We start from the raw sequence: 57,671 nt of genomic DNA, 5'->3' as shown, positions 1-57,671 counted from the left end.
GCGCCGCAAATCCGGCGCCACCCGCAGGGCATTGCCGCAACTGATGATCCTGGCAGCCGGGGCGGCGGCTCCCGCACTGGCCTGGGGGGCCTGTACGCCGGCGATACCGGCAGCAGGGGCGACCGTGACCTGCACCGGGCTCGCCGGCGTCGGCAACAGCTTCGCCAGCAACGCGAATAATCTCACTGTCAATGTGGCGTCCGGCACGCAGATGACAGCCGGGCTGCTGGGCGGTACCAGCATCGCGCTCACCGGGACCAACGCCACCCTCAACAACAGCGGCACCATCGATCCATCGATCCTTGGCCTGCTGTCGGTGCTGGGCACCGGCGTCACCATGGGCAATGCCGGTTCCACCACGGTCACCGCGAACAATCTGGCCAGCGGCTCCATCTACGGCACCGGTGGCCTGCTCGGCGCCAATCTGCTCAATCTCGACGGCATGGCACTGGGCATGACCTCGGCCAGCAACGGCACCGTGCAGATCAACAATGCCGGCCTGATCAGCAGCAGGCCGCTGTTGAATCTGTCGGTGCTGGGCGCAGACACGCCGGTGATCGCGGTCAGCGGCGGCGGCACGGTCAATGCGATCAACACCGGCACCATCGAAGGTCGGGTCGCGTTCCAGAGTTCGGCTGCGGGCAATGCCTTCATCAATAGCGGCACCATCACCGGTAGCGTGTCGATGGGAGCGGGTAGCACCAATACCTTCACTGCGGTCACCGGTAGCAGCGTCAACAGCGGCGGCGGGCTCGCGCTGGAGTTGCTCGGCCCTGGTGGATTGCTGAGCTTTGCGCGCACCGGAGTCGTGGATGGCGGTGCGGGCGGAAGCAATACGCTGTTGCTGCAGAACTCCGCTAGCGGCACCGGCAGCGGGAGTGCGGGCACCGGCACGTTGAGTACCGATCAGTACATCAACTTCGGCACGTTACGCGTCAACAGCGGCACCTGGTCGCTTGCCGGCGCCAGCAATTTCGGCAGCAGTGCGCTCAATGGAGGCGTATTGCGCACCGCGACCCCCGCGCAGCTGGGATCTGCGATCTCCGCCAATGGTGGGGCGCTGGAGGCCACTGCCGCCGGTCTGACCCTGGCCCCGAGCGGCGGCATCACGCTGGGGGCGGGCGGATTGACGGTGCAGGGCACCAATGGCCTGACCATCGGCAGCACCATCACCGGTGCAGGCGGTTTGGTCAAGAGTGGAACCGGGGGGCTGACCCTGACCGGTACCAATGGTTTCAGTGGCGGGGTCACGCTGGGTGGCGGTACCGTGACGGCGGGCAACAGCGCCGCACTGGGCACGGGCACGGTGACCGCCGCCGGCGGCAGCTTGCTGGCCAGTGCCGCAGTGAACCTGCCGAATGCCTTCGTGCTCAACAGCGCACTCAGTGTCGGGGGATCCAATGCGGTGCGGCTCGGCGGCGCGATCAGCGGTAGCGGCACGCTGACCAAGGTCGGCACCGGCATGCTCACCCTGGGCGGCGCCAATACCTATCTCGGTGGCACTGTGCTCGGCGCCGGCACCACCATGCTCGAGAGCAGCGCCGCGCTCGGTACGGGTACGGTGACCGCTGCCGGCGGCGCGCTGGATAATGCCGTTCCGCTGTCGCTGGGCAATGCGTTCGCATTGACCAATCCCCTCGGCGTCGGTGCGAGCGGCAACGCACTCAGCCTGACCGGAACGCTCTCCGGTGCCGGCGGCCTCACCAAGACCGGCACCGGTGTGCTGACATTGGCTGGCAACAACACCTACCTCGGTGGCACGACGCTGGCGGCAGGGACCCTGGAGCTGGGCAGCAATGTCGCGTTGGGCAGCGGCGCGCTCAACGTCACCGGCGCAGCCAACCTCAGCAGCAGTGCGCCACTGGTACTGGGTAACGCCATCACGTTGTCGGCGCCGTTGAACTGGACCGGCACGCAGGCCATGACCCTGGCGGGCACCATCGATGGCAACGGCGCGCTGCTCAAGAGCGGCGCAGGCGATCTCACCCTGAGCAATAGCAACGCCTACACGGGTGGGACGACGTTGAGCGCCGGACGTCTGGTGGTCGGTTCGGCCTCTGCGTTGGGTACCGGTACCCTGACCGCCAGCGGCGGTGTCCTCGATGCGAATGCGGCAACCAGCGTGGGCAATACGCTGGCGCTCACCGGTACGCTGGGCGTGGGCAGCAATGGCACCGCGCTGACGCTGGCCGGCACCATCGCCGGGACAGGCGGTTTGAACAAGCTCGGCGCCGGCACGCTTGCATTGATCGGCTTGAACACCTATGCCGGCGGCACCACGCTCACTGCCGGCACCTTGCAGGTCGCCACCGGTGCCGCGCTCGGTAGCGGCGGATTGACCGTCACCGGCAATGCCAATCTGCAGGCATCTGCACCTACTACCTTGAGCAATGCGATCGCAGTGAACAGCGGCGCATTGACGCTCGATGGCGCGCAGGCACTGACGCTGAGCGGGGCGATCGGCGGCGCAGGCAGCCTGGTCAAGTCCGGTAGCGGCGATCTCACGCTCAGCGGCAACAACCTGTTCGGCGGAGGCACCACCCTGAGTGCCGGCAAGCTCAACATCGCCAGCGATACCGCGCTCGGCGTCGGTGCGCTCAGCGCTGCTACCGGCACCACGCTGGACACGCTTGCGGTGAGCACGCTTGTCAATGCGATCGCATTGACCGGCCTGGTCAACATCGGTGGCAGCGCCGCATTGACCCTCACCGGCGACATCGCCGGGGCCGGTGGCCTGGACAAGCTCGGTGCCGCCAGCCTGACCCTGAGCGGCAACAACAGTTACGCAGGCGGCACGCGGCTGAGCGCGGGCAGTCTGGTACTGGGAAGCGATACCGCGTTGGGAAGCGGCACCCTGACCGCTGCCGGCGGGCTGCTCGACAGCACCACCACGCGTACCCTCGCCAACGATGTCGTGCTGGCCGCGGACCTGCAACTGGGCGGCAGCCAGGACCTCGCACTGACCGGCGTGATCGGCGGAAGCGCCGGCCTGGTCAAGAACGGCGGCGCGGCCTTGACGCTGAGCGGCGCCAATACCTTCGCCGGCGGCGTGGATCTCAATGCCGGTGCCTTGCTGGTCGGCAGCGGCACGGCATTGGGTAGCGGCGTGTTGACCGCCGCCGATGGCACGCAGCTGCAGGCCACCGCCGCCACCGCGCTGGGCAACGACGTGGTGCTGAATGGCGCGCTGTCGCTGACCGGCAGCAACGCACTCGATCTCACCGGCAGCGTCAGCGGAACCGGCAGCCTGATCAAGCAGGGCGCCGGCGCGTTGACCCTGTCCGGCAGCAATCTCTACAGCGGCGGCACGTCGTTGAATGCGGGCGCCTTGATCGTCGGCAGCAATACCGCGCTCGGCACCGGGGCGCTCATCGCTGCCGGCGGCACCCAACTCAGCGCCGCGATCGCCGCGAGCTTGCAGAACGCAGTGACGCTCGACGGGGCCTTGTCCATCGATGGCCAGGATCTGGCGCTGAACGGCGTCATCGACGGCGCCGGAAGCCTGATCAAGAACGGAGCGCAGACGCTCACCCTCAACGGCAGCAACACCTGGTCCGGTGGCCTGCAGCTGCAGGCCGGCACCGTAGTGGTCGGCAGCGACACCGCCCTGGGCACCGGCACGCTGACTGCTGCGGGAGGCACGGCGCTGGATGCCACCACTGCAGTGACCTTGGACAACGCACTCACGCTGACCGGAGCATTGACGCTGCCCGGCACGCAGGACCTCGCACTGGGCGGCGTCATCAGCGGCGCCGGCAGTCTCGACAAGCAAGGGGCTGCCACGCTGACCCTGGGCAATGCCAATACCTTCGACGGCGGCGTGACTCTGGATGGCGGACGCCTGGTGCTCGGCAATGCGACGGCAATGGGAACGGGCGCACTCGCGGTCGATGGCGCAGCCGAGCTGGAGACCACGGCCGCGCTTGGCGTCGCCAATACGCTGCAGTTGAACAGCCAGCTCACCCTGGTCGGCAGCAACGATCTGGCGTTGAACGGCGCGATCGGTGGCAGCGGTCGCCTGGTCAAGACCGGCACCGCCACGCTGTCACTCAACGCAGGCAACAGTTACAGCGGCGGCACCACGCTCGCTGCCGGCACGATCGCGGTCGGGGCCGATGCTGCGCTCGGCACCGGTACGCTGTCGGTGACCGGTGACTCGACCATGAGCAATGCGATCGCCGTGGCGTTGGGCAATGGCATCGACCTGGGAGCCGCGCTCACCGTGGACAACGCGGCGGACATGCTGGCAAGCGGCAGCATCGGCGGCGTGGGCGCGCTGACCAAGACCGGCCTGGGTACCTTGACGCTGACCGGGAGCAACACCTACACCGGCCCGCTGGCGATCCAGGGCGGAACCCTGGTCGCCAGTACCGCGGCGGCGCTGGGCGCTCCCGGTACCGTGGATGTCGCGGCGGGCGCCACCTTGGACCTGAGCAGCGGAGGGCTGATCGGTGCGCTCACGGGCGCCGGCAGCGTCGACACCGCTGCCGGGGCGACCCTGCAACTGGGCGGCGGCGATTTCGCCGGTGCACTGGGAGGCGGCGCGCTCGACAAGATCGGCACCGGCACCCTGCGCCTGCTCGGCACCAGCGTGATCGGCGGCGGCACGCAGGTGAGCGGCGGCACCCTGGATGTCGTCGGCAGCCTGGGCACCAGCGCAGTGAACGTTGCGCTGGGCGGCACCCTCACCGGCAGCGGCAGCAACGGGAGCATCGCCAGCGGCGCCACCATCGGCGATGGGGGGCGGCTGGCGTTGACCAGTGGCAGCTCGCTCAGTGTCGCCGGGCTGACCCTGGCGCCGGGCGCATCGCTGGACGTGGCGCTCGCTGCGCCCAGCGCCACCCGGCTGCTCGCGGTCAATGGCGACCTGATCCTGGACGGGACGCTCAACATCACCGATATCGGCGGCTTCGGAACCGGCGTCTATCGGCTGATGGACTACACCGGCGCGCTGACCGACAACGGCGTGTTGTTCGGCATCATTCCCGGCAGCATCGACATCAGCCAGCTGGCGCTGCAGACCGCGATCGGCCAGCAGATCAATCTGGTGGTCACCGCACCGGGCAGCATCGTGCAGTTCTGGGACGGCGTGCAGACCACCGCCAACGGCAGTGTCGACGGTGGCGCTGGCACATGGGGTGCGGCGACCAACTGGACCAGCCAGGATGGTTCGACCAACAGCACCTGGCAAGGCGATTTCGCGGTGTTCTCCGGCACCGCTGGCAGCGTGGGCGTGCAGGGCACGCAGAATGTCGGCGGCCTGCAGTTCGTCAGCGATGGCTATCAGCTCACCGATGCCGGCGGCGGTGCGCTGGCGGTGAGCGCACCGCTCACGGCGGTGCGTGTGGATCCCGGCGCCAACGCCGCGATCGATGTCGCCATCACCGGAACCGGCGGCCTGCAGAAGCTCGACACCGGCACCCTGCGGCTCGGCGCGGCCAACACCTATGCCGGCGGTACCACGCTCAGCGCCGGCACCCTGGTACTCGGCGATGTGCAGGCACTTGGCAGCGGCGCGCTGACCGCCGCTACCGGCACCGCGCTCGACAGCACGCAGGCGTTGGCGGTCGGCAATGCCGTGGTGCTCGATGGCGCATTGAGCGTGCTCGGCAGCAACGACCTGGGCCTGTCCGGATCCATCGGCGGGACGGGTAGTCTGATCAAGAACGGCGCCGCCACGCTCACCCTGGATGGCAACAACAGCTATGCCGGCGGCAGCGTGTTGAACGCCGGCACCCTGGCGCTGGGCAGCAATACGGCCCTGGGCACCGGCAGCCTGTCGGTGCTGGGCGATGCCAGCTTGAGCAACGCGATCGCGTTGGCGCTGGGCAACAGCATCGATCTCGGTGCGGCGCTGAACATCGCCAGCGCTGCGGATCTGACCCTGACCGGCACGCTCAGTGGCGCCGGTGCGCTGACCAAGACCGGGGCCGGCGGCCTGACCCTGGCCGGTGCCAATACCTTCAGTGGTCCGGTGTCGGTGCAGGCCGGCGTGCTCGCCACGTCGGCCACCGGCACGCTGGGCAGCGCCAGCACGGTGGAGGTGGCCGCCGGTGCCGGGCTGTCGCTGGGCAGCGATACGAGCCTGAGCGCAGTGACCGGGCAAGGCACTGTCGCGATCGGCGCCGGCAATACGCTGCAGCTCGGTGGCGACAACAGCGATCGCAGTTTCGCCGGCAGCTTCAGCGACGCGGGCAATCTGGAAAAGCTGGGCAGCGGCAGCTTGCAATTGACCGGCACCAGCACGCTGGGCGGCAGCACCCGGATCATCGGTGGCACGCTGGACGTGGACGGCACGCTGGCCAGTGCTGGCGGCCTGAGCGTGGGAGCGGGCGGCACCCTGAGCGGTGGCGGGGTGGCCGATGCCGCTGTCGCCGTCAACGATGGCGGACGCCTGGTGGTGAGCAGCGGCGCGTTGCTGACCACCGGCAGCCTGAGCATGGCGCCCAATGCCACACTCGACGCCTTCCTGGGCATTCCCGGCCAGACCGGGGTGCTGGCGGTCAACGGCGATCTGACCCTGGACGGCACGCTCAACATCACCGATGTCGGCGGGTTCGGCAGCGGCGTCTACCGCCTGATCGACTACAGCGGCACCCTGACCGACAACGGCCTGGGATTGGGCACGCTTCCCGGCAGCGTGGACCCGTCCCAGCTGAGCCTGCAGACCGCGCTGGCCCAGCAGGTCAACGTGGTGGTGCTCTCGCCCGGCAGTAACGTGCAGTTCTGGGATGGTGCGCAGACCGTTGCCAATGGCGGCATCGATGGCGGCAGCGGGACTTGGACGGCGGGGGGAACTAACTGGACCTCGATCGACGGTGCGACCAACAGCGATTGGCAGAGTGGATTCGCGGTCTTCGGCGGCACGGCCGGCACTGTCGATGTGCAGGGCACCCAGAGCATCGTCGGCATGCAGTTCCTCACCGATGGCTACGTCCTGAACGGTGGCGGCGCGCTGAGCGCCGATGCCGCCAACACCATCATCCGCGTCGACCCCGGCGTCACCGCCACCCTCGATGCCGCCATCACCGGCACCGGCGGCCTGCAGAAGCTCGATACCGGGACGCTGATACTCGGTGCCGCCAATACCTATGCCGGCGGCACGGCGCTGGCGGGCGGCAGCCTGATCCTCGGCGATGCGCAAGCGCTCGGCAGCGGCACGCTGACCGCCGCCGCCGGTACCGCGCTCGACAGCACGCAGGCGTTGGCGGTCGGCAACGCCGTGGTGCTCGATGGCGCAATGACCGCGCTGGGCAGCAACGACCTGAGCCTGTCCGGCCCCATCAGCGGGACGGGCAGTCTGATCAAGAACGGTGTCGCCACGCTCGCGCTTGGCGGTACCAACAGCTACACCGGAGGAACGGTGCTTGGCGCTGGCACGCTGCTGGTCGGCAGCGACAGCGCGCTGGGGACTGGCGCCTTGTCGGTGACCGGCGATGCGGTCCTCAGCAATGCGATCGCCACGGTCCTGGGTAACGCGGTCACGCTGGGCGCCACGCTCAGCGTGGCGACGCCCGCAGCGATGACGCTGAGCGGCGACATCGGTGGCAGCGGTGCGCTGCTCAAGACCGACACCGGCACCCTGACGCTGACAGGTACCAACAGCTACACCGGTGGCACCACGGTCGATGCCGGCACCCTGGCGGGCGATAGCGCGAGCCTGCAAGGCGCCATCGTCGATAACGCCACGCTGGTGTTCGATCAGGCGAGTGGTGGCGTGTTCACCGGTTCGATCACCGGCACCGGCAGCCTCGTGAAGGACGGCGCAGGCGCCCTGCGGCTCGATGGCGCCAATGGCTATACCGGCGGTACCAGCATCGTGGCCGGCAGTCTGATCGGCGATACCAGCAGTCTGCAGGGTGGCATCGTCAACAACGCCGCACTGGTGTTCGACCAGGCGAGCGGCGGTGTGTACGCGGGCACGATCAGCGGCACCGGCACGCTGGAAAAGAGCGGCGCCGGCGCACTGCAACTGACCGGTGCCAACAGCTATACCGGCGGTACCCTGGTCAGCGCCGGCAGCCTGATCGGCGACACCAGCAGCCTGCAAGGCGACGTGGTGGACAATGCCACGCTGGTATTCGACCAGGCCGCTGAAGGCACCTTCGCCGGCACCATCAGCGGCGTCGGCAACGTCGTGAAGCAGGGCGGCGGCGTGCTGACACTGGTCGGCGCCAACAGCTACAGCGGCGGCACCACGCTTGCCGCCGGCACCTTGCAAGGCAGCACCACCAGCCTGCAGGGCAATATCCTCAACAATGCCGTGCTGGTATTCGACCAGGCCGGAGATGGAACATTCGCCGGCAACATCGCCGGCAGCGGTGCACTGCTCAAGACCGGCACCGGTGCGGTCACGCTGGCTGGCACCAACACGTATCTGGGTGGCACCACCGTCGCCGCCGGCAACCTGATCGGCAATACCGGCAGCCTGCAGGGCGACATCACCAACAACGCCACGCTGACCTTTCTGCAGACCACCAACGGGACGTATTCGGGCCGGTTGTTCGGCGTCGGGCGTTTCGTCAAGAACGGGCTGGGCACCTTGCTGCTCACCGCCAACAGCAGCGGCTTCAGCGGGCCGACCGAGGTCAATGCGGGCACCTTGAGCATCGGCAATGCGGCCAGTCCGGGCGCCGCGCTCGGCGGGCCGGTCACGGTGGGGCCGGGCGGCACGCTCACCGGCAGCGGTACCGTCGGCAGCCTGAATCTCTCCGGTGGCAGCCTGCTGATCGGCGGCAGCAACGGCACGCTCAGCGTCGGTGGCGATGCCACCGTCGGCAACGGCTCCACCCTGCAGGTGACGCCGGGGGCGGACGGAGAGGTGACACCGTTGACGGTCGGTGGCGCAGCGGTCGTCGCGCCCGGCAGTACCCTGCAGGTGGTACGCGGTGCCGAATGGCCGCTGTTCACCGAGGTTCCGGTGATCAATGCCGCCGGTGGGGCGAGTGGGCAATTCAGCAACGTCGTATCCGACTACGCCTTCCTCGAACCGAACCTCGAAACCCGAGCCACCGGTCTGTCGATCTGGTTGGGGCGCAATACCGTGGCGATGATCGATACGGTGACCACGCCCAACCAGCAGGCCGCGGCATCGGCCGTGGAGGGCCTGCCCACCACCAGCCCGGTGTATCAATCGGTGGTCCGCCTGCCCGACGATCCGGCGGCGATCGTCACCGCCTTCGCCTCGCTGTCGGGCGAAAGCCACGCCAGCACCGCCACCGCACTGCTGGACAGCCGCTTTCTCGCCGGCGGTGTCGGCAACCATCTGCGCGGCGACAGCCAGGATGCCCGGATCGGCGACACCACGGTGTGGATCGCCGGGCGCAGCCTGCCCAACCGTGTCGATGGCGATGCCGCTACGCAGTCGGTGCGCCGCCAGGACAATGGCCTCATGGCCGGCGCCGAACGTCGCATCGGCGAACGCAGCACGATCGGTGTGGCGCTGGGCAATCAGGACATCGAGAGCTGGTCGCGGGAGTGGGGCGATCGCGCCGAGATCGATGGCACGCATGTCGGCGTCTATGGGCAGTTCGCCTGGTCGGCGTTCTCGCTGCAGGCCACCGTGGACTACGCCGACTACGAGGTGGAAAGCGCGCGTCGCGTCCTGCTACCTGGCGTGCTCGAAGAACGGCTTGTCGGCGACTACGATGCCACCGCGGTGACTGCATCGCTGGAGGCATCCTGGCAGTGGCGCAGCGGCGATGCGGTCTACAGCCCGTTCCTGGCTGCCGACTACACCCGGCTGAAGACCGATGGCTTCAGCGAACGTGGCGGAATCGCCGGACTCTCGGTCCGGGGCGCCACCGACGAATTCGTCACCGGCACCCTGGGCGTGCGCGGGCGCTGGGCCTTGAGCCAACCGGCATCCCTGTACGCGTCGCTGGGCTGGCGGCACGCCTTCGGGGATCGTGCCGTGCAGCGATCGGCGGGCTTCATCGGCACGCAGGCGCAGTTCGCGGTGCAGAGCGTCACCCTGGCCGAAAATGCGGCAGTCGGCGAGCTGGGGCTCAGCCTGATCACTTCGCCCAACAGCCGCATGTCGCTGTCCGTGCAGGGGCTCAACGGCGATGGCCAGACCGCCTATGGCGGGCAGCTGACCTGGGGCTGGAGCTTCTGAGCGCCGGCTGCGCGAGACGGCCAGGCCCCGGAACGCGCAAGCCCCGGCATGCCGGGGCTTGCGCTTGCTCGATTCGCCGCGCGTCAGTGACGTCGCGGCTCAATTGCTGCGGTCCGCCGCCGCGGTGCGGTCAGAACTGCCAGCGCAGGCCGAGGTTGGCGTTGATGCTGTCCGCGTCCGAACGGGCGCGTTCGGCACCGACGTTGCCATACACCGAAAACGCCGCATTGATCTGGTAGCGCACCCCCACCGAGGCGCGCAGCGCCTGCTTGGCGACAGGCTCGCCGGCCACGTTGAAGCGGGCCTCCGGCAATCCGGTGAACCAGGCGGTGAAGTCGGTGGACGGGTTACCCAACAGCGAGCGGTACGCCAGCAGGCCATCGAAATCCCACTGGCCGCGGGTCAGCTGGCCGCGTACGCCCGCTTCGGCGTATCCGGCGCGCAGGGTATCGCGGCCGGCGCTCAGTCCCAGGCCGGTGCGCGAGGTTTCCCCGAACGCGTCCTGGGTCTGGCTGACCACCCCGGCGGCGAGAAACGGCGACAGGCCTGCCTGCGGCATCAGACCGACTTCGGCGCGCAGCGACCAGTGGGTGTCGTGGCGGCGATTCTGCAGCCGTTCGCCGATGCTGCCCGCCTGCACATTGCGTTCGGTCTCCACATCGCTCATGCCGTACGAGCCGATGCCCGAAACGTAGGCCTGGCCGAGCGGTTGGTAGACATACGCGCTCATCGCATAGCGGTCCGCACGCAGGCGGCTGGCGGAGGCATCGATCTGCGCACGATCCTGGCCCGCGGTCACCGCCGCACCGACGATGGTGCCGGCGCCGCCCACCGGCAGATCCGCGCCAACGGTGGTGGCCTGCTGGGTGTAGTCGGCGGCGGCAAATCCGCTGCGGGTCAGGTCGCCATCCAGGTAGCTGCCCTGCATCCAGGTGGCCAGCGAGGTGGTGTCGGCGAGATAGGGCAGGCGATCGGCAGCGACCCGCGCGTCGTTGAGCGCGGACTGGAAGCCCAGCGTGCGTTCGATGCCATGCACCTGGCCGGCCAGGGTCGGCAGCGATGCGGCCACCTGTGCGTCGGAAGCGCCGATCAACGCACCGGTGGCGGTGATCAGCCCACCCAGGTTGTCGGTGTCGCCGGCGGCCACGCGGGTATCCAGTGCCTTGACCAGCGCATCGGCTTGCTTGGCGCCATTGACCACCGCCTGCGGCGCACCTGCCGCCTGCGCGCTGGCGGCGGAGGCATTGCGGGTCAGCGTGGCGGTCACCGAGGTGGGCGCGTAGCTGAGCGCAGCGGTCCAGAAGAAATTGTTGGCGTACTGCACGCGATCGAACGTGCCCAGCAGGGTTCCGGCGGTGACGATCCGTTCGCTGCCGCCGACGCTGTAGCCTGCCGCTTCGGGCAGCAACAGCAGGTTGCCCTTCAGACTGGCCTGGCCGGTCACGGTCAGCCCCTTGCCCAGTTCGATGGCCGTGGTACCGGTGGAATTGACCAGGCTGTAGCCGCCGTTGATCACGCCGCCGCGCGATTCGAACGTGGCGGAGTTGAGCACGATCACGTCCGAGCGCAGGCTGCCGCTCAGCGACAGCACACCGTCGCTGACGCTGGTGCCGCCGCTGTAGGTGTTGCTGCCGCTCAGGGTGAGCCGGCCGGCACCGTTCTTGGTGAGCCCGCCGGGACCGGAGATGGCATTGCTGAAGGTGCTGTCGTAGCCGGCACCGACATTGGCCGCCCAGTTGCTGGCGAACTGCGCCGGCCCCTTGATCGCCTTGGCCGCATTGACCAGGCCCCAGCCGTACAACACATCCACGCCGGGGGCGCCCAGATCGGTAGCGGTGGTCAGCAAGGTCTGCTGCAGGTTGGAGGCGCTCATCCAGGGGTAGACGCCCAGCACCTGCGCCGCAACGCCGCTGACGGCCGCAGTGGAGAACGAAGTGCCGGCGACCTGGCCTTGCAGTTCGGTGCCGGCCAGCGCCGGCGCGGTGAAGCTGCCCGGCGCCACCAGGCACCACTGCGCGGCCGCGCCGCAATGATTGGAATAGCTGGTCAGACCCGCCGGGTTGCCTGCGCTGTCGACGTTGATTGCGCCCACTGCCAGCCAGTTGTTGCGCACGCTGGTCTCCTGGACCGGCGTGGCCGCCGGGTAGGCCGCCTCGTCCGCGCCGGCGTTGCCGGTGGCGGCCACGATCAGTGCGTCGGCCTGGACCAGCGGCGTCAGCGCGAAACGCCAGGCCAGGGCCGCATTCGCGCTGCCGGCGGCGTCGGCATACGATGCCCCGATCGACAGGTTGGCGATACGCGTGCCGGCAGCGGCCAGGTCCACTGCGGCGCGGCGCGTCTGCTGGGTACCGCAGGAATTTTCGGCGCAGATGCGCGCATACAACAGGTCGGCATCCGGCGCGATGCCGCCGGCGAAGCCCTCCTGGTCCGAACCCACCACCAGCGCAGAGATCACCGTCCCGTGGCCACGCAACGCGTTGGAGGAAGACTCTGGCGTTCCGGGACTGGCGGTGTAGTCGGTGAAGCCATCGACCTTGCCGCTGAGCGGGGCATAGCTCGCGTAGAGATTGTCGTCGAGGACGGCCACCTTGACACCCTGGCCCTTGGCGCCGGCCTGCTGCGCCAGATCGGCATTGATCGGAACCAGCAGATTGCTGCCCACGCCTTGATAGCGGGCAGGCGCCGGAGCCGGGGTCGGCGTGGTCCTGGGCAGAGGATCGGAGGTGGTCCCCGGCGTCGTCGGGGGCGGCGTGGTGGGAGTGCTGGGAGCCGTCGGCGCCGGCCCGATCACGGTGCTCTGCGGCGGATCGTTACGCACATTGCCGCCACCGCCGCCGCCACCGCAGGCGGTCAGGACGAGGCAGGAAGCGATGGTGGTTGCAAGAAGCGAGCGATTCATGGGCAGGTGATTCCGTTGATCAGGCGCACAGCGCTGGTCCGCGCAATGGGTCCCGGCATCGGCGGTGCGCCGTCCGGGCGTTGGATGTCGTTGGTACGCACGTCGACAGCGGCAGATCCGTCCCCTCGGGTTGCCTCGGCTTGGCAACGTTATTGAACGCCGCCAGGTGTCGATCGCTTGCGGAATGTTTAACGGCACTGTCGCTCGACTCTGAAATATGAATGGACAGTTGTTATTCAGAGAGTTTCATGCACCGATAGGGCGTTTCGATTTAATCGATCATCAATCTCAATAAACTTTATTCAGCGATATCGCGTGTGAGTGAAAGAACAGCCGAACTCAAGCGGTATGCATCACTCTTTCAAACGGGCGGCTATCCTAAATGCGACTAAGCCCACATCACATAGGGGATTGCGTAGGCGATGTCGGTGCATTTCCGACAGCAGTCCGTGAAGTCCAGTTAGCTCTTCTGACAAGCTCTACCGGCCAGCCGCTGCTGTTCGCCGGACGTCGAAGTGGAGGGCGGAGATGGTAGATAACAGTGGCGTCCTACTGAAGGGTCACTGATTAACGGCAGCGTGCCTGGCTGTGCCGAATTCGTCGCTTGAGGCATGCTGATCGACATAAAACAGGCATGACCCTCTCATGAAATACATCGGACCACGTTTTTAATATATTCGATGAACATCGAATGCAGATCTTGATTTATATGCAAACGAAAACATGCTGGAATTCGTCGGAAATAGTCCAGTGGTGATTCTTGCCCGGTGCTGCAGCCCGATCCGCCCACGTCGACGGCAAGGCTCGTGGGCGGGAGCGTAGTGGTCTCGGGCCGAGGCACCGTCACCCATCCGACGGCGCTGCGGCCCCGCCGCGAGCCCGGTGAAGGGAGGTCACGTCGCTTCAGAAGCGCATGGCAGCGGCGCCCGATGACTGCCTATGTGCGGCCTATCCGACGCAGCTGGGGGCGGGCACGGCAGTGATCACCGGCTCGCGATCCGCTGACCAGCCTGCCTGCGCCAGGCAGCGCCTTGGCCTCAGGACGGCGGCGGTATCGTCCACCCGCTGGCGCCGGCGCTCTTGCGCAGCAGCAGGTAATCGTCGCGGTGGGGCCCGTCGACCAGCCCCAGCCGAGCGCGTAGCTGCGCGGGTAGGTGCACGAAGGCCGACCGCCGCATCACCACATAGCACACTGGGGTGCGGTCGAGATGGCGCTGCAATGCCTCCACATCATGCAGCTCGATCGCCGCGCCACCGGAATAGAACTGTGCCGAAGCTGGGCGTTGGCGGAAATAGACCAGCCCCACCTGGGTGCGCAGGTCGGCCTGGTAGGCAGCCATGACCCCCTTCTGCGACTTGGTGTCTGCCTGGGGGGCCAGCGCGAGCACCGCGAACAGCACCAGGGTCGGCGCGACCATCGCCAGCGCTTCGGGAACGCCAGCGCATGGTCGCCGCAGGCGTTGGCGCCATATCTCGGCGGTGAGCAGGCCGAAGCCGACCACCCCCGGCAGGACATAGGTGGGGAGGATGTTGCCAGCCAGGGTGAAGAACGCAGCAGGGGCCAGCATCCAGCACAGCAGATACAGCGTCCAGCCATCGCCAGCGTTGAAGGGCGTGAGCGGCAGGGTCGCCTTGCGCCGCAGGAGTTGCCACAGCAGCCACGGCGACCAGGGCAGGGTGGCGGCGAGGGCGTACAGCCAGATGGTTCCGCGCGCGAACGCATGTGCCGATCCGTACCGATCCCCCGTCCATCCGCTGACGGTGAACCGATAAACATGCTCGCCCAGCAGGAAGTAAGGCAAGAATCCCGGCGTCTGGCGCTCCGCCGCCCAGTACCAGGGCAGCACCAGCGCAGCGGTCAGCAGCAGGCCGCCCCGCCACGGCAGGCGCTCGCGCAGTTGCCGGACGCGGCCGGTGAGCAGGGCCCAGCCGAGGATCGGCGCGAGCGTCAGTACGGTGGCCACCGGGCCCTTGGCCAGCAGGCCGATCGCCAGGCCGAGAAAGAACAGGTAGCCCCAGCGGCCGGATCCTCCGGTGAGCCTCAGCCAGCACGCAACCATCGCAAGCGTGGTTCCCGCCACCATGGCCGGATCGGTCATGACCCCGCCGGCACTCACCAACATCAGCACGCAGCTCGCAACCACCAGGCTTGCGCGCAGCCCATGGTCCGCGCCGTGCCGCCTCGCCGCGACCAGATAGGCCAGCCAGCAGATCAGCACCCCCATCAGCAACGACGGCAGACGCGCCGCGAACTCGGTGACGCCGAGCAGCCGGTAGGAGATCGCCGTCAACCAGACCGACAGCGGCGGCTTACCCCAGAACGGCACGCCGTAATCGATCTGCGGAACGATCCACTGACCGGTTTCGAGCATTTTTCTGGCCATCTCGCCGTAGCGTGCTTCGGTGGTATCGGTCAATGGATACATACCCAGCGTCAGCAGGCGGATCAGCAACGTGGCCGCCAATGCTGCATACAGGCGTTGGCGCATGCCCGGCCACCTCATGGTGCCGCCCTTCCATCCGCTGCACGCCCACTGGCCTGGGTCGGGTGGAACTCGCTGACCAGATACAGCGGCCGATGCTTGGTTTCGATGAACATCCGGCCGAGGTACTCACCGAGAACGCCAAGGCACAACAGCTGCGCGCCGCCCAGCAGCATCAACGCCACCATCAGGCTCGGATAGCCATGCACGGTATCGCCGAGCAGCAGTGTCTTGATGACGACCACGCCTGCGTAAACGAATGCCAACAGCGCGCACAGCACACCGGCATAGCTGGCCACTTTCAACGGCGCGATGGTGAAGGACGTAATGCCTTCGAGCGCGAAGTTCCACAGCCGCCAATAATTCCACTTGCTGTGTCCGGCATGGCGGGGCGCGCGCCGGTAGGTGATCTGCAGCTTCGGATACCCGATCCACGCATACAGCCCTTTCGTGAAACGGTTGCACTCGCCGAGCTGGCGCATGCCGTCGATTGCACGGCGGCTAAGCAGCCGAAAATCGCCGACGTCGGGACTGATCGGCACCGTGCTCAGCCGCCCGATCACGCGATAGAACAGGTGCGCCGTGCCGCGTTTGAGTGCGGTCTCGCCGTCGCGCACGCTGCGCTTCATCTCCACCTGATCGTAGCCTTGTCGCCACGCCGCCACCATCTGCCCGATCAGCTCCGGCGGATCCTGCAGATCGGCATCGATGATCACCACGGCATCGCACGGACATGATCCAGGCCAGCCGCCATCGCGATCTCCTTGCCGAAATTGCGGCTCAGCGTCAGCACGCCGACCCGAGGATCCTCGCGACCGAGCTGCCTCAGAATGCTGGCGCTGCCATCGCCGCTGCCATCGTCGACATACAACAGCTCCACTTCCAGCCCGAGCGATTGCACGGCATGGCGCAATCGTTGGTGAAAAACGAGCAGACCGTCCTGCTCGTCATGGACCGGAATCAAGACCGACAACAGGGCCGCTGACCGCGGTGGCGGCAGACCATCGCAGGGAATGTCTCCGGGTTGCGCTGAAAGCCCGGGAATGCACTGCGAATCGAACGGCCGTGCGGAAGTTTGCGAGGAAAATTGAGAAAGCCGCGAAGCGGGATCCGGCATCGGTGAGCGCATTGATAGTACATAGGGAGCCGAAAAAACGGCGACCTCGACAGTGTCCGAAACAGCCGGTAAGCAGTTCTCGGCCAGCTCTCAGGCTGGTGTTAAACCATGCCTCCCATCCACGGATTTCTGTTGCACGCTTCCGCCTATGTCCTGCATGAAGGTTCTCATTGTTGAAGATCAACCCGACATCGCCGCCAATATCTGGGATTTCCTGGAATACCGTGGCTACCAGGTGGACCATGCCGCAGACGGCCTGGCCGCACTGGCGCATGCCACGCGCCATCGTTTCGATGTCATCGTGCTCGACCTGGGCCTGCCCCGGCTCAATGGCCTGGATCTATGCCGGCGCATGCGCCAGGCCGGGTGCGCCACACCGGTGCTGATGCTCACCGCACGCGACACCTTGGACGACAAACTTCGCGGATTTGCCGAAGGTGCCGACGACTACATGGTCAAACCTTTCGACCTACAGGAGCTCGAAGCCCGCGTCCGGGTGCTGCATCGGGCCAGGCAGGTAGGCACGCAACGCGAACTCATCGCAGGACCGTTGCGCTTCGACTGCGATGCGATGCTGGCAAGCCGCGAGGGAAAACGCGTGGCGCTGACGCGCGCCCAGGCGCGCATTCTGGAGACCTTGATGCGGCGCTCGCCAGGCGTCGTGCATCAGCAGAACCTCATCGAATGCGTCTGGCCGCATCGGGGGGGCGATGCCGCAGCGCTGCATACCCATGTCTACGAGTTACGCAATCTCGTCGACAAGCCGTTCCGGGAGCGGCTGATCCATAACGTGCATGGCGTCGGATACCGTTTGCTGGCGAAGGCTGATGACACCTGTGCGTGACCTACGCAGTGGCCGCGAAACTCGGCGACACCGGGCGGCCCCGTTGCTGCGGCGACAGGCTGATCGGTCTATCGGCGGGCCTGCCGTCCCGGCCGGGAGCGGTCAGCAAGACCGTGCGGGCAGGTCCCGGGCTGGTGCGGACGGCGTGTAGGACCGCGATGTATGGGTGTTACATGGCGACTGCGGGTATCGGCCGCGCCCGTTTGGCAGCCGCGAACGGGTTCTGTCAGCCGTTCTGGAACTGCGCATCACCGGGGTCGGATGGATATGGGTGGGCATGTCGTCTTTCGAAGGCGAGCGAGGCGATCCACCAAGCGTGTTCATGACCGGTCTGCTCGGTGTGGCAAACCTGCAGATCGCGTTCCTGGATGAAATGTCGACATGCCGCCAAGCAATGTCGCCGCTCGATCTGCCTTCCGGTTGCCGGCGCTGGCTTCGCGTGATCCAGAGCCATCCGCACTCCCGTCACGTGCGAGCTGCCAGCATCGGCCGCGTGTTTCGCCATCGACGTACCGAGTTCGCCATGACTGCATCCGTTCCGACCCGCGTCTGGGTCATTCATCCATTGCATGCCGCCGCACTCGGCGGCATGTGGCCATTGTTCCTCGGCGCACTGGCAAGCGATTACGCCTACTGGAGCAGCTATCAGATCCAGTGGAGCAACTTCGCCTCCTGGCTGCTGGTCGGCGCAATGGTGCTGACCACGCTCGCACTGGTGTGTGCGCTGGTCGGGCTGGCGCGCGGCAGCCGCAATGTGATCTACCTGATCGCGCTGGTCGCCACCTGGGTGGCAGGTTTCTTCGACGCCCTGCATCACGCACGCGACGCCTGGGCGATCATGCCTGCGGCCCTGACCCTGTCGGCGATTGCAACGCTGTTCGCGCTGGTTGCCACCTGGGCCGGGCTGTCCGGCCTGCGTGTCGGGGGGGCACGATGAATCGCTATCTGCAGATGATCAGCCTGTCGACGCTGGCCGTGGCGCTTGCCGCGTGCACCAGGGCGCCGGACCTCGATCAGCTCGGTGCCACGCCGGAGCTGCCCGCACCCGAACGCGGCGTGCTGCCGGACATGACCATCGCCGAGCCAACGGCGTGGGGCGAGCGCACGCCGAGCGTGCCGGCGGGTTACCGCATCACCGCCATTGCCCGCGATCTGGGCATCCCACGCCAGACCCTGGTATTGCCCAACGGCGACATCCTGGTCGCCGAAGGCCGCGGCGGATCGGCGCCCAAGCTCAAGCCCAAGGACATCATCGCCGGTCCCATCAAGGCCAAGGGCACTACCCAGGTCAAGAGCGGCAATCGCCTGACATTGCTGCGTGATGCCGACGGCGACGGCACCTACGAACTGAAAACCGTGTTCGCCGACAAGCTCAACGCGCCTTACGGGCTCGCCTTGGTCGGCAACGCGCTCTACGTGGCCAACCAGGATGCGCTGGTGCGCTTTGCCTATCGCGAAGGCCAGACCAAGGCCGATGGTGCGCCGAGCAAGGTCACCGATCTGCCGTCGGCCATCAATCACCACTGGACCAAGGCACTCACCGCCAGAGCCGATGGCCGTTACCTGTACGTCGGCATCGGCTCCAACAGCAACATCACCGAACGTGGCATGGTTGCCGAAGTGGACCGCGCACAGGTCTGGCAGGTGGATGCGGCCACTGGCGCGCACAAGGCTTACGCCACCGGACTGCGCAATCCCACTGCCTTGACCATCCAGCCGGGAACCGGGGCGCTATGGGCCGTGGTCAACGAACGCGACGAGATCGGCCCGAACCTGGTGCCCGATTACCTGACCTCGGTACGCGAAGGCGGGTTCTACGGGTGGCCATACAGCTACTGGGGCAAGCATGTGGACACGCGAGTGATGCCGCAGGATCCGGCCAAGGTTGCCTCGGCGATCACGCCGGACTATGCGCTGGGCTCGCACGTGGCGGCGTTGGGCGTTGCGTTCTCGTCGGCGGCAATGGGCGCAACCTTCGCCGACGGGGTGTTCGTCGGCGAACACGGCAGCTGGAACCGCAATCCGCAGGTCGGTTACAAGGTGGTGTTCGTGCCGTTCCGCGACGGCCGGCCGGCTGGCGCGCCGGTGGACTTCGTCTCCGGCTTCCTGGGAGAAGATGGCAAGACCCGCGGCCGCCCGGTGGGAGTGACCGTGGATCCGCGCGGCGCGCTGATCGTGGCCGACGACCTGGCCAACATCATCTGGCGGGTGACACCGGAGGCGGCAGCTGCCGCGACCGCAGCGCAGTCCGCTCGCTGAAGCACGCGCCCCCATAGGGAAACAAGGCCCAGCGGGGGCGCTGCATGCAATGCGGCCCTCTCGCTCCCACCGCTGGATGCGCTGCTTCACGCACTGTCAGGCGGTCTCGCCGACGTTCACTGCGGCGCGGCCCCCTGCATTTGCTCGTTCGTCCCTGGGACGACGGCACCACGCCGGCATCCGCGGCACAGGCGGCTGCCGAGCGCTTGGTGCTCAACGGCGTGCGGCATTGGCGTTGAGCGCGGGAACGCGCGCAGCCCAGGGTTGCGCGCGCTCCAGCTGCGCGGCCAGGGCCAGCAGCGTGCTTTCCTCGCCGAAGCGTGCAGCGAAGTGCGCGCCGATCGGCAGCCCGGCAGGGCTCCAGTACAGCGGTACCGACATCGCCGGCTGGCCACTCGCGTTGAACAACGCGGTGAACGGGCAATAGCTGTGGAAGTCCTCGATCAGCTGCGCGAAGGTGATGGTCTCATCGAACGCATCCAGCGATCCCAGTCGCGGCGGTTCGCGGGTGAGGGCGGGGGTGAGGATCAGGTCGTAATGCACCAGCATGGATGCCAGCCGGCGGCCCAGCGCATGGATCGCGGCGACTGCCGCGGCATAGCGCGCACCGCTGGCCTGGCCCTTTTCGCGCAGGATCACACGGGTGCGCGGCTCCAGTTCGGCGTCGGCGATCGGCGCACCGCGTAGCTGCCCCAGCATGTCCAGGTAGCTGCGCGTACTCGGTCCGATGATGTCGAACAGCTGATCCAGCAGAGCCGGCAGATCTACCGGCAGCCGTGCCGGCTCGACGTGATGGCCAAGACGGCTGCACAGCTCGGCCGAATGGCGTACGGCTGCCAATGCGTGTGGCCCGGTCGGCCAGGGAGCCAGGTGTTCGACCAAGGCAATGCGCAGCGGACCGGGATCGCGTTCGACCGCCGCCAGGAACGGCGCCTGTTGCGTCGGCGCGGCGTAGGGCGCGCCGAGATCGGCCCCCGCCGTGGCATCCAGCAGCGCGGCGCTGTCGCGCACCGAGCGGGTGATCGCATGATCGATGCTCATGCCCGCCCAACCTTCACCGATCAGCGGCCCGCACGGCATCCGGCCACGGCTGGGTTTGAGCCCGAACACGCCGCAACACGAGGCCGGCACCCGCAGCGAGCCGCCGCCATCGTTGCCGTGTGCGAACGGCACCGCCCGCGCGGCCACCAGCGCTGCCGCACCGCCGCTGGAGCCGCCGGCGCTGCGCGTGATGTCCCACGGGTTGGCGGTTGCGCCGAAGCGCGTGGACTCGGTGGTGTAGGAGGTTCCGAACTCCGGCGAGGTGGTGGTGCCGAGGAACACGCAGCCGGCGCGGCGCAGTCGCGCCACCACTTCGCAATCCAGGTCGGCGCGGGCTTCGCCCTGCGCCAGCGAGCCGTTAGCCATGCGCGCTCCGCGCAGCGGCGAGAACAGATCCTTGATCAAGGTCGGCACCCCCGCCAGCGCGCCCTGGGTCGCTGCCGGCAGGCGGGCGGCGGCGCGCGCCTGCTCGTAGAGCGTCTCGGCGACCGCGTTCAGTGCGCCCACGCGTTCCAGGCGCGCGATCGCGGCGTCGGCCAGTTCCAGCGGCCGGATTTCCCCGCGTCTGACCAACGCTGCCAACGCCACGCCGTCGTGGCTGTCCAACAGTGCATCGATGTCGTGCATCACGCCGTTACCTCGCTTGCGAATCGGTGGAAAATACAGACGCCCGGTGGCGCAGCGACGCCACCGTCCACAGCACGGCGATCGCAAACGCGGCAGCGGCGGCAAGCCGGATCGCGCCGTGCAGACCGTCGCCTGCCGGCACCAGCGCGGCGATCAGCAGCGGGCTGGCGAATTGACCCAGATACAGGCTGGAGGTGAATCCACCCATGCCGCGGCCACGCACCCGTCGCGGCAGTGCGTTCATGACCGGCGTCATCGCATTGGGAACCAGCAAGCCTGCGCCAAGGCCATGCACGCTGACCGCCACCAGCACCTGCGCATAGGTCTGCGCGCCGGCCAACAGCCACAGCCCCAGTGCGAGCAGCGCCAGCAGCGCGGCATTGGTTGCAGGAATTCCGAGCAGGCGACGCAGCAGCGGCCACAGCAGCGAGCCGCCCAGTGTGGTCAGCAACCCGAGTCCGGCAGACAGGCCGATCAGCGTGCTCGAACTCACTCCCAAACCGACCAGCAGCGCTGGCGTCTGCACCGGCACGATGAAGCTGAGCAGCATGCCGAAGAACACCAGCAGGTAGCCGACCACCAGGGTCGAAGCGTCGACCGTTGCGTCCGCGTCCATTGCTGCCGGCGGCGCATGGCGCGCTGCCGGTTCCCACAGCACCCGCAGCATCGCCGGCACCAGCAGTAGCGGAAGCAGGTAGAGGTAGAACGGCGTGCGCCATCCGTACTCGCCCAGCACCCCGCCGACGACGAAGAACAGCGAGCCGATCAGCGCGATGCAGATCACCTGCAGATTGATGTAGCGAAGCCTGCGCTCGCCGTGCCAGTAATCGGCGATCAGGGTGGTGCAGCAGGTCATCACCGCCGCTTCGGCACAGCCGAACAACAGCCATGCCCCGACGATGCTGCTCAGCTCAGACAGCAACGCCGGCAAGACGCCGAGCAGTGCATAGGCCAGCGTGGCCAGCACCAGCAGCCCCTTGCGTCCAAGGCGATCGGCCAACCCGCCGGCAACCGGTGCGAACACCGCGATCGCCAGCGCCGGCCCGGTGATCACCAACGGCACCAGCAGGTTGGCCTGTGGATCGACAGGACCGAACTCGGCGCCCAGCTTGGGCAGCACGGGCGCGATCATCGCCGCGCCCACCACGGTCAGGCTGCTGCCGAGCAGCAGTACCGCCCCCTGTGTACGGCCAGCCTGACGTAGCGGGTTTCCGACGCGGTCGGTGGAATTCGCACTGGAGGTCGTCATGATTGGCCGCCCGCAGGGCGCTTGCCGTGCGCGCGGCAAACGGCGCTGCGAGGCAGCGCAGGCGCACGCAGCGAAGGTGCGGAACCACAACCGTGCTGGGACATTGGTGATTTCTCGCGTCGGAACGACCGCTCCAACCTATGCGAAACCCGTCCCGCGCCGTTATCCAGAATCGGCAATTTCCCGCGCCGCGCGTGGTCGCCGGTGCGGGAGGCGGGGCGTCACCGCAGCGGCAGTCCCAGCGCTTGCCGCCGCGTCTGCGAGGGGCTCTGGCCGAACAGTTGCCGGTACTCGCCCGCGAACCGGCTCGGATGCCAGAAGCCCCAGGCTGCCGCAATGTCCTGCACCGTGCGGCCCGGCCCCTCGCTGGCCAGCGCCCGGCGCACCTGGTTCAGGCGCAGGGCACGCAGGTAGGCCACCGGAGTGATGCCGATGCTGTTCTGGAAGCAGTACTGCAGCTTGCGACGGCTGGCCCCGACGTGCCTGCACAGCTCCAATATCGTCGGCGCGTGTTCGGCATGCGCCAACGCATACTCGCGTGCGCGGTCGACCAGCCGCTTGCTGGCGCTGGGGTGCAACGGCGCGCCTGCAGCGGGATCGAGCAAGTCCAGCACCACCTGCAGCAGACGGTCGCGCATGCTGCGCCGAACCACCGCATGCGTGTTCATCGCTGCAGACAGCGCCTGCGTATCGAACAGGTCCTGGCTGACCGCCAGCAATGGCTGCAGGGTAGCTGGACACCGCCGATGCAGGGTGAGTGTGCGCAGCCCCCGGCGGTCGCGCTGTTCTTCCAGCAAGTCGTCCACCAGCGTCCGTTCGATCGCAAGCACCAACACCTCCACCTGGGCGGGCGTGTGCAGTTCGGGCAATCCATGGTCTGGCGTCACCAGCAGGCAGGGATCCTGGTGACAGTGGCCTTCGCAATACATCCGCATGTCGCTGCCACGCAGCGGCAGGCTGACCACCAAGGCACCGGGCCAGGCCTCGCCGCGCTTGCGCATGGCCCGATTGGCGCGGTCGCGGATCACCTGCAGCCCTTCGAACTGCAGCGTATCGAGATGGCCGGCGAAGCATCCATCGCTGGTCTGATCGTAGCGGAGCTGCCAGCCCGGCAGGGCGAGGGCGTGCGCCTCCACCGAGGGGGTGCTGATGCGCTGGATCATGGCAACAGAAACGGAACTGGCTGACATGGCAGGTCCCGGATGAACGAAGATCGCCAGGCGCTGTCGGCACCAAGCGACCGGGCAGCGACCTCGACAGTCGCTACTGTTGCACGAAGAGGCCGCGTCTGCGCACCGCAGTGCAGCACGACAGGATGCCGTTGCCGCACGCGCACAGGGATCTACAGGCGATCTTTCCGATACTGGAAAGCCCCGCAATGCGGGGCTTGTGTGAACGATCCGCTCACAGGGACAACGCCACGTCTCACCGGCCGGATCAGGGTAGATCGCACTTGATCTTGGCGTCCACGTAATAGGGCTTGGGCACATCCGGATTGGTGCTGGTCTTTTCGAACACCACCTCGAACGACGCCATGTCCACCTTGCCCTGACGGCTTTGGCAGGCCTCCTGCAGCTTTTTCTTGACCGCGGCGATGCCGGCATCGCGGTTGGCGCCATCGGCGCTGTTGGTCAGATTGGCCACCTCTGCGAATGCCGACGGGCTCAGTCCGAGCAGGCATCCGACAAGCACCGCGCTGTGCAACTTCTTCATACGATCTCCTTCGCAATATCCTTGAATGCAGTGACGTCCAGCGCGCAGCGCACAGGCTGCACGCGCCGCCAGCATAGGCATGCCACGTTAAGACGTCGTGCGGGCACGGGCTCGCCGGCGCAGCCCGGCTCACTGCGTCAGGCGCAGCGTTGCCCAGGCAAGCACGGCGTAGCGGCCGGCCTTGGCGACCGCCACCAGTGGCACGAACACCCGCAAGGGCTCGCGCATCACGCCGGCAGCCAACGTCAGCGGATCGCCGACGATCGGCATCCAGCTGAGCAGCAACGACCACCTACCGTACTTGCCGTACCACCGCTGGGCGCGTTGCAAGGCACGCGGCGAGGCGGGAAACCAACGCCGCTGCTGGAAGCGCAGCGCCTGACGACCGATCCACCAGTTGATCAACGACCCCAGTACGTTGCCCAGGCTTGCGACCAGCACCAGCCCGACGACCGAACCTCCGCTCGCGACCAGGGCGACCAGCGCCGCTTCGGACTGCGCAGGCAGCAGGGTGGCGGCGATCAGCGAGAGCGCGAACAGCCAGAAGTAGTTCAAGCAGCCGCCTTGCGTCCTGACGGGCGAGACGTCTGCGACCGATCGGCTGGCCTCACGGCAAGGCCAGCTGCGTCACCGCGCTGCCTACGTGTCTGCTGCCGTTGCGCACCTGCGACCGATGGATGCTCTTTGCTTCGCTGAGGGCATCGTTCGATGGGATCTCTCCGATCCGGAGCCTGCCGTTCATCTGTCTTCGCGCGCGTCTTGATCGGGTTCGATGATAATGGAGACGTGACGCATCCATCGGCACCGATGGACAGACCGGCGCAGCGCTTCGGATAAGGGCGACAGCGCCACCAGGCCAGGTCTCGACGAGGAGCACGCATGATAGCTGCTGCAGGACAACCGCCCGACGCCGAGCGTGGGCCGAGCACTGGCGGTGACGAACGGGGTACGGGCTCCGGCATGCAGCCCGGTAGCGCCTGGCAAGACGGCCGCTGGCACAACGAGCCGAGGATCCATCGCATCCTGGATGGCGATGTGCTCGAGGTCGTCACCGACGAAGGCAGCGATTTCTGGCGCGAAACCCACTATGGCTTCACGCGCGACAGCGGGCATTTTCTTGGCATGACGGCCACGGCCGGCTTCACCTGCCAGTTGCGCATCCGTGGCAGCTTCGATCGACTCTACGATCAGGCCGGCCTGATGATTCGCATCGATGAGCGCCGCTGGATCAAGGCGGGAATCGAATTCAGCGATGGGCGCGCGATGCTCGGCAGCGTCCTTACCGACGGCAGGTCCGACTGGGCGAGTGGCCCGTACGAGGCCGATCCGTCGGACTTCTGGATGCGCGCCACGCTCGAACATGGCGTGCTGCGGCTGCAGGCGTCCAGCGACGGCAAGCACTGGCCGCTGGTACGACTGTGCCCGTTTCCGACTGCCACACGTTATCTGGTCGGCCCGATGACCTGCACCCCGGAACGGCAGGGATTGGCGGTCCGTTTCTCCGACTGGACGCTGGGCCCGGTGCTGGGCAGGGAGCTTCACGACCTCTCGTGAGTGCGCGACGTCGCCTTTGCGCGCATGCCGCGCAAAGGCGTGCGGATCATCGATGCATCCGCGTGCTCCGGCGCGCGCCCAGCAAGGCGCCACGCACATCGCCTTGTCCGACGCTCAGAAGTAGCGCAGCCAGGCCAGGTCGCGTCTGCACGCCTTCAAACGTGCGAAGGCGCGGGTAGGCAGATACAGCACCAGGACCAGTATCGCTGCGGTCAGCCACAACATGCCGACACTGTCCATGCCGTAGTAGCGACCGTGATTGGTGCCGAACGCGGCCACCGCAGCCAGGTACATGAGCTTCAACACATACAGGTGCAGCACGTAGAAGAACATCGGCGCGGCGCCGAAGTCGATGACGGGCGTCAGCAGGCGCGCGACGCCTGGTGCCTCGTAGGCGCGCAGCAACAGCAGGCCGATGCCCACGGTGAACAGCACGAACAGCAATGAAGGCGGGTATTTGGTGAGGTTGAAGAAGCTCATCACTGCGGTGAGCGCGTCGGCATCGTGCTGCCAGGGTGCATCGCCGTAGACATTGATCACGCGCAACGCCACGAATGCCGCGAGCATGCTCCAACCGGTGCGGACCAGCCGCCGGCGGCGTTGCGCGGGTGTGGTGTCGCGGCCGAACCAGGGGCCAAGCACATAGCCCAGCGCGATGATGCCGATCCAGGGCAATACCGGATACGAGCTTCGCACCGGAATGCCGCCCAGCTCGAACCAGCTGCGGTCGTGCAGGATCGCCCACAACACATGGAATGCGGTGCCGTCGGTGGCGGTGATGCCGTCGAGCAGATTGTGGCCGGCGATGATGACCACCGCGACCGCCGCCAGGGCCGCGCGCGGTAGCCACAACAGCAGCGACAAGGCCAGCATGCTCACCCCGATCGCCCAGATCACCTGCAGATAGAACACGGTGGGCGGCACCTGGAAATTCCACCCGATATTGACCACGGTCATTTCCAGCACGATCAGGAACAAGCCGCGCTTGAACAGGAACAGGCTGGTGGCCTTGCGCGGATCGGACTGGCGGCTGCCATACAGCCATGCCGACAGGCCGGTGAGCAGCACGAACACAGGGGCGCAGAGATGCGCCAGCACCCGCGACACGAACAACCCGGGTTCGACCTGATCCAGATCGACCGGATCCGCCAGTTGGCGATGCAGGTAGAACGTGTCGCGCACATGGTCCAGCAGCATGATCAGGATCACCGTTCCGCGCAGGGCGTCGATGGAGGTCAGACGTGTGGCAGTGACGGAATTGGAAGACATCGATACCCCTTGCGGCGATGTCATAACATAACAGAGTGACCTAAGCGGCGGCCAGCAGCACTGCGGCGTGCAGGCCGGCACGCGTGCTGGACGCACCTGCGGTGCGCGTGTCGCAGGTCGCGGGCGAGGTCGCCGAATTCCTGGGCGGCGACTGATACCGGGCAGGGTGCGGCGCCGTCTGCACTGGATCCGTGGGTATATCCTGGTATCGTTATAAAATAACATTTCCAGGGTTCGCGAGATGTCTCATCACGAGTGCGTTGTGTACCGCCGTTCCGCGCAGGCTGCGCCGGTCGGCGGTGGCAAGCCCGGTGCACGGCAGCACAGCCATTGGTTCGATCGAGCCGGCGTTCGTGCCGGGCAGCGCTCTGCATCACGCGATGGCGGTGCCCGCACGGGGCGACTGGCCTACCTCCGGGGCTGCGAACGCTGGAGTAGCGCCCGCCCTGCGAAGTCGCAGGGCGGACGTGCGGCCCGGGATCCGCGCGGTGCACAGCAACGCTTCTTCGTCGATGGCCGCATGCATGCAATCCCCCGTCGCTGAGATCGTGCTCGCCTACCTCCGGTCCGAGCGATGGGCGCTGGCGCGCGTCGTCGCTGTGGTGCTGGTGGCCAGCGTCGCGACCGTGGCTGCGCCCTACCTGTTCTCGCGCCTGATCGATCGCCTGCCGCAAGCCGGAGCGCCGGCCCTGGCCTGGGCCTTCGTGGCCTATGCAGGATTGCTCGGACTGGGGTCGGCATTGCAGCAGACGGTGCAGTACTTGTCCTTCATGCGTTCGGAGAATCTCGGTTTCATCGCAAGCACGCGCTATTTCGCAGCGATCCTCAGAAAGACCAGCGCGTTCTTCGTCGAGCACAATCCGGCCGAGATCCAGGCGGCCGGCGAAAAGGGGCGTAGCGGGCTGAAGATCCTGGTGCAGCTGGCACTGGTCGCCTTCATCCCCGGCGTCATGCAGATCCTGCTGAGCCTGCTGACGCTGGGCGCGCTGATCGATCTCCAGTTGGTCATCGTGGTGGCGACATATGGCGCGGCGGCCATCGGCCTGTCCACACTCGCCACCCGACGCGCGCGTGTCCATCTGGAGGCAGCCACCGCTGCCGGGCAGGCGAACGCCCGCTTCGTCGGCAACGCGATGAACGCCATGGAGACGCTACGCCAGTTCGGCAGTCACGCATGGATGACCCAGCGCTTCGAGCAGCGGGCACAAGTGGTCCGCGACAGCTGGCGTGCCTATGTACTGCAGCGTCTGGGCTATATCGCCATGCTCGGCGCCGGCCTGGCGATCCAGTTCTCCATCACCTTCGTGCTGCTGCTCCCACGCTACCAGGCCGGCGCGATCAGCATCGGGGACCTGGTGCTGTTCAACCTGTTGCTGCTGCAGCTCAATACGCCGTTCGAAGCACTCGCGCGCGCCATCGACGATGTCGCGCGAGCGCGCGCGATGCTGGTCCCGCTGGTGGCGCTCTGGAACGCGCCGGAGGAGTCGCGTGTGCATCATGCGTCGCGATTGGTGCCAGGCGCCGGGCGGATCGTATTCGATCGTGTCAGCCACCATTACGACAACGGCCGCGGCGTTGCCGACGTGAGCTTCTGCGCGGAGCGGGGCGGCATCACCTTTGTGACCGGCGAAACCGGCGCGGGAAAATCCACCCTGTTCAAACTGGCGTTGAAGAGCCTCGAGCCGGAGAGCGGCCGTATCCTTGTCGACGGGACCGATATCGCGGGCATCGATCGTGCCGACTGGCACGCGCTGGTGGCGCACGTTCCGCAGGATGTGGTCCTGCTCAACGAAACCCTGGCAGACAACATCCTGCTCGGCCGCGCGCGCGACGACGCACGCCTGCGCGCTGCAGCGGCCAAGGCGGCCATCCTGCCGCTCCTCGACGCGCTGCCGCAGGGTCTGGAGACCGTGGTCGGCGAGCGTGGCCTGAAACTGTCCGGTGGCGAACGCCAGCGCATTGCGATCGCGCGGGCGTTGTATGGAGATCCGGCGATTCTGCTGCTGGACGAGGCCAGCTCCGCGCTGGACGAGACGACCCAGCGCGAGGTGATGGCGCACGTCCGGATGCTGGCACACGAGGTGACCGTGCTTGCCATCACCCATCGGCAGACCGGCATCGCCTCGACCGACCGGGTGATCACATTGCCGGGCCATCGGAGTACGTCATGTGTGCCGCTCCGTGTGGTCTGAGCGACGGCCGGCATCGGCATCGTGCAAACAGCGCGGCTGCGCCGTCTTACTGCCATGACGACACGCGCGTTGCCTGGATCGGCCCAGGAGTGCAGGCGCATGCCGGCGGCAGCCGCCGCAAGCTAGACCGCAGGAACAGTGGTCCTCTTCAGATCCAGCTTGGCGCGCAGCACATAGTTCTTCCTGATCGTCTGAACCACCTGCGTCAGGCGTGGATCGTGATAGTCCTTGAACAGTGGCGGCCTGGCTGCACGCAGATAGAAATCCCGGTCCTGCTTCACCGCAGCCGGCAGCAGGATCTCGGACGTATCGCGGTCGCTGGCGTCGGTCACCAGACAGGGGATGTAGCGGAAGCCGAGCGAGCGCAACAGATAGGCACGATGAGAGCCGTTGGTCAGGATCAGCCGCTTGCCGACTCGCGTGGCGCTGATCACGTTGTCGCTGAAGCCCAGGTAGATCACGATGGCGTGGCTGGCCGCGCCGAACGGCGCGTAATCGGTCACGGCGGATGGATCGAGCACCGCGACATCGAGAAAGCGCAGATCGTTGGAGCTGGAGGCGAATGCGTAGTCGCCGTCCGCCTGCGCGTAGTGCACCGGCGGCTGCGCCTGCGCACCCTGGCAGGCAGCGAGCGTCATGACGTCGCTTTCGCTGGGTGTGGTGCCGAGGCGCTCCTTGAGCGTCTGGAGATGGCGCAGGTTGATGGAGTCCTGGAAGATGATCAGGCGATCCACTTCCACCATGCACCAGGCGCGCGGCACCGCGCTGGTGATCCGATGCATCGAAGGCTGTCGCAACGCCGCCGCACCCAACGGATGCAAGTCCTCCGGCAATTCCTGCATGCCGACCTCATCGGCAAGCCCGGCTTCGTCGTCGGCGAGCATAGACGCCACGGCTCTGGCCTCACGCCAACGCGCCAGCAACACGGACTCGTCCACGTGGCCGGGAGGGCAGCGCTCGCGAACGAAGCGAATCAGTTTCGATAATGGAAACAGTCCACGCAGTAACAGCGTGTGGTCGAACGCATCGTCGCTGTCTTGAGCACCCATTGCTTCTCCTGCGCGTCGTCGGATCGATGGACGTGACGCTTCGCGGGCGACATGCGCGTTCCGTGATCAGAATCACGCAGATAATCCAGCGACTGGAAATAAAAACGCCACATCCGTAATTGTTACCTTGTAACATTCGCTTGCCGCACACGCAATTCGCGATGACGCTTGTGGCGGCTGCCCGAACGCGTCCAACGACGTTGGACGCGCTACTGACTGACCAAAGGAGATGTGCATGAACGAGTTGATCGAGCTTGGGCTGGTAGAAGATTCCATCCAGCAGGATCAGGATGGCGGCGGTCTCATCGAACTTGGCACCGTGGTGTCCGAAACCAGGGCGCATAGTCACGGCACCTTGTGGGATGGCATCTTCCCGACGACCTCGCCGTAACCGCGCTGATCGATGCCAATGGCGGTGCATGCCCTGCATGCACCGCTTCTCCCGCAACCGGAACCGCCATGGGCATGATGGAGCCGTCACCGCCGTATCTGCTGTCCAGACATGCGCACCTGTGCGTCGCCGGCGGCGTGGTTGTGCTGCTGGATGTTGCCACCGGGACCTATCTGTCGATCGGCAAGCAACAGGCGGCGACGCTGGGCCGCCACGTCCTGGGCTGGCCGATGCAGGCCGACGATCCGGCCATTCCCCCGATCCTGCAAACCTTGCTCGATCGCGGTCTGATCACCCGCGATCCGCTGCAGGGCAAGCCTGCCATCACGCCCGCCCTGGCATTGCCCGGCCGCTGGATGCGCGAGGGCGAGCCGCGTGGGTGTCCACGCATCACCCAGCGCGACCTGCGCAGATTCGCGGTCGCGGTCGCCGTTGCCGCCATCGGCAAGAAGTGCGCACCACTCAGTGTCATCGTGGCCAGGGCCCGGCGTCGAGCCGCACGCAGACCAGCGCAGCCGCCTGCAGTGCACCAGCTGGCCTCGCTGGTTCGCATCTTCGATTGGTTACGCCCGCTCGCCTTCAAGAAGACCGACGAATGCTTTCTGTACTGCTTCGCCTTGAGCGAGTTCCTGGCCAGCTACGGGTTTTTCCCCTCGTGGGTATTTGCCGTGCGCACCGCACCCTTCGCTGCGCATTGCTGGCTGCAGCATGACGACTACGTGCTGACCGACATTCCATTCAACGTGCGCCGGATGGTTCCCATCCTGGTGCTGTGACGCGGGCTGCCCATGTATCGCTATCTCGCCGTGTTCTGGAACGCGCAGTCGCCTGCATCTGTGGCGGACGCCATGCAGATCAACGCACGCATTGCTTCGGTGTTACCGGACGCCACCTGCGCCCTGCGCGAGGACGACGCGGCGATCTATTGCCAAACCGACGATCCCGGCTTCTTCGAATGCACGCGCGCGGATCGGCTGGTGATCATGGGCAAGATCTTCACCAAGACCTTTGCGGCAGGGGAGGTTCCGGCCAAGGCCAGCTTCGACGCGGCAGCTGCGCAGACGGTGGGTCACAGCCAGGGCGCACATCTGGTGCGGCATTATTGGGGCCGCTACGTCGCCTTTTGCCACGATGCATCCTCGCGCAGCTGGTGCGTGGTCCGTGACCCGACAGCAGAGCTTCCCTGCTTCATCACGGTGGTCGGGTCGGTCACCCTGGTGTTCTCCAGCATGCAGGATTGCCTGGCGCTGCAGCTCAGGAACTTCTCGCTCGATTGGTCCTACCTGGCCGGTTCGCTGCTGTTTCCGTTTCGCGAGATGCGCCAGACCGGCTTCGAAGATGTGGCCTCGCTCGAAGGTGGCGAAGGCATCACGATCCGCGATGGCCGGCCTGGGACACGGCAATGTCACTGGGATGTGGTCAGGCAGGCCGTGGAGGATCCGATCACCGACTTGAACGAAGCGGTGCGACTGGCGCGATCGACCCTGCTGGGGTGCATCGGTGCCCTGGCCGGTGAGCATGCGCAGATACAGCTGCAGCTCTCCGGCGGCCTGGATTCATCGATCATTCTCGCCGGCCTGCTGCAGGCTCCCTCCGGCCCGCAGGTGCAGTGTGTCCATCACTACGATTCGGGCATCGGCGCCGACGAGAGGGACTTCGCGTGGATGGCGGTCGCCGGCGCCAGCGCAGCGTCCGGGCGCAGTTGCGAGTTCATCCAATACCAGCGGGCACCGCACTGCGCGCTGGAGGAGATCATGGCCTTTCCGGTGACGGCGCGGCCGGCGCATTGCTCGGGCCATCTGCTGCACCGGCGCACCGGTCTGGCCGGTGATCCTCAGCAGGAGCCGGTGCAGTTCACCGGAGTCGGCGGCGATGCGGTCTTCATGCGCTTCAAGGGCAATGCAGCGGCCATCGACTACGCCTGGCGGCGTGGAATCGATCGCCAGTTCCTGCGCGTGGCATTCGAGACGGCCCAGTCGGGCGATTCGCTCTACGGCGTGATCAAGGATGCGCTGCTGCATGGCGTCCTGAAGCAACCGGTGCGCATCAACGAGAACTGGGGCAACCCGTGCGAATGGGTGAAGGTGGATGCCGGCGCGCATGTCACTCCGCAGCCGGCGTGGATGCGCCACGCCATCGCCCAGGGGCTGCGCGTGTCGCCGCACAAGATGGCGCACATCGGCAGGATGGTGTTCCCGGTCAGCGTGCTGGACCCGTTCGAGGGCGCAGGGCAATGCCATCGGGTGTCGCCGATCAGCGCGCAGCCGGTGGTGGAACTGTTCGCCCGTCTTCCGATCCACTTGCTCATGGCCGATGCCGAGGATCGGACGGTTGCGCGCCGCGCATTCGAGGGCCTGCTCCCGCACGCGGTGCTGTCGCGCAAGGTGAAGTGCTATCTGGACGATCACTCCGTGGCCGTCACCCGGCACCACCGGGACTTCATCAGCGGCCTGCTGGTCGGCGGGCGGCTGGCCGAGCGCGGATTGATCGACAGCGCGCTGGCCCGCGCCGGAATCGGCCGCGTCAGCCCGGACCATTCGTTGCAGGCGCTGGGAATCTTCGGCCCTCAGCTCAACATCGAGGCCTGGTTGCGGCGCTGGTCGGCGAGCGCGCTCGGCACCGGCGCTGTCGCGGCCTAACGGTGCCGGCTCATCTCCTCCAGATAGAGGTCTTCCAGGTCGTTGGCGGTGATGCTGGCGGCCTTCAAGGTCCGCCGTAGCCGGCCGGCCTGCATCAGGCCGATGGTGGTGGCGACTTCGCGCGCACGGAACAGGTCATGGGTCGCCATCAGGATCGCTGTGCCGCGATCGCGCTGGCGCAGCAACAGGTCGTGGAATTCGGCAGAGGCCTCCGGATCCAGGCCCGAGGTCGGTTCGTCCAGCAGCAGGGCCTTGGCCTGTTTCACGATGGCCAGTGCGATGCCCACTTTCTGACGCATTCCCTTCGAGTAATGGCCAACGCGGCGATCGAACGCGTCGGCCTGCAATCCTGCCGCCTGCAGCGCCTCGCGCAGGCGCGCGGGCGAATGCGCGTCCACGTTCGCCAATCGCGCGAAGTAGTCGAGATTCTCGTAGCCGGTCAGCTCTTCGTACAGGGCGACCGTCTCGGGGATGTAGAGCAGCCGGCGCCGTACCGCATGGGGGTGGTGCTGCGCGTCGAGCCCGTCCACTTCCGCCGAGCCCGAGGTTGGCGCCATGAAGCCAAGGAACAGCTTGAGCGTGGTCGATTTACCTGCGCCGTTGGCGCCCAGCAGGCAATAGATTTCTCCTGGCGCCACCGTGAAACTCACATCGTCCAATGCCCGATGCATGCCGTGGTGCTTGGTCAACGTCTTTGCGCAAAGCATGCACAGATCCTCATGGTGTTGTCGCTTGGCTCCGCATGGCGCGGGCGGCGACCAGCAGCAGCCCGGTGGCAGCGAGCAGTGCGGCCAGATCGGCCAGCACGCCGGTGCCGAACACGCTGTCGGTTTCCCGGAACACGAAGCGCGGAAGGCCGTCGTATTCGGCCAGCGTCTGGATGGCATCGCGCTCCAGATACGTCTGGTGCAGCCGTCGGCGCTGTTGCCGGAACAGGGCGACCTGATCCTGGAAGGCGAGGGCACGGTCGGCGTCCGTGCCGGCCAGGCGGTCCAGCGCATCCTGCGCAGCGACCGATGGCAGCAGGAAGCGCACACGGTCCATCACGCGGCGGCGTGCATCCCGCGCCTGCCGGTGCTCGGCGAGCAGGGGCGCCAGCTGCCGATCGGCGGCGACCAGCTCGGCATAGCTCTGGCGCAACTGATCGGGAATGACAGGGGCAGGCGAGCGCACCGGTGCCGGAATGACCGCCCGCTGCAGCCGTTGCCGCTCGGCGATCTGTGTCATGTGCGCCTTCACGTCGGTGGAAAAGCGCAGCTCCGAAGGTGCAGGCGAGAGCAGGTCGATGCCGGCCAGCGTCAGCGACGGCGCCATGACCACCAGCGACAGCCAGATCGCGCCGGCGGCAACCGCCGCGTCGGTGGAGCGTCGCGCGCGCAGGCCGATGACCAGCGCCACCGCCAGCCAGAAGCCGCCGTAACCCAGGACGATCAAGCTCAGACAAAGCAGTCCGGCGGGGTCGCGCGCGCCGGCCCACGCCGCGACCGCTACCAGGATCGCCGTCGCCGGCAGCAGCACGACCAACCCGCGCGCCAGTGCCTTGACCACGATCAACCCGCCCACGGCGATCGGCTGCGCCATCACTATCGCCGCGATACCGCGCTCGCGCTCGCGCGACCACAGGTCGTAGCTGGCCGCGAGCAGGATCAACGGCAGCAGGAAGACCACCACGAAGGCCAGGTCGAAGCGCCCGGCTGCGCGCGCGGTCGGGCTGCCGATATCCGCCCAGAGGCGCTTGAACAGTGCGGTCGCATCGCCCAGCGCCACCACGTCGGCGGTGAACGGATACGCATCGGCCTGGCCGATCGATACCGCCGTCATCGGCGCCGGGGGCAATACAGGCTGCACGCGCGGCAGGACCGAGGGCGCTTTGCCGACGAAGCTGCGCGCACGCGCCTGCATCTGCTGCTCTTCGGCGGCGAGCAGGCCGATGGCGCCCGTGCGCTGGCCGACCCACTGGCTGCCGTTCCAAGCGGCATAGGTCGCAAGCGCGGCAAGCAGAAGCAACAGGCCCACCACTGCGCGATCGCGCAGCAGGCGGCGCATTTCATAGCCTGCGACCGCGATGCTGCTCATGCCCGCAGTTCCAGGCGTGATGCGCAGAGGCGTGTCAGCACAATGCCAAGCAGCGCCCAGCCCAGCAGAATCGCCAGATTGGGAGCCTGCGCAGCGGCGGTGGCGACCCGCGTCGGCGCTTGCGGCGTGTAGGCGATCGAGCGGGTGAGCGTGGCGATATCGGCAAGGTGATACTGCTCGCCCGGCGGCGGCTTATGCGTTTTGACCTCGTGGTTCAGCGCCTGGATCAGCCGATAGCGGTAATCCTCCACGCCACGCAGATAGGCCAGATGGGCGGCGTAATCGGTGCCGGCAAAGGCGCGCGACCAGGGTTGCAATGCCAGGGTCGGCGAGATGGCGGCGAAGGCGCGCTGCACGCGCTCTTGCTGTCGATAGGCCGCATGCAGGCGTTCGAAATGCCGCGCATAGGTCTGGGTGGAATTGTCCTCGCCGAACTCCAGGGCGACGCCGCGGAAGTTCAGCGGCAGGTCCGCGACGTCGTCGACCCGATAGCGGGCCAGCAGTTCGGCCTTGAGCGACGCCAGCCGCTCATCGGCCGGATCATGGCCGTCGACGCCGCTTTCCGCCTCTTCGGTGACCGCTGCGCGGAACGCCGGGGCGGAGGGCGTGGGCACCAGGCTTTCGGCCACTGCCGGCGCCACGCGGGGGGCGAGCAGGGTCGCCACCACCCACATCCCCAGCAGCAGCACCAGCGAGGTGCGCGCCGAGCGACACAGCCCGGAAACGGCAATGGTCAACGTGCAGAAGGTCAACAGGTAAAGTAGGTAAGCGCCTGCGATGGCCAGCAGGGCCACCAGCTCCGCCGCGCCTGCGCCCTGCACGAACAACGCCGGAACACTGGCGCCGAACAGCGCGAGCGCGAACATGCCGGCCACTGCCGCCAGTGCGAGCACGCGTCCGCCGACCAGGGCGGTGGGCGCGCCACCGGCGGCAAGCTCCTGACGCAGTCGCTCGCGTGCGAGCTCGCCGGACATGCTCGAGAAGCCGGCAAGGATGAGCAGCAATGGAGCGACCACCTGCAGCGCCCAGGCAGCCGAGAAGCCTCCGAAGCTGCTGAGCGCGGTGCCTTCCTCGATCGGCCGGTGGCGGGCCGGGTTCTGCGCATGTCCTTCGATGAACACCGAGGTGCCGACCACCTCCGACACGCCCGGATCGAAGCTCGCCAGCGGTTGCACCGGCGCAGGGATGGCGCGGCCGACGTGCGCGGCCGCATGCGGATCGATCCGGCCCTGGCCGTCCCACAGGCGCGCCTCCTGCTCGGCGACCGCCTGCCGTTCCTGCGCCTGGGCGGACAGGCGCACGGCGCTGGTACCGAGCGAGGTCGCCGCGAGCAACAGCAGCGCCAGCGCCAGCCACACCACCCGCCGCTCGCGCCATAGCAGGATGAGCTGGGTGGCGGCGACGGCGCGCAGCTGGGAGCGCGCGGGCCGGTCCACTATGTCGTGCGCAAGACGGGCAGCGGCCACGGCAGCGTCCTCGGTGAGTTCACCACTGATGGGTCAGGGTCATGGACACCAACCGCCCCAGTGCGGTGGCGTTGGTGGGATCGAAACCGCTGTTGATGCCGTTGACGACGAACGGCGGATCACGATCGAAGAGGTTCTGCACATTGAAGGCCAGGCGCGTGCCGTCCTGCGATGGCGACGCATGCGCGAAGCGGTACCCGATGTTCAGATCCAGCGTGGTCCAGGAGGCGACATGCGGGTCGGATCGGTTCGCCGGATCGCGATAGTGGTCGGCGTAGTTGACGAACAGGCCGCCCGAAAACTGGCGTCGGGTCGCCACCAGCCCGCTGCGGAGCTTCAGGTCGATCGGCAGATACACCGCATTGAACGCATCGACCTGGGGTGCGGAGCGGCTGATGCGGCGTGTGGAGTCGATGATGTACTGCCCGGCAAGGCTGAGCGCGAACTGGGTCTGCCCGACATCGAAGGCATAGGACGCATCCAGATCGACACCGCGCTGCGAGGTGGCCGCGTTGTTGCGGAAGCGGTTGTCGAGGATGACCTCGGTACTGCTTTCGTCGGTTCCGGGCGCGAGCGCGAACGGGCCGACCCGCGAGACGAATACACCCAGCCCGGCGACGCCGATCTGGCGGGCGCTGCGGATCTGCTCGGGCGTCGGCGCAAACGTCAGGATGTCCGCGTAAGCGGCAGTCGGGCCCAGGAACAGCGAAGGAAAACTGCCTGCGAATCCGCTATCGATACGGTCTTCGTACCTGATGCGGTAGTAGCTGACATCGATCTTCAGCCCCGGCACCGCTGCCGGCGCGAACGCGATGCCGCCGGTCCAGGTCCGGGCGCGCTCGGGGCCGAGATCGGGATTGCCGTTGGCCAGCATCATCAGCACGGTCCGTCCGCTGGGTGCGTTCGGATTGGGAATGCGCGCCACCACGGCGGTGTTGTTCGGCTGCATGTCCTGGTACACCGGCGCCCGATACGAGCGCCCGTAGGTGCCGCGCAGGGTCAGCCCGTCGGTGGCCTGCCACAGCATGCCGAACTTGGGGTTGAGGGTGGAGCCGAAGTCGCTGTAGTCGTCGTAGCGTGCGGCCGCCGTCAGCGACAACAGGCGCAGGCCTGGCAGTTCCTTCAGCAGCGGCACGTTCAGTTCGCCGAACACCGAGCCGATGTCGCGGTGCACATCGAACGGCCTCTCCAGCCCGCGGTAGTCGAAGAAATCGTAGCCGTCGCGCCGGAGGCTGCCGCCCAGCGCGATCCGCGCGGCGCCCGCGGGCAGGGTGGCCAGCTCGCCATCTGCGATCAGCTCCAGGTAGCGCGTTTCCGAGCGCATATCGGTGGGGCGCGCCGTGATCGCCGACGTCGCCGAGATCGTGGTGCGCTCGTAGCGCACCGTGTTCCTGCCGTAGCCGCCGTTCAAGCGTGCCTGCCATTGCCGCGGCAGGTCCAGGGTGAGCCCGGCGAACAGATCGAACTGCCGCGTCTGCGGGAACAGGCGGGTTTCGTCTGCGGTGCCGGAAATGGTGGTGTCCATGTCGCGCCTGGCGAAGGAGCCGGTCACGGTGAGCGTCAGCGCCTGGCTCAGTTGCTGGGCGCCATCGACGTACACCCTGTGTCGCCTGGAGCCCGGGTACAGATCGTAGGGGGCGACGGTGACATGCTTCGAAAAATCCCTGTCGCTCGCCGCCAGGTTGTCCTGCTTGAGGAATTCGTAGCTGGCCAGCAGGTGGCCCCCGTCCCAGGCCCAACCTCCGGCTTGCGATGCCTGGTACTCGTTCATGCCGCCGGCGGTGGTCGTGCCTGCCCGAATGGCGGTCTCGTATCCGGTGAAATCGCGCCGCAGGATGATGTTCACCACGCCACCGACCGCGTCCGCGCCATAGATGGCAGAGGCGCCGTCGGTCAGGATCTCCACGCGCTCCACCGCACTCAGCGGGATCAGCGAGATATCGACGTACTGATAGCGGTTGGACGAGGCCACGCGGTGACCGTTGACCAGCGTCAGCGTGGTGCCGGTGCCCAGGCCGCGCAGGTTGATCGACGTGCCCTGCCCGAAGTTGCTTCCGGTGTCGCGGTCCAGCCCGAGATTGGCGACATTGGCCCCATTGGCGCCACCACCGAAGTTCTGCGGAAGTTTTTCGAAGAATTGCTGCAAGGTCGACACGCCGGTGCGCTCGATGGCCTGCTTCTCGAAGACGATGACCGGCGAGGCGCCGCCCACTGCCGTCTCGCGGATGTGGCTGCCGGTGACGAGTACCGGCGCGAGCAGCGGTGCGCCGCTTTCGGCCCGAGGATCTTGCACGTCTGCGCTGCTGGCAGCTGGGGTCTGCTGCGCCAGCGCCGGCCAGCTGCCGGTCAGGACCGCGATGCTGCTCGCAGCCAGTAGTGCGGATGGTCTGAGGATGGAAAGTGTGTTCTTCATCGGCCAGCGGTGTGTTGGGCACGCCATGTCGCGGCGCCGCAGGATGCGACGCCCAATGTGTTACTAAGTAACCCCTTGTTGTTATCGTATAACAAATTTGCGACAAGTCACAATCCGCGCATCCGAACGCAACGGACGGCGAAAGGGCGGTACAGGCCCGGTGCCGAGCTGCCCCCGCAACGCCGGCAGCGACCGCCGGGACAACCGGCGGTCGCTGAGGGGTTCGCAGCGGACGCGCGCTTAGCGCAGATGCTCGCGCAGTCCATCGCCGGCCTGGCCGATGGCATCGCGCACCGCCGGCACGTCGCGCAGCGCGTTGAGCAGGCCGTAATCGTGGATCAATCCGTTGTAGCGGGTCACCGTCACCTCAACGCCGGCTTGATCCAGCTTGCGGCCGAAGGCTTCGCCCTCGTCGCGCAGCACATCCAGTTCGGCGGTCTGGATCTGAGTCGGCGGCAGACCTGCCAGTTGGGCGGGAGTGGCGCGCAGCGGCGAGGCGGTGATCTCGGCGCGCTCCTTGGGGTCGGTGGTGTAGTTGTCCCAGAACCAGGTCATCATGTTGCGGCTGAGGAAATAGCCATTCTGGTAACGCTGGTAGGAACCGTTGTCGAAACTGGCGTCCGTCACCGGCCACAGCATCAGGTTGTAGCGCAGTGCAGGGGTGCCGGCCGCTTTGGCCTGCAGGGCCACTGCCGCGACCATATTGCCGCCGACGCTGTTGCCGGCCAGCGCCAGGCGTTTGCCGTCCACACCGATCTCCCCGCCATGCTCGGCAACCCAGCGGGTCGCTGCATAGGCCTGGCGGATGGCAACCGGATAGCGCGCTTCCGGCGACGGCGTGTAGTCCACATAGACGGCCGCGGCGCCGGATGCGTTGACCAGATCGCGGATCAGTCGTTCGTGAGTGGGGAAGTCGCCCAACACCCAGCCACCGCCATGGAAGTACATGAAGGCCGGCAACACCTTGCCGGTGGTATGGGACGGCCGCACGATCACCAGATTCAATGGTTTGCCATCGGCCTGGATGGTCTTGCGACTGACCTCGGCCGCGGGCAGGGGCGCGTTGGCCTGGGCATCGACCAGCACCTGCCGTGCCTGTGCGGGACTCAATTGCTCGATCGGCTTGCCGCCACCGCTGTTGACGGCCTTGAGGAAGTCGGCAACCGGGCGCAGGGGGGCCGGCTGCTCGCTCGGCACGGCGGCCACTGCGGTACCGATCGATGCGGCCAGGATGGTCGCGGCGGCAAGGGCGAGGGGGGTGTGCATGGGAAGCTCCTGAGGAATGCCGGACGGCGCCGGCGACAGGAGCCACTTTGCGTGCGAGAGCGATACGATAGGCAGCAAATAGTCCGTAAAACTTATCTTAGAGTCCAGAATGGTCGACCGCCTTGCCGCCTTGCTCAATCACTTCTCGGTCAGCGCCGAGGTTTTCCATGCCGGCGCGCTGTGCGGTATCAACCAGCTCGACGGTGGCGAACGGGGGCAACTGCATCTGATCCGCGAGGGCGCGGTGGCGGTCCATAACGGCGATGGCAGCCGCCTGCAGATCGACTGCCCCAGTCTGCTGCTGTACCCGCGGGCGCTGCCGCATCGGTTCGACACCGATCCGCAGCGTGGCGCGGATTTCGCCTGCGCGCACCTGAGCTTCGGCAGCGGCGCGGCCAACCCGTTGGTGCGTGCGCTACCGGCATGCATCTGCCTGCCGCTGGACGCGCTGCGCCAGGGTGCTGCGCTGGTGCATGCATTGTTCGAGGAAGCGTTCGCCCAGCACTGTGGACGCCAGGCGGTGCTCAACCGGCTGTTCGAAGTCGTGCTGGTGCATGTGATACGCGAACTGATGGAACAGGGCCACGCCGATAGCGGCATGCTGGCCGGCATGGCCGATGCGCGCCTGCGGCTGGCCCTGGTCGGCATCCACGACGCGCCCGCGTATCCGTGGTCGCTGGACACGCTGGCCGCCAAGGCCGGCATGTCGCGCAGCGCCTTCGCCCGCGGCTTTCACGACACGGTGGGCTGCACCCCGGGCCAGTACCTGCAGGAATGGCGCATCGCTCTGGTGCAACGCGGCCTGCGCCAGGGCAGGCCGCTGAAGCAGCTCGCCCACGACGTGGGCTACGCCAGCGAGGCCGCACTGTCGCGAGCATTCAAGGCGCAGGTGGGGCAGTCACCGCGCGCGTGGCGGGGTGCCGTCGATCATGACGCATGACAAGGCAGGTCGACGCGTGCCTGTCCCGAGCATCCGCTCCGGTTCCTGCGAGACAAGTGCGGGCGTTGCCCTGCACGCGGGCATGTTGCCGGCGCGCGCGCCCATGCACACGCGAATGGCCGCTAACGCTTTCGGGCCAGCCAGCGTTTGCGGAGCCTCGCGCGGACCGGCTCGTCGAAGCATCGCAGGATGACCCAAGCGAAAACCAGCATCACCATGAAGGTCGCAACGCCTGCCGCCATGGCCGCAGGCGGAGATGGTTTCTGGCTGACGGTGTAGTTGAGAAACACGAAGGCCGTGGGAAAGTGGGTGATGTAGAGCGGATACGAGATCCGACCGAACCAGTGCGCCATCTGCGCACGCCAACCTGCCGGTTCGGAATGGATGCCCAGCACCAGGATGAGCGGGAACATCACCGACACGCAGAACAGATCGTAGAGGGCATTGAGCTTGATGCCGCCCGCCTCGCCGAGGGACGGAAAGCAGAACAGGCCGGTCATGACGATGGACAACGGAACCAGACCCAGGCGCATGCGCGCAAGCCTGTGCTGCACCCGATAGATGAGCAGGCCTACCGTAAATGGATATGGGAGTCGCAGCGGCGCCCCCACAGATTGTCCCAGCCATAGCCGATGTCCAGGGACCCGGCGGTCAGCGCTCCGCCAGCCAGGGCCGCCCATGCGACCGACGCCACGATGCACAGGGCGCGCACGGACAGGAAACGAAGCACCAAGGCGTAGGCGATGTTGGCGATGTATTCCTGAAGCAGCGACCACGACGGGCTATTGATCGGATGGGTGTCGTGCCAGCGGTTGTCGAGGATCGGAGCAGGCAGCACCAGCAGGCACAGGGCGAATGCAGCCAATACCAGGGCCAGCGGGATGGATTGGCTGGTACCGGCGAACGGGTCGAACAGATAGCTCGACACGCCAAGCATGGCTCCCGCCACCACCAGGGGATGCAGGCGGATCAGGCGAGCCACGAAGAACTGGCGGGTGCTCATGGTGGCCCACCGATCGTCGTAGGCGTAACCGATCACGAAGCCGGAGAGTGCGAAGAAGAAATCCACCGCAAGATACGCATGCGGAAGGATCAGCTTGTCGTGCGCGAACGCAACGCCGATCCCCTGGATATGAAACAGCACGACCAGCAGTGCGGCGGTCCCGCGGAGGCCATCGAGAACATCGAAATGGGTCTTGCCGCCGTCCGTACGTTGCAGCGGTGATGGCGTGTGCGGTCGGTTCATGTGCGCTCGATGCGATCCGTCGGAGTCCGGTCTTGCCGGAGCCGGGCTAACCTAGGGAGGTTTATCGATAAACTCAAGAACGCGACAGCGGCGTATCGTCTACGTAGCAGGCGTGGTCGCACTCGGGAACGCCATGCATGTGGCAGGCCGGACGGGCGATCGATGTGCAGCGACGAGCGCATGCGTGCCAGCCGGCCGCATGCGCTCGTCGAGAGTTTCGGCCCGCTTAGCGCAGCGTCTTCAGCGCGATGTCGTGCAGGGCAGGGCTGCCGGATATCAGTACCGGGCCTCCTACTTCGGGCCGGCCGCCATCCACACGCGTGACCACTCCGCCGGCCCTTTCGATGATGGGAATGAGCGCCACGATGTCATAGGCCTGCAACGACGGCTCCAGCGCGATGTCGATATGACCTGCAGCCACCATGACCATGGCGTAGCACTCCCCGCCATATCGCGTCATGCGGACATGGTCCTTCAGGCGGTCGAATCCCGCAGCCAGCGCGCCGTGGTAGCCCTGCGGGCTGGTCGTATGCAGAATCGCTTCGTTCAGCGCAACCTGCCGCGTGTGCAGACGCTCGACCGCTGATCCGCGCCGGTGCCAGGCGGCATCGGCGTCGGCCCAGAACCGCTCGCCGGTGAACGGCTGGCTCATCATGCCGCGCACCGCCACGCCTCCATGTGTCAGGCCGATGAGCGATCCCCAGACCGGGATGCCGCAGAGATAGGGCTTGGTGCCGTCGATCGGATCCAGCACCCAGCAGTAGTCGCTCTCGCCTTCGGCGCCATACTCTTCGCCGAGGATGGCATGGTCGGGAAAGCGCTCCCTGATCAGGGAGCGCATCGCCGCTTCGGCGCTGCGATCGGCATCGGTGACCGGGTCGAACCGGTCGCCCTCCTTGTATTTGGTGTCTACGCCGATCGGCCTGCGGAACCGCGGCAGCGTCTGCGCATCCGCAAGGTCTGCAAGGCGATGCAGGAAGTCGCTCTCCGGGTCTTCGATTCGATGGGTCTGCATGATCGCCTCCTCAGACCTTGAGCCAGCGGGTGGACGCGGCGACGCCGATCAGCAGGACAGCCACTCCCATGAATGCGCCGATCAGGCCGATGCCATGGGCCGCGAAGCCGATCAGTGCGGGCCCGGCCAGGACGCCGGCATAGCCCAGCGTGGTGACCGCGGTGATCGCAATGCTCTCCGGCATGCGCTGCTGATTGCCGGCCAGGGAGAACAACGCCGGCACGATGTTCGCGCAGCCCAATCCGAGCAGGACATAGCCAGCCAGCGAGACCTGCCACGGTGTTACCCAGGTCAGGACCACGAAGCCCACGCTCGCCAGCAAGGCGCCCACCACGATGGAGCGAATGCGTCCCAGCGATTCGACCACCGAATCGCCGAACAGCCTGGTCACCGTCATGGTCAGCGCGAAGGTGACATAGCCCAGGCCCGCCATGGCCGGCTTGACCTCGCGGACATCGGCCAGGAACACCGCGCTCCAGTCCAGCATCGCACCTTCTGCCAGGAACACGACAAACGCCAGGATGCCCAGGAACAGCACGATCCCCTTGGGCCAGGCGAGCAGTGGGCCGTCCTGATGCAGGGCCTCGCCACGCCAATGCCTGAGCGAGAGCACCGCGATCGCCGCCATCGCGACGATGCCCGCCAGCGACGCCGCCATCGGGCCGATCTGCGCAGACAGCAACGCGGTCATGGCGGCGGCGCCGATGAATCCGCCAATGCTGAAGAAGGCATGGAAACCGGACATCATCGCCCGATTGGCCTCGCGCTCCACCACCACGGCCTGCATGTTCATGGTGCAGTCCATCGCGCCCACGCCAGCGCCGAAGACGAACAGTGCGCCACCGAGCAGCCAGGGATTGGCGGTCAAGGCCAGCAGTGGGAGGCTGACGCAAATGATCGCGGTCGTCGCGATCATCACGCTCCGGCAGCCGAAGCGTGCGGCCAGTGCGCCGGAAACGGGCATGGCAATGAGCGAGCCTGCTCCCAGGCACAGCAGGATCAGGCCGAGGACACCGTCCTCGACACCGGTTCGGGTCTTGGCGAATGGAACCAGGACCGCCCAGATGGCGGTGGCGAACCCTGGAATGAAGAATGCGGCGCGTGTGGCGTGCTGCTGCGCGCGGGCGCTGGAGGTAGGCATCGTGGACATAGGGGTAACCGTTGATGAAGTTGAAAGTGTCAGCGCGGCAAGCGGTGGACGGCGACGCCTGCGCTGGCAAAGGCGTGGAGATGCGTGTCGGAGACGCCTGCGGTGACCACCAGATCGTCGATTTCGGCCAGCGCCGCCACATGGTGATTGGCTTCGGTACCGACCTTCTCGGCCGATGCGGCCACGATGACGCGTGAGCTGTTGGCCACCACCAGCCGCTTCAGGGCTGCCTCTTCGACATCGGTGGCCCAGACGCCGGTGGTTGAATCCAGCGCGCAAGCGCCGGGGACACAGACGTCCATGCGCAGGCGTTGCAACTGCGACAACGCCTCCGCGCCGAGGATCCCGCCCGCTTCGGGAGCGAAGAGGCCGCCGATCAGCTGCACGCGGACCCCGCGGCGCTGGCCGGCGGCAATGGCGATCTGCGGAGAATTGGTGATGACGACGAGGTTCTGTTGTTCGGGCAGGCACTGGGCGGCAAGCAGGTTCGTCGTGCCTGCATCGAGAAACACGCTCTGCCCCGGTTGCAGCAGTGCGCAGATGCCGGAGGCCAGGTCCGCCTTGCCGGCAACGCTCTGCTGCGCACGATCGTTGAAGCTGGCCACCTCGACTGCCGCTTTCACGGCGCCGCCGTAGACGCGCTTGCACAGACCGCGGCTGGCCAGTTCGCGCAGGTCGCGGCGGATGGAGTCCTCGGAAACGCCGAAGCGCGCCGCCAGATCGCTGGAGGAGACCCGGCCCTGCTCGCGAAGCAATGCCAGGACGGTCTGGGCGCGTTCTGCGGGAAAACGGTTGTCGTCGGTCATGAGGCACCACTAAGCGAGATCGTGCAATATCATGCATCATCGTGCACAATAGTGCATGAACGTGCACGCACCCGCAGTCGGACGCTGGCCACGCATCGGCGTGGGCCATCGCGTCCAACGGAGGAAGGCACATCACCCACCGAGATCTCGCCGTGCCCATCCGACGTTCTGGCGCTCGTCCGCCCATCACGCTACGAACCGTGGCCGAGCGGGCCGGCGTCTCCCCCATGACGGTCTCCAATGTGATCAATGGCCGCGGAAAGGTGAGCGCCCAGACGCACGCGCGGGTCAAGGAAGCCATCAGGCTGACCGGTTATGTGCCGAACATCGCGGCGCGCCGCCTGGCAGGCGCGGCAGGCACCCGGCTCGGATTTGTCTACTCGGACATCCGATCCCCGTTCCTGAGCGAGGTGTTGCTCACCACGCTCGCCAGCGCTACCGCGATTGGGGCGCAGTTGGTGGTCAGGGAGGGACGACTGCCGAACCGGGATCACGCCGAGCAGCTGGTCATGGAGCTCATCGACGCGGGGGCCGAAGGCTTGCTCCTGGTGCCTCCCTACGCAGAACTGCTCGCCGAATCGGACTATTTCCAACGTCTCAGCGTTCCGGCCGTGGCGATCGCCGGTGCCACGCCACTGGCGGGCATGCAGACCATCCGGATCGACAACCAACTGGCCGCCGACCAGTTGACCAGCCACCTGATCCAGCGCGGCCATCGACAGATCGCCTTCATCACCGGGCCGATGGACCATGGTGACTGAACCGCCCCGGGATTCCTTGAGGCTCCAACTCTTGAGAGGATGGAGTGATGACCAAGCCAGTGAAGTATTCCCCGGAAGTCCGGGAGCGCGCGGTGCGGATGGTGCTGGAACACCAGGACACGCACAGTTCGCAGTGGGCGGCGATCGAGTCGATTGCCGGGAAGATCGGGTGTACAGCCCAGACGCTGCGCAACTGGGTACGTCGTGCCGAGCGTGACCAGGGGCTGCGTCCGGGCTTGACGACGGACGAGCGAGTGCGGATGAAGGCGCTGGAGCGGGAGGTGCGCGAGCTGCGGCAGGCCAATGAGATCCTGCGCAAGGCATCGGCGTATTTCGCCCAGGCGGAGCTCGACCGCCGCTTCAAGCCATGACGGGGTTCGTCGCAGAGCATCGCGATGCCCACGGAGTCGAGCCGATCTGCCGGGTTCTGGAGATCGCTCCGTCGACGTACTACAGCCACGCGGCCCGGGAGGCGCATCCGCAGGCGCGTGCGGACCGCTGGTGGCGGGATCAGGCACTGGAGGCGCAGGTTCGCCGGGTGTGGGACGAGAACCGCCAGGTCTACGGCGTGCGCAAGGTCTGGAAGCAGTTGCTGCGTGAAGGCTGGCAGGTGGCGCGATGCACGGTGGAGCGGTTGATGCGCCGGCTGGGCCTGCGGGGCGTCATCCGCGGCAAGGTGGTGAAGACCACGCACAGCGACAAGGCGCAGCCGTGCCCGCTGGACCGGGTGAATCGGCAGTTCCAGGCAGAGCGACCGAATGCACTGTGGGTGAGCGACTTCACCTACGTCTCGACCTGGCAGGGCATGGTGTACGTGGCGTTTGTGATCGATGTGTACGCGCGGCGGATCGTGGGCTGGAAGGCCTCTACATCGATGAAGACGGACTTTGTGCTCGATGCCTTGGAGCAGGCCCTGCACGCCCGACAGAGGGATGGGGAGCTGATCCACCACTCCGACAGGGGATCGCAGTACGTGAGCATCCGCTACAGCGAACGGCTGGCCGAGGCCGGGGTCGAGCCGTCGGTGGGCAGCGTGGGCGACAGCTACGACAATGCGCTGGCCGAGACGATCAACGGACTGTACAAGGCCGAGGTAATCCACCGCAGATCGTGGCGCAATCGTGAGCAGGTGGAACTGGCCACCCTGGACTGGGTGTACTGGTACAACCATAAGCGACTGCCGGGACCGATCGGGCACATCCCGCCAGCGGAAGCCGAAGCGGCTTACTATCGGCAACAAACCGGTCAGGCCGAGGCGGCCTGACTCAAACCAAGCGACCTCCAAAAAAGTCGGGGCGGTTCACACCCTCGCCGCGCCCAAGGTCCTGCTCACACTCGTCGACACGGACGCCCAACTGATGACCACCGACGAGCGCCCGACGTCATCAACGCCGCCTGCAACCAGGCCACGGCAGCAATCGCCGATGCCGAGTCCAAGCTCGCCGGCCAACCCCATCCAACCTGCTTGCGTGAGGCACTGGCCAACATTCAGGCGCACTGGATGCCTGACGCCCGCTTTTGGCGGGAAGCTGACGATGGGCTCGGAGAGATTAGGGAGGTTTATCGGGGGTATGAGGACGACTTAGAGTTCCATCGAAGGAACCAAGCGCGGATTTCCATCGACTGAATCCGGGCGATACAATTTGCGATAGAGAAAGCCTTTCACCGTACTGAAGCGGATCCTTAAGTAGTGCGGTGAGATGGCAAAGCAAATGCGCGGGCAAGAACAGGGTGCGACGGATGCTCCTTCCAAAAGATATTGAGCTGGGCTTTTCATTCTCCGGCTATGATCAGAATCCTCGATTGCGCGTAATGGTGTTCGATCCAAGGGGCGGAAGCTACCCGCGCGGAACATTCTTCTGCGACGACGGCTTCTTCCACGCCGATGCAGATCTCGCCTTCACGGTCGTACGGTGCTCAGGTTGGCGGTCCATCGACGCAGACGTCCCATTCTCCGAGTTTGCTTGGGCTTCGCCTGCCCAAGTGAGAGTGCTGGGCGCGCTTCTCTTCTGTCAAAACTTTGATGGTGCTTGGATCCGGCTCTACCCAGTGGCCGGGCCGGAATTGGTGCTGAGTATGCATCAGCCTGATCTCTCAGATCGGGCCACCGTCAGCTTGATCAAAGAGCGATTGTTGCTCTCAGCAAGAGAACAGCGACGTATGCCGATGCCGAGCGGCCCCCACGTATCCGCAAGCGTATTGAGAGAGCCTTATCATCTGCTGGACCAAGACATCGAAATGGATCGATTCGCGCCATCCTACCGAAGGATCGACCCTGCAAACTTTGTGCTGATGCGAGGCCTTCAGGCGCTAGTGAAGTCAGACATGCTGGGGCGCCATCAAGAGTTCGGCGAAGAATCAGTCATTGCTGCCTTCATTGCATTGGATGCTTCATTTTCCTTAGTACAGCGGAAGCTCAAGTTAGAGGGCCTGACCAATCCGTCGGCGCATGATGCAGCCCGGTGGCTTCATCGTAATCTCTACGAGCCATTTGGGCATGATCCGCCTGGGGAGCTAGAAAATTACTTTGACGATTTTTACAGCAGTAGAATCTCAACGCTACATCCGGGCAATCGGTTCGGAGATTGTCCTTTTTCGCCAACCATGTGGGACGACGCAATTCATCTGAGATCGCAGCTAAGGCAAGTCTTCTCATTCTTGGTGCATGGAATGCATTTTAAGGACTTCGAGGATGCAGTCGACGACTATCACAAGCGGCACGTTTGAGGAGGCGTAACGATGTAGTCCATCGAAACATTTAAGCAAATACATGTACTTGAGCGCAGGGTGAGCGGGAGCACGAGCGATAAAGGCTAGAGCGGGGCGAGGGATGCCGAATTCTGGCCAACATATGTCTCGCCTCGAGATTAGGAAGATTTATCGGGGGTAGGGGAGCGCAACTTTGAGACCGGTTGCTACCGCTATTGTCGCGATAATGACAAGCATCTGCTGTGCAGTCATGGCCACCGATAACTCATTTCTTGGGCGGCAAGTCAAGTCGTATCGCAGCCATGGAGTGCTCACCCAGCTGCAGTCTTCGAGATGAAGGGGCTCTCGCTCACCGCCGAGCCAGCCGGGCGACAATCGCCTTCCGGTCGCTGACATATGGTCGGAGCATTGCACTGCGGCTTTGTTAAACTAACATGGATGCCCGGGCGGGCGTGTGCCTGTTGCGTGGCAAATCCCACAAAGGGAGGCTAAATGAAGCTCGTTCGCCTTCGCCTATACAACTTTCGCTCTTTCGGTCCCGAACCCACAGTAGTCGAGCTTACTGACATGACTTTCTTGCTCGGGCCTAACGGTGCCGGCAAGACTGCTGTGCTCCAAGCTCTCGCCCGCATGTTCGGGCTCGATCCCGCGCAGCGTAGGATTAAGCGATCCGACTTTCACGTCCCGGCAAGCGAAGCGCCAGAGGACGCCCCTGAACAGCGAACCCTCTGGGTCGAGGCGGACTTCGAGTTTCCTGAGCTGGAACAGGACGAGGCCGATGGGGCCGCACTTCCGGCGGTGCCTGGCAACTTCGCGCACATGCAACTTGTGGCAGCCGAAGGTCCGGCACAAGTTCGCTTCCGGCTGAAGGCAACCATCGATCAGGACGACGACATCGAAGAGAGTTTGACGTTCGTCATCCGCGAAGGCAACGACGGAAATCCAACGGAAGAGAGCCGCGTATCGAAGCAGGACCGTAGCGCCATTCAGGTCCACTACTTGCCAGCACGACGCGACCCTGCCGACCACATCTCCTACTCTGCCAACGCACTACTCGGGCGAGCACTGCGGTCGGCGGACTGGAGCGCTGAGCGCGATGAAATCAGCACCCTAACGGAACAGATTGGCGATGAACTTCGGGACAACGCGGCCATCGGCGGGATCGCTACCGCGCTCACCAGTCAATGGGTCGGCCTGCACAAGGGAAGCCACTACACAAATCCGTCGGTCTCGTTCGGGCGGAACGAGATCGAGAACCTTCTGCGACATCTGAGCATCGGGTTCACGCCCGGCCATGGCGAGAACATCGTGGACTTCACCCGGCTCAGTGACGGTCAGCAGTCCTTGCTCTACGTTTCTCTGGTGCTCGCCATGCACGACATCGGCAGCAAGGTCCTGAGCGGCGAGCTGACCGAAGCGTTTGATATCGACAAACTGCGCCCCGCAGTTTTCACGCTCATTGCCATCGAAGAGCCAGAAAACAGCTTGTCGCCCCACTATCTCGGCCGCGTCGTCAGGACGTTGACGACTTTCGCCGAGGGGCAAGACAGCCAGGCGTTGGTAGCGACGCATGCGCCGTCGCTCTTACGTCGGGTGCCGCCCGAGTCGGTCCGATACCTGCGCCTGAACGAGGAGCGGAGCACCGTCGTCAAGAGCATCGAACTCCCGACGGATGAGACAGCACAGAAGTTTGTCCGCGAAGGCGTTCAGGCCTTCCCGGAGCTTTACTTTTCCCGCATGGTCATCCTGGGTGAAGGTGACAGCGAGCAGATCGTGCTCCCCCGATTGCTGGAGGCCCGGGGCATCCTCGCCGACGACGCATCCATTTCAGTCGTGCCCCTTGGCGGACGGCACGTCAATCACTTTTGGCGGCTGCTGAATGGCCTTGGCATCCCGCATGTCACGCTACTGGACCTAGATGTCGCGCGCTACCAGGGCGGATGGGGCCGCATCAAGTACGCCGCCAATCAGCTTCTGAGCTATGCCGACATCGACGGCAATGACCTGACGCAGGATGAGATCGACGACATCCCGAAGTGGAACTCCGATGACGGGATCATGCTTGACGATCTAGGCTGGATCGCCCGACTTGAGGCGCTCGGGGTCTACTTCTCGACGCCGCTCGATCTCGATTTCATGATGATGACGCACTACCCGGCTGCTTACCGCGTAAAGGACGACGACCTGGAGGAGCCCGACGAAGAGACGGTCAAGGCTGTGCTTGGCAAGAGCCATGATGTGCTTGACGGGCAGTACTCTGACGAGCAGCAGAGCTACTTCGATGCTTACCATCGAAGGTTCAAGCTCGACAGCAAGCCCACGTCGCACATTCGTGCGATGGCGAACCTCGATAACGAGAAGCTCATCGAGCAAATACCCGATGCTCTCGACCGCATGTTCGATGCGGTTGAAGAAAAGGTCGCGGAACTTCCCGAATGATCACGTCCGAACGATGGGCACCGGCTGACGGCCTTTCCCTTGAACCGAACGCGCTAGCGGCGGCCAAGGAGATCGACCGCAACTTGGCGCTCACCGCCGGTCCAGGCGCTGGCAAGACGGAGATGCTGGCGCAGCGTGCCGACTTCCTGCTGCGCTCCGGAGCGTGCCGCTATCCCAAGCGCATCTTGGCGATTTCGTTCAAGGTCGATGCCAGCCAGAACCTCAAGGCCCGGGTCCGCAAACGTTGCGGTCCGGAGCTTGCGGCGCGCTTCGATAGCCATACGTTTCACGCTTTCGCAAAGCGCATCATCGACCGGTTCAGACCGGTACTGACCGGTAAGGACGCGCTTGATCCGGACTACAGTGTCGGTCCTCATCGCGTCCAGCGGCGATCTATCACCTTCAATGACATGGTGCCGCTGGCGGTGCAGATCGTGGAGACAAGTCAGATCGCGCGCAACGCGATCCGTCACACCTACAGCCATGTGTTCCTTGACGAGTTTCAGGACTGCACGGATGCGCAGTACGAACTCATCAAGGCTTGCTTTCAGGGTACGGTTGTCCGGCTTACAGCGGTCGGCGACACGAAGCAACGCATCATGGGATGGGCCGGGGCACTTGAAGGTATCTTTGAAAGCTACGCGGAAGACTTCAACGCACACCCGCTTAACCTCTATCAGAACTTCCGGTCAAAGCCGAGGTTGCGCCGCATGCAGAACGCCATGGTACGCGTCATGGACCCGCCCGCTGCACTTGACGACGATGACTTTCCGGGCGATGAAGGAGAGATTGAGGTCCTTCGGTTCGACAACGATGATGACGAAGCGGAGGCGCTCGCGGATTTAGTGCGCGGCTGGATCGACGGTGAATGCCTTAATCCTTCCGAGATCGCCGTGCTGGTCAGCAAGCAGCAGAACCTCTATTGCCAGAAGCTGCGTGCCGCGTTGGATGCCAGAGGCGTTCCGATCCGCGACGAGGACGCAATGCAGAATCTGGCATCGGAGCCGGTTGCGAACCTGATCGTTGATTTTCTTCTCGTCGCAACAGGGCAGCGGCAGCCAGGCCCCTTTCAGCGTCTCCTCGATCTTGTGGTGTTCGGGCGAGGGTTCGATCAGGAGAACGAGTATCGCGCGCGATCCCGATGGGATCGCTTCAGTGCGAGTGTCAAACAGCGGCTTGCCGCGGGGGAAGCCGACCTTGCAGACATCGACGATCTGCGAACCATCATCGGCGAGCTACTCGACATCGTAGGACGCGATGCGGTAGTCGGGCTTTCGTCCGAGTACGCGCAGGGGGATTATCTGCAACAGCAGATTGACGCGACGACTGATCGGGCACATACGCTGTTGTCCGAAGGCGGGGACCCGTCGGCAGCCCTCGCCTTGTTCTCAGGCGATCGAGCCGTAAAAGTCATGTCGATCCACAAGAGCAAGGGCCTAGAGTTCGATACAGTTGTGATGTTCGGTGTTGAGACTCAGACCTTCTGGGGCGATCAGGATGCCGAGCGCTCTGCCTACTTCGTTGGCATCTCGCGCGCAAAGCGTCGCTTGTATCTGACGGTTTGCGAGGAAAGAGAACCGCCTGAGGGAGCTAAGCGCTGGAATGTGGTCCGGACGGAGCATGAAGAGTTCGTCGGATACGCGAATCCCTATGTCGCCCACCATACCACCGGTCTCAGCTGAGGCGAGATGGGAATGACGGGCGCCGCTACGATCGAACTTTATGTCGGCACGGCCATAGAGCACGCATCGGAGCGAGAAGTGCTGGCCGCGCTCATCGAGCACATGTCGATTGCCGGCTGCTGGGCAGCCATCTTCGCTAACATCCACATCGGCGGCCGCCAGATTGATTTTCTGGTCGCCACCGACTCTCTGACGCTAGTTGTCGAAGCAAAGCAATTCTCGCGTCGTATCCGCGGCAAGGTCAATGGACTCTGGCAGATGCACGTGTCGGGGAGCGCCTGGAAGAATGTCGGGAACCCTTACCTTCAAGCCTTGGACGCAACGCACGCACTGAAGGATCACCTCCGGGCCTCTCACGGCGAAAATCTCGGCTATCCGGCTACGTGTGTCGTCATCGCTCCGAAGGTGCCCGTGGGATCCGATGTGCCACCCTCCGACTTCAGGGTCTCCATCATCGGGACGGAAGGCCTTGCAACTGTCGTCGCCAAGACCTCCCGTCTGCTTCTGTCCAGAGAAAAGTGGGCGGCCTTTGCACGGGAGCTTCGGCTCCAGCGTGTCCAGACGATGAGTGCAGCTTGCGATCCGAAGCTGCTGGAGCAGGAGGTGCTGGTCACCGCTTACAGGTCGGAGTTTCTCCGGACCTATGCCCCCGACATTGGTTCGCTGAAACCTGATTCCTATGGGGTCGGGGACGAAGAGTTCGATGCCAGCGGTGTGGCGGATTGCGTTGCGCAGGAAGGTGAAGACCTGCTGATCGTGGGGCCATCAGGCTGCGGAAAGACCTTGCTGACCAAGAAGATCGCCATCCACTCCTTGGAGCAGGGCCACGTTCCGATACTCCTGCAGGCGAAGTACTTTGCCGGGAAACTAGGCGAGAGCATCGAGCGGGAAGCGGTCATGCTCGGCGCGCCTTCGGCGACCAGCCTGATCAGGGCGGCGAGGGCGACCGGCAGTCCGCTCGTGCTGGTGTTGGACGGGTACAACGAATGCCCGGCAGCAGAACAGCTTGCCCTCACGCGGAGCTTGGCGGCTGCTGTCCGGCGTTTCGGTGCCCGGCTCGTGGTCAGCGCACAGGCTGACCTTGCGCGACCGGATCTCATTGAGGCGAGGCACGTAGTAGTAAGAGAACCTAGCAAGGCCCTGAAGGCAGCGATCGCAGGGTCAAGTGCCGCGGATCGATTCGACTATCTTTTGGAGTCAGTATCGAGCGGGCTTGAGGCAGATTTGGTCGGTCGAGTCGGCACGACATTGGCTGACGGATCGAGCCGATTTGCGCTGTTCGACGCTTATGCGAGGCAAAAGCTGGGAGATGACGCATCCGATGGGATCCGATTCCTCGCTGCCGTCGCAGCACAGCTCATCGACCGAATGTCGTTCAGCCTATCAATCAGGGATTTCGATCGCCTAGCGGCCGCCGAACGCATCCCGGGCGACCTACTTGGAAGGATTGTCGCCGCTGGCCTCGTGGTGAGGCGGTCGGACAAGGTCAGTTTCCGCCATGAGTTGATCTTCGCGGCGTTCGCCGCCGAGTCTGTAGTTCGACGGACCAATCATGATGTCGAGGACGTGCTTCGGGCACTGGGCGCGCCCAAGTATCGAAATGCCCGTTCTTTGATCCTGGGCGCCTACGATGACGATGGATTCGTCGTGAAGGTGCTCGCGGAAACGACCGATGCGGATCTCCTGCGGGCTGCATCCGACGGAGAGTGCGGGCTGGCTGCGCGCCACTGGACCGTCGCCCGATGCGAGCAGGTACTTGAGAGACTGACCTCGGAAGCCGCAGCACTCGGGTTCTCGCTGCAGGGAGGCATCTGGAACGGGGCCGGTGTATCCGAAGACAGCGCCAGCGAATGGACGCCCGCGGAACACGCGCTCATGGCGACAATCTCCTATGGCGTGTGGCGAGGATCGTATCTTGATCAGGTCCTGCATGCCGTAGGCGTAATGGATCAATCGCTGATCCGGGGTTTCCAGGTGCTGAAGGACGAGGCAAGAGAGAAGAAGATTGCGCTCCGCAGCGGCTTGTTTGCGGATGCCTATGTCATGTCAGGAAAGACCGGGATTTCCCACCTGCTGAGGTGCATCTTCAACAGCGATCGCGTGTTCCGGGCTAGCGAAAGTGAAGTCGCGGGCAAGCTCAGGACCAAATGGGAACAGCCTCGCACACCCGGCCAGACTTACCTGCTGCTGTCATTGGTCAGATTCGCGGAGGACAAGGAGTTCGTAGTTCCGTACATCCTGCCCTTGCTCGGCGAGCAGTGGAAGTATCAACCCTACCACTTGCAGCTTGCACTTCTGAATTTCGTGCACTTTGCGCGTCTGTCTGACGAGGAGCTGCGGCAGCAGCTAATAGGCGCATTGGACGCTTTGGTTCCAAACGTGGGTCCCGTACTGTCCGGCATGGTGATCGAAGCCCTTGAGCACATGGGTGCACTGGAGGAAGAGGTCAGCCGGCATGTCGATACCGTCAGGACGGATCTGCAGCAGCTTCTGTCAGGCTCTATAGACGCCGACAAATGCGGCGGCGCCTGGAGAGCTTATGTCTGCCAGTTTGACCACCCGTATTCGGCAGCCTATTGCGAGGTCATGCAAGAGCTGAGTCCGGATGACAGGAAGCGTCTTTTGGCGATGGCCTGCCGAGGCGCGGACTACGCAGGGATGTTCGTTGCACCGTTGATCCAGGAGCTCGTAAAGCATAGCGATCGTTCCGTTGCTCCGGCGATTCAGCGATGGCTAGAGCTGCCCGCAGTTGAGAGTTTCATACCGCAAGATTCTGTCTCCGTGTTTGTGTGGGCCCACGTCGCCCTGGGCATGCTCGGAGTTCCGCTACCCGCCCGCGATGTGCATGAAGACTCTCCCGCGAAGGCTGCCTTGATTGCCTTCGGGGAGTTGTACTACTGGATTCACCGACGGGACTTCGAAGCGGAGCATCTCGATCAGGCTTGCGCGCCGGCACTGGGTGTTTTGCTCAGGCCAGATCAGTTCGGGGCGGCGTCGGCCTTGCATATGTTGACCAGGTCGATGATGCACGAAGATGACGTTCGAGAGTCGGTCATCCGGGAATTTCCCGGCGCGATGGCAAGCATCTGCCGGAACGCATTGCGGCTGCCCGACCATCAGGTCGGCTACTTTCCGCATTTCGTGCATGACAAGCTTGACGCGCTGCGATTCTCGATCGATCTGATAGGGAGTCTCGGTGACATGGGCGATCTACCGCTCTTGCGAAGCCTAAGTGAGGATATGGATATCGGGGAATCGGCGATCAAGGCGATCCGGCGTCTTGAAGTACGATCAGGCAGTATCGGCGGCTAGGAGGGCACTGGCAGCTGTGCGAAAATCAGTGCAAAGATAGTTGTGTTCCTAAACATACATCGGCTTCGTTTATGGTCGATGCAATGCAAAACCAAACGGTGCGAGACGATGTCGATCAAACGAGTGCTAATTCCGGATACGACTTTCGACGGCGATGCAATCCGCACAGCATTTCAATGCCTTCTTGGCGTCATGGCCGAGGATCCGAGCATCAAGCGATGTCTGCTGTACATCCCAACCAAAGGAAACATCCAATCCACCACGCTTGAGCAGGCGCTGGGTGCAAAGACCTTGAAGCTGCTCAGTGACGGTAATGAGCTGCGTATCGGCGAGGGCGCTGTCAGGCTGGAGACAATCAGGACCTTCAAACCCTATTCGCCGGGAGACGCCGTGGTTGTTGTCTATGCCGATCAGAAAATGATGGATGCCGTTGACTCGAATCGGTCATTGAAGGCCGTTATTTGCGTACCTCATCTTCCCGATGCGGTGGATAGCTGGAAACGCACATGGAATCCGATCTCGCCTGGAGGCAAGCAGGAGGAAGCACGGCTCATCAGCAATCCGATCGTCGAGGCGGCGCTGGCTTCTCTGACCGGACGAATCAATCTAAGGAAACTCTGAACAACTCCCCCTGATCCTGCGACAATCGCACAGACGCAACGGGACGACGACGATGCAACTGACTTTCGGCGACGCGGAGTACAACGGCAAGCGCAAGCGGACGCGGCGTGAGATGTTCTTGGCCGAGATGGACCAGGTCGTGCCGTGGAAGGACCTGCTGGCGCTGATCGAGCCGCACTATCCGAAGTCGGGGCAGCCGGGGCGCCAGCCGTATCGCTTGGAAACGATGCTGCGCATCCACTTTTTGCAGCAGTGGTATGCGCTGAGCGATCCGGCGGCGGAAGAAGCGCTGTACGACACGGTGTCGATGCGCCGTTTCGCCAAGA

39 protein-coding genes and 1 other annotated feature (1 of these 40 running past the window's edge) are annotated in these 57,671 nt (G+C 65.4%); of the genes, 18 read left to right on the top strand and 21 right to left on the bottom strand.

The window, feature by feature from the left end:
• On the top strand, positions 1 to 10,117 hold the 3' portion of the coding sequence (locus LL962_RS13185; protein WP_228317227.1) for an autotransporter-associated beta strand repeat-containing protein. Its footprint begins 74 nt before the window's first position; the window shows 10,117 of its 10,191 coding nt (coding positions 75-10,191); its start codon lies off the left edge, out of view; the stop codon is at positions 10,115 to 10,117.
• A 130-nt stretch (positions 10,118 to 10,247) separates the two neighbouring features.
• On the opposite strand, the gene LL962_RS13180 is transcribed toward LL962_RS13185, so the two are convergent.
• The 4 genes from LL962_RS13180 to LL962_RS13165 all read right to left on the bottom strand — a co-directional run bounded on the left by LL962_RS13180 (position 10,248) and on the right by LL962_RS13165 (position 16,472).
• Positions 10,248 to 13,016 (bottom strand): S8 family peptidase, encoded by a 2,769-nt coding sequence (locus LL962_RS13180; protein ID WP_228317226.1) that lies wholly within the window; start codon positions 13,014 to 13,016, stop codon positions 10,248 to 10,250.
• A gap of 1,037 nt (positions 13,017 to 14,053) precedes the next feature.
• Complete coding sequence (locus LL962_RS13175) at positions 14,054 to 15,469, bottom strand: ArnT family glycosyltransferase (RefSeq protein WP_228317225.1); 1,416 nt, start codon at positions 15,467 to 15,469, stop codon at positions 14,054 to 14,056.
• A gap of 47 nt (positions 15,470 to 15,516) precedes the next feature.
• Entirely contained in the window at positions 15,517 to 16,215 is a 699-nt protein-coding gene (locus LL962_RS13170) for a hypothetical protein (protein ID WP_228317224.1), read from the bottom strand.
• Positions 16,212 to 16,472 (bottom strand): glycosyltransferase, encoded by a 261-nt coding sequence (locus LL962_RS13165; protein WP_228317223.1) that lies wholly within the window; start codon positions 16,470 to 16,472, stop codon positions 16,212 to 16,214. The genes LL962_RS13170 and LL962_RS13165 overlap by 4 nt, the downstream gene beginning before the upstream one ends.
• 196 nt (positions 16,473 to 16,668) lie before the next feature.
• Here LL962_RS13165 and LL962_RS13160 point away from each other — a divergent pair, with 196 nt between their 5' ends.
• The 3 genes from LL962_RS13160 to LL962_RS13150 all read left to right on the top strand — a co-directional run bounded on the left by LL962_RS13160 (position 16,669) and on the right by LL962_RS13150 (position 19,719).
• Positions 16,669 to 17,460 (top strand): response regulator transcription factor, encoded by a 792-nt coding sequence (locus tag LL962_RS13160; RefSeq protein WP_343237485.1) that lies wholly within the window; start codon positions 16,669 to 16,671, stop codon positions 17,458 to 17,460.
• Positions 17,461 to 17,983: 523 nt separating this feature from the next.
• A complete protein-coding gene (locus tag LL962_RS13155; protein ID WP_228317222.1) occupies positions 17,984 to 18,397 on the top strand; it encodes a hypothetical protein in 414 nt (137 codons plus the stop codon).
• On the top strand, positions 18,394 to 19,719 hold the full coding sequence (locus LL962_RS13150; RefSeq protein WP_228317221.1) for a PQQ-dependent sugar dehydrogenase: 1,326 nt from the start codon (positions 18,394 to 18,396) through the stop codon (positions 19,717 to 19,719). Before LL962_RS13155 ends, LL962_RS13150 begins: the two co-directional genes overlap by 4 nt.
• A 213-nt stretch (positions 19,720 to 19,932) precedes the next feature.
• Here the strand turns inward: LL962_RS13150 and LL962_RS13145 are convergent, their stop codons facing one another.
• The 5 genes from LL962_RS13145 to LL962_RS13125 form a co-directional block, all read right to left on the bottom strand.
• Positions 19,933 to 21,387 (bottom strand): amidase, encoded by a 1,455-nt coding sequence (locus LL962_RS13145; protein ID WP_228317220.1) that lies wholly within the window; start codon positions 21,385 to 21,387, stop codon positions 19,933 to 19,935.
• A gap of 7 nt (positions 21,388 to 21,394) precedes the next feature.
• Positions 21,395 to 22,636 (bottom strand): MFS transporter, encoded by a 1,242-nt coding sequence (locus LL962_RS13140; protein WP_228317219.1) that lies wholly within the window; start codon positions 22,634 to 22,636, stop codon positions 21,395 to 21,397.
• Between the two features lie 221 nt (positions 22,637 to 22,857).
• The gene (locus LL962_RS13135; protein WP_208621423.1) at positions 22,858 to 23,826 is read right to left on the bottom strand and encodes a helix-turn-helix domain-containing protein; all 969 of its coding nucleotides are present in this window, start codon (positions 23,824 to 23,826) and stop codon (positions 22,858 to 22,860) included.
• A gap of 247 nt (positions 23,827 to 24,073) precedes the next feature.
• Positions 24,074 to 24,349 carry a hypothetical protein gene (locus tag LL962_RS13130; protein ID WP_104587100.1) on the bottom strand — a complete coding sequence of 92 codons (276 nt, stop codon included), beginning with the start codon at positions 24,347 to 24,349 and terminating at the stop codon, positions 24,074 to 24,076.
• A 129-nt stretch (positions 24,350 to 24,478) separates the two neighbouring features.
• Positions 24,479 to 24,904: a YqaA family protein gene (locus LL962_RS13125; RefSeq protein ID WP_228317218.1), complete on the bottom strand. Its 426-nt coding sequence runs from the start codon at positions 24,902 to 24,904 to the stop codon at positions 24,479 to 24,481.
• 405 nt (positions 24,905 to 25,309) lie between these two features.
• On the opposite strand from LL962_RS13125, the gene LL962_RS13120 reads away from it, so the two are divergent.
• Positions 25,310 to 25,903, top strand: coding sequence for a DUF1349 domain-containing protein (locus tag LL962_RS13120; RefSeq protein ID WP_228317249.1), 594 nt, complete (start codon positions 25,310 to 25,312; stop codon positions 25,901 to 25,903).
• Between the two features lie 114 nt (positions 25,904 to 26,017).
• Here LL962_RS13120 and LL962_RS13115 read toward each other — a convergent pair whose 3' ends face one another.
• A complete protein-coding gene (locus tag LL962_RS13115) occupies positions 26,018 to 27,172 on the bottom strand; it encodes a DUF1624 domain-containing protein (protein ID WP_228317217.1) in 1,155 nt (384 codons plus the stop codon).
• Positions 27,173 to 27,363: 191 nt separating this feature from the next.
• On the opposite strand from LL962_RS13115, the gene LL962_RS13110 reads away from it, so the two are divergent.
• On the top strand, positions 27,364 to 29,364 hold the full coding sequence (locus LL962_RS13110) for an ABC transporter ATP-binding protein (RefSeq protein WP_228317216.1): 2,001 nt from the start codon (positions 27,364 to 27,366) through the stop codon (positions 29,362 to 29,364).
• 122 nt (positions 29,365 to 29,486) lie between these two features.
• Here LL962_RS13110 and LL962_RS13105 read toward each other — a convergent pair whose 3' ends face one another.
• Positions 29,487 to 30,413 carry a hypothetical protein gene (locus tag LL962_RS13105; RefSeq protein WP_228317215.1) on the bottom strand — a complete coding sequence of 309 codons (927 nt, stop codon included), beginning with the start codon at positions 30,411 to 30,413 and terminating at the stop codon, positions 29,487 to 29,489.
• A 235-nt stretch (positions 30,414 to 30,648) separates the two neighbouring features.
• On the opposite strand from LL962_RS13105, the gene LL962_RS13100 reads away from it, so the two are divergent.
• From LL962_RS13100 to LL962_RS13090, 3 genes are all read left to right on the top strand, one after another.
• Positions 30,649 to 30,804, top strand: a complete 156-nt coding sequence (locus LL962_RS13100) for a hypothetical protein (protein ID WP_167395273.1) — start codon at positions 30,649 to 30,651, stop codon at positions 30,802 to 30,804.
• 74 nt (positions 30,805 to 30,878) lie between these two features.
• Positions 30,879 to 31,580 carry a lasso peptide biosynthesis B2 protein gene (locus LL962_RS13095; protein WP_228317214.1) on the top strand — a complete coding sequence of 234 codons (702 nt, stop codon included), beginning with the start codon at positions 30,879 to 30,881 and terminating at the stop codon, positions 31,578 to 31,580.
• A gap of 12 nt (positions 31,581 to 31,592) precedes the next feature.
• Positions 31,593 to 33,443, top strand: coding sequence for an asparagine synthase-related protein (locus LL962_RS13090; protein ID WP_228317213.1), 1,851 nt, complete (start codon positions 31,593 to 31,595; stop codon positions 33,441 to 33,443).
• Here LL962_RS13090 and LL962_RS13085 read toward each other — a convergent pair.
• The 5 genes from LL962_RS13085 to LL962_RS13065 all read right to left on the bottom strand — a co-directional run bounded on the left by LL962_RS13085 (position 33,440) and on the right by LL962_RS13065 (position 40,664).
• Positions 33,440 to 34,150 carry an ABC transporter ATP-binding protein gene (locus LL962_RS13085; RefSeq protein ID WP_228317212.1) on the bottom strand — a complete coding sequence of 237 codons (711 nt, stop codon included), beginning with the start codon at positions 34,148 to 34,150 and terminating at the stop codon, positions 33,440 to 33,442. The two genes, LL962_RS13090 and LL962_RS13085, sit on opposite strands and share 4 nt — an antisense overlap.
• 10 nt (positions 34,151 to 34,160) lie before the next feature.
• A complete protein-coding gene (locus LL962_RS13080) occupies positions 34,161 to 35,519 on the bottom strand; it encodes a DUF3526 domain-containing protein (protein ID WP_228317211.1) in 1,359 nt (452 codons plus the stop codon).
• On the bottom strand, positions 35,516 to 36,985 hold the full coding sequence (locus tag LL962_RS13075) for a DUF3526 domain-containing protein (protein ID WP_228317210.1): 1,470 nt from the start codon (positions 36,983 to 36,985) through the stop codon (positions 35,516 to 35,518). The genes LL962_RS13080 and LL962_RS13075 overlap by 4 nt, the downstream gene beginning before the upstream one ends.
• Before the next feature lie 19 nt (positions 36,986 to 37,004).
• Positions 37,005 to 39,278 (bottom strand): TonB-dependent receptor plug domain-containing protein, encoded by a 2,274-nt coding sequence (locus tag LL962_RS13070; RefSeq protein WP_228317209.1) that lies wholly within the window; start codon positions 39,276 to 39,278, stop codon positions 37,005 to 37,007.
• 360 nt (positions 39,279 to 39,638) lie between these two features.
• Entirely contained in the window at positions 39,639 to 40,664 is a 1,026-nt protein-coding gene (locus LL962_RS13065) for an alpha/beta hydrolase (protein WP_228317208.1), read from the bottom strand.
• Between the two features lie 109 nt (positions 40,665 to 40,773).
• Between LL962_RS13065 and LL962_RS13060 the strand changes: the two genes are divergently transcribed.
• Positions 40,774 to 41,604 carry an AraC family transcriptional regulator gene (locus LL962_RS13060; RefSeq protein ID WP_228317207.1) on the top strand — a complete coding sequence of 277 codons (831 nt, stop codon included), beginning with the start codon at positions 40,774 to 40,776 and terminating at the stop codon, positions 41,602 to 41,604.
• Between the two features lie 122 nt (positions 41,605 to 41,726).
• Here LL962_RS13060 and LL962_RS20915 read toward each other — a convergent pair whose 3' ends face one another.
• The 5 genes from LL962_RS20915 to LL962_RS13040 form a co-directional block, all read right to left on the bottom strand.
• Entirely contained in the window at positions 41,727 to 42,137 is a 411-nt protein-coding gene (locus tag LL962_RS20915; RefSeq protein WP_255626306.1) for a hypothetical protein, read from the bottom strand.
• A 38-nt stretch (positions 42,138 to 42,175) separates the two neighbouring features.
• Positions 42,176 to 42,850: an acyltransferase family protein gene (locus LL962_RS20910; protein WP_255626305.1), complete on the bottom strand. Its 675-nt coding sequence runs from the start codon at positions 42,848 to 42,850 to the stop codon at positions 42,176 to 42,178.
• Between the two features lie 226 nt (positions 42,851 to 43,076).
• A complete protein-coding gene (gene hisN / locus LL962_RS13050) occupies positions 43,077 to 43,865 on the bottom strand; it encodes a histidinol-phosphatase (RefSeq protein WP_228317206.1) in 789 nt (262 codons plus the stop codon).
• A 10-nt stretch (positions 43,866 to 43,875) separates the two neighbouring features.
• Positions 43,876 to 45,006 carry an MFS transporter gene (locus LL962_RS13045; RefSeq protein WP_104587178.1) on the bottom strand — a complete coding sequence of 377 codons (1,131 nt, stop codon included), beginning with the start codon at positions 45,004 to 45,006 and terminating at the stop codon, positions 43,876 to 43,878.
• Positions 45,007 to 45,044: 38 nt separating this feature from the next.
• Positions 45,045 to 45,821, bottom strand: a complete 777-nt coding sequence (locus tag LL962_RS13040; protein WP_228317205.1) for a DeoR/GlpR family DNA-binding transcription regulator — start codon at positions 45,819 to 45,821, stop codon at positions 45,045 to 45,047.
• Positions 45,822 to 45,973: 152 nt separating this feature from the next.
• Between LL962_RS13040 and LL962_RS13035 the strand changes: the two genes are divergently transcribed.
• The 8 genes from LL962_RS13035 to LL962_RS13000 all read left to right on the top strand — a co-directional run.
• Entirely contained in the window at positions 45,974 to 46,582 is a 609-nt protein-coding gene (locus LL962_RS13035) for a LacI family DNA-binding transcriptional regulator (protein ID WP_228317204.1), read from the top strand.
• Positions 46,583 to 46,629: 47 nt separating this feature from the next.
• A protein-coding gene (locus LL962_RS13030) for an IS3 family transposase (RefSeq protein ID WP_228317203.1) occupies positions 46,630 to 47,846 on the top strand; the annotation gives its coding sequence in 2 pieces (ribosomal slippage) (positions 46,630 to 46,918 and positions 46,918 to 47,846; 1,218 coding nt in all).
• Positions 46,908 to 47,024: a sequence feature (AL1L pseudoknot), on the top strand. It overlaps the preceding gene by 117 nt.
• A 476-nt stretch (positions 47,847 to 48,322) precedes the next feature.
• Entirely contained in the window at positions 48,323 to 49,309 is a 987-nt protein-coding gene (locus LL962_RS13025) for a hypothetical protein (RefSeq protein WP_228317202.1), read from the top strand.
• Between the two features lie 474 nt (positions 49,310 to 49,783).
• The gene (locus LL962_RS13020; RefSeq protein ID WP_228317201.1) at positions 49,784 to 51,730 is read left to right on the top strand and encodes an ATP-dependent nuclease; all 1,947 of its coding nucleotides are present in this window, start codon (positions 49,784 to 49,786) and stop codon (positions 51,728 to 51,730) included.
• Entirely contained in the window at positions 51,727 to 53,412 is a 1,686-nt protein-coding gene (locus LL962_RS13015; RefSeq protein WP_228317200.1) for a UvrD-helicase domain-containing protein, read from the top strand. Before LL962_RS13020 ends, LL962_RS13015 begins: the two co-directional genes overlap by 4 nt.
• 12 nt (positions 53,413 to 53,424) lie before the next feature.
• The gene (locus tag LL962_RS13010) at positions 53,425 to 56,724 is read left to right on the top strand and encodes an NERD domain-containing protein (protein WP_228317199.1); all 3,300 of its coding nucleotides are present in this window, start codon (positions 53,425 to 53,427) and stop codon (positions 56,722 to 56,724) included.
• A gap of 108 nt (positions 56,725 to 56,832) precedes the next feature.
• Positions 56,833 to 57,345 (top strand): hypothetical protein, encoded by a 513-nt coding sequence (locus LL962_RS13005; protein WP_228317198.1) that lies wholly within the window; start codon positions 56,833 to 56,835, stop codon positions 57,343 to 57,345.
• Between the two features lie 52 nt (positions 57,346 to 57,397).
• On the top strand, positions 57,398 to 57,671 hold a 274-nt coding region (locus tag LL962_RS13000; protein ID WP_228317197.1), incomplete at its 3' end, for a transposase.

The sequence above is a fragment of the Xanthomonas sp. NCPPB 1067 genome (assembly GCF_020783795.1).
Classification (GTDB): Bacteria; Pseudomonadota; Gammaproteobacteria; order Xanthomonadales; family Xanthomonadaceae; genus Xanthomonas; species Xanthomonas melonis.
The sequence above is the reverse complement of the archived record's forward strand: the minus strand, read 5'-3'. Positions and strand labels throughout refer to the sequence as shown.

Bases quoted from the DNA above. Each gene is read 5' to 3' on its own strand.
- LL962_RS13180 (WP_228317226.1), bottom strand. From the start codon at position 13,016: ATGAATCGCTCGCTTCTTGCAACCACCATCGCTTCCTGCCTCGTCCTG.
- LL962_RS13155 (WP_228317222.1), top strand. From the start codon at position 17,984: ATGACTGCATCCGTTCCGACCCGCGTCTGGGTCATTCATCCATTGCAT.
- LL962_RS13150 (WP_228317221.1), top strand. From the start codon at position 18,394: ATGAATCGCTATCTGCAGATGATCAGCCTGTCGACGCTGGCCGTGGCG.
- LL962_RS13145 (WP_228317220.1), bottom strand. From the start codon at position 21,387: ATGCACGACATCGATGCACTGTTGGACAGCCACGACGGCGTGGCGTTG.
- LL962_RS13140 (WP_228317219.1), bottom strand. From the start codon at position 22,636: ATGACGACCTCCAGTGCGAATTCCACCGACCGCGTCGGAAACCCGCTA.
- LL962_RS13135 (WP_208621423.1), bottom strand. From the start codon at position 23,826: ATGTCAGCCAGTTCCGTTTCTGTTGCCATGATCCAGCGCATCAGCACC.
- LL962_RS13130 (WP_104587100.1), bottom strand. From the start codon at position 24,349: ATGAAGAAGTTGCACAGCGCGGTGCTTGTCGGATGCCTGCTCGGACTG.
- LL962_RS13120 (WP_228317249.1), top strand. From the start codon at position 25,310: ATGCAGCCCGGTAGCGCCTGGCAAGACGGCCGCTGGCACAACGAGCCG.
- LL962_RS13115 (WP_228317217.1), bottom strand. From the start codon at position 27,172: ATGTCTTCCAATTCCGTCACTGCCACACGTCTGACCTCCATCGACGCC.
- LL962_RS13105 (WP_228317215.1), bottom strand. From the start codon at position 30,413: ATGGGTGCTCAAGACAGCGACGATGCGTTCGACCACACGCTGTTACTG.
- LL962_RS13100 (WP_167395273.1), top strand. From the start codon at position 30,649: ATGAACGAGTTGATCGAGCTTGGGCTGGTAGAAGATTCCATCCAGCAG.
- LL962_RS13095 (WP_228317214.1), top strand. From the start codon at position 30,879: ATGATGGAGCCGTCACCGCCGTATCTGCTGTCCAGACATGCGCACCTG.
- LL962_RS13090 (WP_228317213.1), top strand. From the start codon at position 31,593: ATGTATCGCTATCTCGCCGTGTTCTGGAACGCGCAGTCGCCTGCATCT.
- LL962_RS13085 (WP_228317212.1), bottom strand. From the start codon at position 34,150: ATGCTTTGCGCAAAGACGTTGACCAAGCACCACGGCATGCATCGGGCA.
- LL962_RS13080 (WP_228317211.1), bottom strand. From the start codon at position 35,519: ATGAGCAGCATCGCGGTCGCAGGCTATGAAATGCGCCGCCTGCTGCGC.
- LL962_RS13065 (WP_228317208.1), bottom strand. From the start codon at position 40,664: ATGCACACCCCCCTCGCCCTTGCCGCCGCGACCATCCTGGCCGCATCG.
- LL962_RS13060 (WP_228317207.1), top strand. From the start codon at position 40,774: ATGGTCGACCGCCTTGCCGCCTTGCTCAATCACTTCTCGGTCAGCGCC.
- LL962_RS20915 (WP_255626306.1), bottom strand. From the start codon at position 42,137: ATGCGCCTGGGTCTGGTTCCGTTGTCCATCGTCATGACCGGCCTGTTC.
- LL962_RS20910 (WP_255626305.1), bottom strand. From the start codon at position 42,850: ATGAACCGACCGCACACGCCATCACCGCTGCAACGTACGGACGGCGGC.
- hisN (WP_228317206.1), bottom strand. From the start codon at position 43,865: ATGCAGACCCATCGAATCGAAGACCCGGAGAGCGACTTCCTGCATCGC.
- LL962_RS13045 (WP_104587178.1), bottom strand. From the start codon at position 45,006: ATGCCTACCTCCAGCGCCCGCGCGCAGCAGCACGCCACACGCGCCGCA.
- LL962_RS13040 (WP_228317205.1), bottom strand. From the start codon at position 45,821: ATGACCGACGACAACCGTTTTCCCGCAGAACGCGCCCAGACCGTCCTG.
- LL962_RS13025 (WP_228317202.1), top strand. From the start codon at position 48,323: ATGCTCCTTCCAAAAGATATTGAGCTGGGCTTTTCATTCTCCGGCTAT.
- LL962_RS13020 (WP_228317201.1), top strand. From the start codon at position 49,784: ATGAAGCTCGTTCGCCTTCGCCTATACAACTTTCGCTCTTTCGGTCCC.
- LL962_RS13015 (WP_228317200.1), top strand. From the start codon at position 51,727: ATGATCACGTCCGAACGATGGGCACCGGCTGACGGCCTTTCCCTTGAA.
- LL962_RS13010 (WP_228317199.1), top strand. From the start codon at position 53,425: ATGACGGGCGCCGCTACGATCGAACTTTATGTCGGCACGGCCATAGAG.
- LL962_RS13005 (WP_228317198.1), top strand. From the start codon at position 56,833: ATGTCGATCAAACGAGTGCTAATTCCGGATACGACTTTCGACGGCGAT.